The sequence below is a fragment of the Pantoea sp. CFCC18177 genome (assembly GCF_059412425.1).
On record NZ_JBNBPL010000010.1, the window covers coordinates 115,076 to 171,813 of the forward strand.

Here is a 56,738-nt window from a genome sequence, read left to right on the forward strand (position 1 = left end):
GAATCAACGCGTTGACGATGCCGACAAATGTCGTGTTGTCGATGCCGGATGACGCGCTAACGCGGCAGCAGGACGAACCGGACGGCGCACCAACTCGCCGCTGCAATTCGGGCAGCGCTGGTTCAGGATGGTTTCCACGCAGGTGACACAGAAGGTGCATTCAAATGAACAAATACGGGCATCCGGTGACTCTGGCGGCAAATCTTTATCACAGCATTCGCAGTTAGGACGAAGTTCCAGCATGGCGGTCTCCTCTCAGTTTAGCGCCTATCATCACCTGCTTGTGCGGTCAGCACCAGACCGCTGACGGACACCATCCGGACAGATCGGGACAATCCTTCAGGGCAAAAGCATTACATTCCGCGTTTCACGTTCTATAGTTCAATCGCCACATTTACACATGAGATTATGCAATGCGAATCAAAGGCCTTAACTTCGGTTTCTTTATTGTGATTTTGGCGATCGTCACGGTCGCCTTTTTTGATGTGCTGACACCCTACTTTTCCGCCATCTTCTGGGCTGCGATTCTGGCGGTGATCTTCCATCCATTAAAATCCCTGCTGCGCCGCAAAATGGGCGATCGCAACGGGCTGGCTGCCTTTGCCACCTTAGCGATCATTTGCCTGATCGTCTTCACGCCACTGGCCATCATCACCTCTTCAATGGTGGTGGAGGTCAACACCGTCTACACCAAGCTGCAGAACAACTCGTCGCAGTTCCCTGCGGTGTTTGCCGATCTGATGCAGCATTTACCTTCATGGGCGCGTAACTATCTCGCTGAAAATCACCTCGACAATGCCGGACAGATTCAGCAAAAACTGTCTGAGTTTGCGTTAAAAGGCGGTCAGTACATGGCCGGCAGTGTGTTCCTGATCGGCAAAGGTACCTTCACCTTCACCGTGGGTTTTGGCGTAATGCTCTACCTGCTGTTCTTCCTGTTAAAGGATGGCGCATGGTTAGTGGCGTTGATGCTGGAAGCGCTGCCGCTTTCAACCTACGTAAAGCATCATCTGATGATGAAGTTCGCGGCGGTGTCCCGTGCTACGGTAAAAGGCACGGTTGTGGTGGCAGTGGTTCAGGGGATTCTGGGCGGTATCGCCTTCTGGATCACCGGCATTGATGGCAGTCTGCTGTGGGGCACGCTGATGGCGTTCCTGTCGCTGATCCCGGCGGTGGGTTCAGCTATAGTTTGGGTACCAGCAGCGATTTTCTTCTTCGCCACCAGCGCGGTGTGGAAAGGGTTGTTCCTGGTCGGTTTCTTCGTGGTGGTGGTTGGCTTAGTGGACAACATTTTACGTCCCCTGTTGGTGGGTAAAGACACCAAAATGCCAGACTACTTGATCCTGATCTCTACGCTCGGCGGCATGGAAGTTTACGGTATCAACGGTTTTGTCATCGGCCCGCTGATTGCAGCACTGTTTATCGCCTGTTGGAATCTGCTCTCCGGACGTGACAACCGTGAGAATGCCGAAGAGATCGATGAAGAGTTTATCGAAGAGGGGAAATTGCGCGAGTAAGCGGTTTCCCGATCAGGCGGTTGCCCACGCTGGGTAACCGCTCGCTGACTGGAGAACTGCACCGATGTACCAGGGTTGGTTAAAAACGCTCTCCCCCGTGGCGCAAGCCCTGTTCCTGCTCGCATGCCTCACCTTGGTTTTACTGGGCTTGCGGCTCGCTGCACCGTTGATCAATCAGGTGCTGTTGGCTATTTTTCTTGCCGCCATGCTGGACCCGCTGATTAGCCGCCTGGCACAGCGCGGCATTCCTCGCGCCCTCTCTTCACTGCTGGTGATCGTCATCCTGTTAATGCTGATCGTGATCACCATCATGTCACTCAGCGCGTCGGCACCCGATCTGATTAAACTCAGCCGCCAGGCGCCTAATCTGGTCGCCGCCAAGCTGCAATACCTGACGCAATCCCTCAGCCAGATGGGCATTATCCTCACCGCCGATGAGATGCTGAATTTCGTTGATGCGGGGGCGGTGGTACGCTTCGTCACCACGCAACTGTCGATGATTCCCGGCTTACTCTCCTGGTGGCTGATGGTGTTTTTGATGCTGCTGTTTATGCTGATTGAACTGCCACTGCTAAAACGCGTAGTACGCGCCAGCGAACGGCACTCCCGCTTATTCACGGCACTGGAGGAAGGGATTCAGAGCGTGCTGGTCTATGCGCGAGTCAAAACGTTTACCGGTCTACTCGGTGGTGTGATTGTCTGGGCAGTAGCCCATATGATTGGGCTCAAGTTCGCCTTTTTGTGGGGCGTGCTGATGTTTATCTTCAACTATATTCCGGTATTGGGTTCGTTCCTGGCGGCAATTCCGCCGGTGATCCAGACCTTTATCATGTTCGATATCAAAACCAGCCTGATGATGGTGGGATTTTTTGTCGCCCTCAATCTGATGCTGAGTTCGGTGCTGGAACCGCTGATGCTGGGAAAACGTCTGAATATGACGCTGACGGTACAGCTATTGGCTTTCCTGTTCTGGCAAGCGCTGCTCGGCATCACCGGCGCAATTCTTGCCATTCCCCTCACCTTCCTGCTGAAAAAAGTCTGGCTGGCAGTACGCCAGCCAGATTTAAGCAGCTAATAAAATATTGTCGTCCTGGGCACACCAGTGCCCAACGACAATGATTAACCCTGCCTGTTAATTAAATACCTTAAAAACACCACGCGAAATAAATAATATATTAAAAATAATTAAAGGTTAGTCAGGAATGGATATTAACGCCGTAAGGCAATCACTACAAAATTAACATTTGCGCCACCCACGCTTTAATCATAAAATCCATTAACCATTAAAATAACATCTAATAACTTCTTTCGTGATTAACAGGACTGTGACATGAAGAATGTGCTTATTATTGATGATCATCCGGTAGTCAGGATGGCGCTCCGATTATTACTTGAAACGGATAATATGAATGTCATCGGTGAAACCGATGACGGCTTTGAAGCGATGAACCTCACCAAAAGACTCTCACCGGATTTAATTATCGTTGATATCGATATGCCCTCCTACAACGGCATCGATCTGGTGCAACGCCTGCGCAACAATGACTTTGGCGGCGGCATCTTAGTGCTGACGGGTAAGGACGGCGATCACTATATCAAACGCAGTGCCAGCGCGGGTGCGGATGGTTTTATCAGTAAACGCAATAATATGACGGAATTACACGATGCGATTAGAGCGATTAACGCAGGCTACGGTTATTTTCCGCTGAATCGTAAACGCCATGGCATGGCCGATGATGAACCAGCAGACAAAGCAAAAATTGAAGCTCTCTCCAGTAAAGAACTTCAGGTGCTGGTGTTTTTAACCCGAGGAATGAAAGTCGTCGAAATGGCACAAAAAATGAAAATAAGCGACAAGACGGTTAGCACTTATAAACGTCGACTGATGGAGAAACTGGACATTCATAATATGGTCGGACTCTACGAATTCGCCAAACGCAATAATATCTCCTGAATACCTCATGCTTAAATTAGCGTATCTGCTTACTCTCTTTTTTAGCCTGTTCATTCTGCCCGCGCAGGCGGAAGAGTCTCGGATGATGCAGATATTCAGTCGCGAGCAAATTATCCCACTGACGTTTACCCTGTCCGATAACGACTGGCGTTGGCTGGGTAAAAAACGCGAGATCAAAGTGGGTGTCTATGCACCCGATAATCCCCCTTTTAATCTCACCAGCGACGCGAATACCTTAGAGGGCTTATCGGCTGATTACACCAAACTGGTGCTGCATCATCTTGGGCTTCAGATAAAAACGCACTACTTTCCCAGTCGCAGCGCTGCCTTTGACGCCCTACAACAGGGCGCGTTGGATATGCTGGTTACGGGCGCAGGCAATCAGGAAACCCCGCCAGAACTCTTGCTCAGCCAATCAGTGGTTGATGACTTCCCCGCCATGGTGTCACAAGAAAACAGGTTGTCTGCCCGCCAGGATGAGCCTGCACAACTGCACATCGCCCTGCAGCGTGGCTACTTGAGTGATGCATGGGTGGAGAGCCGCTATCCAGAAGCAAAAATCACCCGCTACCCGTCCGCATTGAGCGCGCTAGCCTCGGTGGCATTTGGCGAAAATGAGGTGTTTATCGGCAATCTGACCTCTGCCAGCTATCTGATTGAGCGCAACTACGCTTCCACACTCTCGGTCGTGCGCATTTATGAGCGCACCGATGCCGGCCACCGCTTTGTCTTCCCCGCTGCCAATGCACCGCTACTTCGCGCGGTGAATAAGGTTATTAATGCCATTCCACAACAGCAGCATCAGGCCTTATTTCACCAGTGGGGACAAAGCCTACCCGCTTCACTGGCTGCTCAGCCGCAGCTGTTCAATGACAGTGAGCGGCGCTGGCTGCGCCAACACAAAGTGCTACGTGTGGTGATCAATCCCTTAGACGCGCCCTTTACCCTGAAAGATCGTCAGAACAGCTTCAATGGCATGACAGCGGATTTGCTGCGCTTGATTCATCTGCGCACCGGGCTGAATTTCAAAATGGTTGAAGCTTCCTCGGTCAACGACATGCTGGATAAGTTGAGCAGTCATCAGGCCGAGTTTGCCGGCTCACTGACCTACAGCGCGCAGCGGGAAGATCGTGCGTTATTTTCGCGGCCCTATGTTTATCCGCCCTATGTTTTAGTCAGTAAAGATTCGCTGGGATCGCCGAATTCACTCAGCGAGATCACCACTCTCGCTATTACTCCACAGCATGAACTCACTCAGTGGCTGACGGAAAATTATCCCCATATCAAACTGGTGAACGTTGAGAATGCCAGCATCGCGCTGCAAATGGTTAATGAAGGACGCGTCGACAGCGCGGTGAACAACCTGATATCCGCGCGATATATGATCGACCGCTACTTCAGCAATCGACTGCAGATTTCGGCGCGTCTGGGGGAACATCCTGCCCGCATCGCCTTTGCCATTGGGCGCGAAAACCCAGAGCTACTCAGCATTTTGAATAAAGCGCTGGCGGCCCTCTCTCCCCGCGATATTTCGCAACTGACGATGAAATGGCAGGGCACGCCGGATGTCAAACTGGATACCTGGCTGGCCTATCGCCACGAGTTCTATTGGCTGGCGGGAATCTTTGCGCTGCTGGTAATCACCACTCTGTTCTGGAACTACCATTTGCACCGCGCCATACGCCAACGCAAGGAGGCGCAAGCACGGCTTCAGGAGCAGGCAGCGTTTCAAGAGACCCTGTTTAACGGTACGCCAGTGCCGATTTATGTCATCAATAGTGCGGGTGAATTAACCAACAAAAATCCAGCCTGGAGTCATTTTTTTGCGGATGAGTACAGCCACATCAGCCAACTCCCCCTCAGTGATACCGCGCACCCATTGCACACCATCTGCCACGCTCATATGACGCTGCTGGCGGAGCAAACATCACGAGTTATGCCGCCACAGCGTGGACAGATCGATAACGGACGCGAGCGACGTGAAGTGATCCATCGGGCTGAAGCCTTCCGCGATCATTACGGCAATATCGCGGGTTTAATTTGTAGCTGGCAGGATGTGACCGAGCATGAACGCCTGACGCGCGCGCTCTCTTTAGCCCGGGAGCGCGCCGAGCAGGCAAATCGCACCAAGAGCACCTTCCTTGCCACCATGAGCCATGAAATTCGCACCCCGATCAGCGCGATTATTGGCCTGCTGGAACTGGCGGTTACCGATCGCCAGCAGCAGTGTGATAAGGAGTCGGTGCGGGTGGCCTATGAATCCGCACAGTCTCTGATGGGGCTGATTGGCGATATCCTCGATATGGCAAAAATTGAGTCCGGTAAGCTGGAGTTCACCACGGAATGGGTGAGTTTTGAGAAGCTGGCCGAACCGGTGGTGCGGGTGTTTTCAGGCCTGGCACGCCAGAAAGGCTTGCTGCTGCATTACCACATTGATGCACTGCATCCCGATGAGATTCACGTCGATCCGATGCGTCTGCGGCAGATCCTCTCCAACCTGATCAGTAACGCCATCAAATTCACCGAGCATGGATCGGTAGAAGTGCAGATTCGCAGCCAACCCCGTGAGGATGATCAGATTCAACTGGAAATGATCGTGCAGGACACCGGCATTGGCATCAGCGAAGTTGAGCAGCAGCTGATTTTCAATCCCTATGAACAATCGGCTTCAGGCAAAAAACAGAGCGGGACAGGATTAGGTCTGGCGATCTGTGAGCAGATGGTGGCGATGATGGGAGGATGCATCACCCTACACAGCCAACCCGGCCGCGGCACCCGCATTAGTGTGCATATCCCGCTCTCCAGCCGTAAAGCACTGGATATCCCGGTCGAGGCCGTTTCCCAGCAGGAGTGTTGCAATTTACCCCTCACCATTTTGACGGTGGACGATCACCCGGCCAACCGGTTATTGCTAAAACGACAACTCACTCGCCTGGGGCATAACGTGATTGAAGCGGAGAATGGCGAACAGGCGTTATGGCTATGGCAGGAGAATACCGTTGATTTGGTGATTACAGATTGCAGCATGCCGGTGATGGATGGTTTTGCTTTAACCCGCCAGCTGCGCCAGAAACAGCGTGGCCCATTGACGATCATGGGACTGACCGCCAATGCCCAACCGGAAGAGCGCTTGCGTTGCCTTGATGCGGGCATGGACGATTGCCTGTTCAAACCGCTGCGTTTACCCCAGTTGGATGCCATCCTGCATAACATCCCGCGTTCAGCTGCCGCCACTACCTCAAAGCACCTCAAACTGCATCAGCTCCTCGACCTTAATGCACTGCGCGATCTGGCGCACCATGACGCCGAGATGTTAGAGCGATTACTCAGTGCCACCCGTGAAGAGAACCTGCGCGATATGCAGTTCGCCTACACCAGCTGTGATAAAGGTGACTGGCTGGCACTGGAGCGCAGCCTGCACCGACTGGCAGGATCGGTACAAATCATTGGTGCGTTAGACATTGCCGCGCAGTGTCGCAAGCTGGAAGAGGCGTGCGTCACCCCAATAGAGGCCGTGGATATTAAACAGATGCTGGATGAAACCCTCAGCTGTGTACAACTGCTTAACCAAGCCATTCAGAATTTCATTCAGGAACAGCGGGCCTTGTAAGCAATGAGGCCCGCTATTCTCTATCGTTACGGAATTAATCCATATTATGCCGTGCCGTAAAGTCATACAGGTCGATCATATTTTTCAGCTCTAATTTTTCCATCATGCGGCACTTGTAGGTGCTGATGGTTTTGTCGCTGATGTTCATGATTTTAGCAATCTCAACAATTTTCATACCCTGCGCCAGATAACGCATCACATCCATTTCTCTGGCGGTAAGCGTGGCGATTTTATCCTGTGCACTGTGCGCCTCAGCGAGCATCAGCCGCCGTGCACGCGCGCCGGGAAAATAGCCGTAGCCACGGCGCATCGCGCTCAGCGCATCATGCAACTCTACTAACTCTTTGCGTTTGCTGATAAACCCATCGGCGCCTGCACTGGCACAGCGCCGAATATAGTGTTCACTGTCCTTGCCCGACAGCACAAGAATACCGATATCCGACCCTTGCTGGCGGATGCGCTGTACAACGTCAATACCGTTAAGTGAAGGGATATCGATATCAATGATGAGTAAATCTGGGCGCAACTTTTTCACCAGCACAATGGCTTGCAAACCGTCATTCACCTCCGCAGCCACCACCAGATTTTGCTTTTCAAGCAACAACTTGACGGCGAAGCGTGTGACGGGGTGATCATCCACAATCAATACATTTTTCATTCTTCACCTTGCGCAGATTGGCCATTCCCGAACATCGCTGAGAAGGCTGGGTCATTCAGGACCTATCTACACGTTAAATCGGTCGTTCGGACTGAAGACTAAAATAATTAACCCTTTGAATGTCATAGTTTTGTGTATAGGTAAGTAAAGATAAAAATATACAGATTAAATGAATGAAACCCCTGCAAGGGTGGTGTTATGGGGGTGAATAGATCCTTTCATGCGCTTGCCAGCAAGTGTGGTGCTGCGGACAGAACAAATCAGGAACGGCAAGGTGAGAGAGTATTCTAATGTTGTTATGACATCATATCTGGCGGGATGACAATGGACACTCGTAATGGCTTACCTGATTAGAGTGAAGCCATTACTCATGGGAAAATGAATTAGTGTTGCAGTTGACGTTGCTCCAGACTGGTATTAATCGTCTTAATTTCACCTCTCAGACTTTCGCCACGGTAAACCATCGACGTGTCATATCGCTGATACTTCTCATCGCGAGTGGCGCTGAACCAGTTAAACGAGCCGACGCACAAAATTCCATCATCACCAATTACAATTTTGCTGTGAACACGATTGACCAACTTCGTCACGACACCGATTTCATTAAGTTTTTCCACTGCATCCTTAAGGCGCTGTTGTTTGGATATGCGCGTTTCATAATCAGTATGCTCGGTATTAAAACTTTTGTCCGTGACCACCGTGATATCGATACCGCGAGCTCGCGCCTCAACCATTGATGCGAGAAAACCGGTTTGTTCAAGCTTTTGCCAGGTTAACCAAGGGGAAACAATAGTGATACTCTTACAGATCGCGTTAAACGTTTGGTTTAAAAACGCATCATGTTGCTCAACACCGTGTAACGTTGAGAGCTGCGTTTGTGCAGCATTAAGATCATGGCGTTCTTGGTATTCGAACTGCAATGCATTCCGGGTGGAGGCAAACAGATATTTTGCCAGTAGTCCTCGCGGCGAAGAACCTGGCTGGATCTCGAACACATCCATATCGCCAAAGACCAAAAAGCTATCTTTAGCACGTGAAACGGCGACATTGAGCATGCTGCTGTCTCTGTCGATAAACCCGCCATCTTCGTGCTTCGAGTAGACTGACGAGAAAATTACAATCGCCCTTTCCGCCCCTTGCAATGAATGAACAGTGCCGACCGTTAGTGAATTTTCATCGGCATCACAATTAATATCCAGTTTGCGTAATGACGATTTAATCGCGTTGACCTGAGCCGAAAAAGGCGTGACAACGCCAACTAATTCATTCAAAGGTTTATTGTAATGACGCTCAATGTCTTCCTTATGAGTTGCAAGCCACGCTGCTATCGTCTCTGCTTCAAAGGTGTTATAGCGACTTCCACCATTTGCCTGCGTGCCTTTGCCATCAATATGCAAATAGCCCATCGCAGGAAATATCGTTTCTTTTTCAACCCCTCGTTTGGGCTGCAATTTTCCGTGATAGCACAGGCTATTACAGTAACCAATGATGTTATCGAAGCAACGACGATGCTCGTATAGATACATCCCGCGGGCCAAATCCGAGTCATACTGGTAACGCGAGTTAAACTGGGCAACCTTCATGACGCTGCCAGATGCGGCACTCTTTCCGGAGTCACACACCAGTGCATAAGCCTCATTGAGTTCTTCCTGAGTACCACCCGGTAGAATGTTCTCTTCCACCATGTTGCCAATATCTACGCTTGGCAAACTGTTCCAAATGGGTGCAATCTGTTCTGTATCACCAATAACTAATGCTTTATTTGCTAATGCGAAAGAAGCTGCAGCGACCTCAGGCAGTACCTGTCCCGCTTCATCAACTATCAGTAAATCAGCGAAATTATACAGATAGCCATCATCAAACTTTTTCCCGCCAACATGCTCCCTGATGAGCATATGATGAGGAAGCATGTAACAGGTCATCACTACACAAGGGGTAAGCTTCATTCTTCGCAGCCAGCGAGCTTTAACCGCTTTCGCACCTCTAAGACCTTTTTCTTTTTCAAGATGAGTAATCGAAGCCATATCCATCAACCATCGACCTTCCCAGTAATGCGTCGTCACCAGAAACGCAGGGAAACGGAGTTGTGTATCGGCAAGCTCATCGGCTTCGCTCAGGGTTAGCTCCTCCTCGCCAGTGTGTCCCAGCGAATGCCCCATTTCACGCCAACGTATGGCGGCTTCATTTTCACGCTGGGAAACATCCTCAGCAAAAGAAATCTGCTGTTGATACTCCCCCTGCTCCTTAAGCGCTTTTGCAATAAGGTCATCAATAAAGGCATCAATACCTTCAGCAAATGTCCCTTGAAATGCTGCCATTCGTTCACCAAATGTAGCCTCTAAAAAAACACTTATTTGATAGTGACGTTTAGTGCGAACGGCTGGAATCCAGGAGAACAGTGCGTACATCAATGACTCACTGGCTCTGAGTTGCTGCCACTGTTTTTTTCCCTGCGTTAATAGTGAGATTTCATTGGTGATATCGAGCAGTAACGTCCTCTTATTCTGAATATACTGGTTCAGATCGTCGCTTATGGCGTACCGCTCCTCGCGTATGCTATTAAGCCTTCCCCAAATGGGCTCAATTTGCTTCAACTGTGAATGAAGCTCAGCTAAACGCCTGTGTAAGCGTTCCACAACTTGTTCAGTTGATTGACACTCCTCACCGGGGAAAGCCTCTCTTGCCTTTTCAAGAAAGAAGACTTCTGAGTTTTCCAGATATTCAAGGGATTCGACACGTTTAAAAAAATCTTCCGTCTGATATTTTTTTGCGGCATCGGCTTTTCGACTCGATGACGGAAAGTAAGCGCCAAAGCTTCTGACATCAGGCAGCCAACGCCCCGCCATAGGACCTGTACCGCTTGAAAAATCTTTACCGAAGGCCTCAATAATATTGGTTACCGCCTGATTGTTGGTTGATGTCGCTATCACCAACGGTGGCTCATCTTTGTTAAGCGCCGCCCTTGCCCACTCAGTAGCAATGATCGAGAGAACCAAGGTAGTTTTCCCTGTTCCTGGAGGACCATTCACCGCAAGAATATCGCCCGACTGTTGAGTAAGAAAATGACTTAGGGCATCGCGCTGTGCGACAGCCAGCGGAAACTTATCACCGGAATGCCCCAGACGTTCGCTGAACATGGCATTGCTGGCAAGGAGTGGCTGTGTCGTGGGCTTTTCTACTGAAGCAAAACGTGAAAGTAGTGGAACCGCTTTTTTGCTCGACAGCAGATGATCGTACATCGGCAATATATGAATGCTGGCACCTCCAGTCTGGTTGGCTTTAATAACATAGCCATATCCAGCGGGTTCATATTGCTCAGGTGATTTGAGCCATTTGCCAGCAACATGTTTTAAAAGTTCATCAGTATTTTCACGGTATTTTTCCCACGACTGCTGATAACGAGCATATCGTTCCTCCCGTTGTTCATCTGATTCCTCTCGCTGCACATCCTCATTGTCGGTGCCAAAAGTGATTGAATTATGGGTGGTTTTGTATTTGTCATATGTCTCCATTTCACCAATAGAGAAAGTACCTTTGGGGAGCGGTTCAAGCAGATCACGGGGAATGGTAGCGGGAGCAGCTGGAAATAAAAAACCTTCGCGGTTCAGCAGAGCGGAGGTGACCAAAGGCGTAACAATGGCCGGAGCACCTGCTGTTCTTTCTTTGCCGTGTTTTAACTGACGAATCCATACCTGTGGGCGCAGCAACACTTCGACAGTTTTAACCTCAAGGTTTTCACCCTGGAAGAGTGATTTGACAATCTCCTCATCCAACCTTCCAGCCGAAACATCCTTCGATTTTGTGAATGAATCTTCATCTTTGCGCTCGAATGCTCCTTTTCCTGATTCGGAATCAGCCAAGGTATTACGCCAGTATGAAGTGAATCCCTGAGTATTGCTGTCCATCGCCCATCCCGTAACTTAGATAATGTTATTCATTTCGTTGAGATAAATATTACTTATCATTTAATATTGTCCACGATGCGAGCTCTAATTCAACTATTTGTTTTAGCTGTCATTGATTGTTCACGCCCAAGAATATTCGTCATTACCGCTAACATCAGAGTCGCGGAGTGTCCTTGATATAATGAAGAATTATGATGGGCTGAACCTTAGGGTTATAAGCGAATAATCACCCAAGCACCTTATTAACCTCGCGCAAGCGCCCCACACGAATTCGCGTTGTTGCAGGCATTGTGGTGTTATTATCATCCCTCAACCCCAGCATCACATTGTATCCGTTGAATAATCCGGCATCGCCCAAGCGGGGCACCGGCAGCAGCCGGGTCGGCACCGTCAGCCAGAATCGCAAATCGTAATCACAGCCCAGCAAGGTGTGCAGCAGCGCCATCACGTCCTGGCGGAGTTGCCCGTCAGGCATCCAGCCCTTCGCTTCTGCGGGATCGTCTGTCGAGAGCTCGACCCGCGAGCAGTAACCCGCCACGTGAGTTTCATCGCCCAGTATCGGATTTTGATCGAGCGTCATGCCGCCGCGTATTGAGAGGCGGGCGCGTTTTGCCACTGGCATCCTCACCGGATGGTGTGCAAAAACCTCAACTTTGGTATTCGGTGCCTGGCTGTTGATCACCGCTACGATGCCTTCCGCGGTGTGCGTGGTATGCAAGAGTGGTTGCAATATTGCCAGCAGGCGTGATGATGGTTGATCGCCGCTGTGGATGATGCCCGTAAGCGCCATCAGGCTTTGCGACACCGTATCCATACCGCCCGGCTCAAAGGTGGCCGGATAGCTGTATTTGCGCCAGATGCGGTAAAACTGTGTCATCAAGCGGTGATTGAAGATATCCAGAAACGCTGCCATCGCATCCGCACCGTCGCGGCCCTGATTAATATCGTCAATGATGCTGGTGGGCAGCAGCGAATCCACACCGTACAGGCCAAAGAAGTTAGTTCTGACCGTTGGCGCGGCATCCGGATTGTCAGCATCATTTTCCGTACACTTCAGCTCCCCGGCGGGAAAGCCCAGATGCGGATTGGGGCGAAAGCGCACCGGATCACTCTCGGGCGTGCGGCCCGTGCCAAGACGGCTGCCGGTCGTCTGCTCCAGCAACTGGCAGAAACGATAAAAATTATACCGAGCTGTCTGGTCGCGGCCTTTTTCGTCCAGCCAGAAAGGTGGCAGCGTCTGGCTGTTTTCGTTGTTATCCATGCTCACATCAGCACCCTGTCAATGCGGCGTTCAGGCCAAGCCCATTCGGTGCCAGAAGCGGTCAACAGCACCGTCAGTTGGGTAAAGCGCAACACGCTGGCGTACTGCGTCAGGAACTGCTCCAGCAGCTCGCAGAACAGGCGGGCATCACCGGTGCCGCTGAACTGCGTTTCATCGAGCGCCACGCGAATGCGCACGCCGTGCCAGTGATACGACGAGTTATAGTCCTGACGCCAGCTGACGTGACGGATACCGCTGATACGGCGGCGGTTGTTTTCGTCGTTGCTCCAGTCGAATACGGGCGATCAATATCACCGCTTTCAAAGCCAACCATCACACCCGTGCCATCCATTAACGGCCAGTGGAAGCCGTATTCTCCCCCTGCATAAGGTTTTGCCAGGCGTATCCAGCAGCTTTCAAAACCCTTCTGCCACTCACCCCGGTCAAGATCGAAGCGAATGCGGTAACGCCCCTGAGCATCAATGTGGGAGTAGGTATCATTTTCCTGCGTAGATGACACGCGGGCAGGCAACGTTCCGCTGATGGTCGGCCAGCAGAGTTCCTCTGGTCGCCATGTGTAATCACGGCTCCAGGGAACAGCTGTGAATGTGATGAAATAAGCGGAATCGCGGGAGATATTCTCGCAATCAGTGCTGACGACCAGTAACCCTTCTGGCGCATCTGGCCACGCCTTACCTGGGGTCGTGATGATCATCCCCGGACGCAGCGTCATGCAGTTGGATTTACCCTCAAACGTCACCAGCGTACTGAGATGACGTTCACTGCGGATACCTGCATACCAGATGCCCTGGCCGGGTTGCTCCTCATACGCTTTTCCGGCATCGGGATAATGCTCCGCCCAGCGATGGTCTGTACCACGTAGTGCACGATACTCCTCGCTGGTTCTGGCTTCCGCTTTCATATCGCTTTGTGCGCTGCGGTAGTTGTCATCATTGACGCCGACCTGCTTCGGCACGGCATTGCGAACTACATGCATATCCCAGACCGATTCCAGGCCTCCGTCAAACAGCCCGGAAGGATGGCGGAAAGGTATTGCCGGTCCCTTGATCCAGCCCTGCGCGTGATCGGTGAAGATAATGGCATCTTCATTGCTTTCTTCATCATACTGACGATAGAACGACACACCGACATCGGCCAGACGTCTGGCGATATGCGCATAATCGGACTCTTCGTACTGCATCATAAAGTCACGTAGCGGATAGCGGGTGTTGAGCTTCAGGGCAAAGCCCATCCGGTCAATCAGATGATTTTCCAGCGTCTTTTCAGTCAGGCTGATAATGCTGTCATTGAGGTAAACTGCGCTGTTGCGCCCCTGCGTCATGCGCACCATCTTGTGTTCAAGCACAACGCTGTAGTGGGTCTGGTCGGCGCTGGTATTATGCTGACGGAATTGCGTGATGATGCCTGGCACGATGCGCGGAGTAAGTTTTTCCCAGGGTTTACCATCCGGATACATCAACAATTCAGCAGAGTAGTTGATCAGCAGCGTCGCAGGGATATCGCGAGTGGTGCTGGTAAATTCAACCTCATAACGGGGGATCTGACTCAGCGCTTCACTGCCGCTGAATTTCAACACCGAAATCTGAATATCCGGGCGCTCCTGGCTGAGTTTTTTCAGCCGGAGTTGGTAATGGTTACAAGCTCCGTATTTACCACTCTCAATGATGTAATCCGCAATTCCCATGGTTTCCCTTCCCTTTTATCCCTGTTTCAACCCAGTCACTGAGTCAGTAAAAACAACCTCAATCCACCCCACAATCCCGCAGTGAGTAAAAGCAGTGAAACAAATGCCATCTGCGGCGAGCGCCACCAATGCATTTCTGCAGGGCCGCTACAGCGAACGATGTCCCAATGAGCGTCCATTTGCGCGACTTCTGGCAATCGCTTTTCCAGCTGCTGTAGCAGTGACTGGCGTTCAGTATCGTTTTCAACCCGATATTTACCTGAATAGCCAAACTTCAGCATGCGTTGATAGCAGACCAGTAAGGTTTCTGAGGGTGCTGGTTCGCGCAGCAGATTTTTGATGTGTTCGTAGAAATGCTCGCCACCATTGAGATGCCCAAGAAAGTGCCCCTGCAAAGGTGTGCGCCTCCACCAGGCTGAAATATCGGCTTCCGGAATGGTCATGATCAGTTCGTCGAGAAAGACGCAGTGCGCAAACTTGATTTCGTCGCAGAGAGAGTCAGGTGCACCGGCTGTGTTGAGTTTGTCCTGGACCTGTTGGACCATGCTGAAGCAATGCTGGTAGAGCGCATCATCAACGGTGATGGATTGTCCGTTTCGGACAGCAAGCGCTAGCAGCCAGGTATCCTGCATTAGCGTATCGAGGGTAGAAATTGTTATATGAGAATCTTGAGAAATCATTGGCACCATCCTGGTGTTATCTGAGCGTTGTTAATCCTTCAACGCTGTAGAAGTTTTAAGGGTTAAAATTGTTTGCATTAGCCTCTGTGGTGGCTGAAAGATGACGCCAGAGCCTTTCTCCACTAGGCCCCCTCAAAACCACACTGGCATCGATACTATTACTTAGGGTGACAGTCGATCAAGTAAACAGTATGAAAGTCTGATCTAAGTCGAATTTATGCACTAAAAATCAGATCCACTTAATTGTTTAATGTCACGCTGATAAAGCCCTGAACGCCTGCAAGAACGATGTTATGGGGGGATCTGACGACCGACTTCCGGATATTGCTCGGCAAACTCTTGCGCCGCCGCCTTCAGATAACGCATTTCGCTGTCAAAATATTTTAGAAAATCATGATCGTTCATTGCTCACCTACTCAACCAGCGCCAGATACAACACAGAACAGAGTGAAACCAGCCACAGCACCAGCAGTGAGAGCATTGCCCGGTAAAAAATAACTCTTGTTCCGCGCAGGCGATCAGTCAGAGAACGCGGGCGGGCGAATTTTTTCGGCCACAGCTGTGCCATGCCATGGTCAAACTCAGCGAGATCGTCTTCGTTGTTGAGTAATGCGAAGAGCCGTTCATCCAGCCATAAACGCCAGCAGTAGGAGTGGGTGACGAAAAACAACATCATTAAAGGCAGGCTCAGCGCGGAGTAGAAAAGATTGAGTATCAGCGCCAGCGGTGGCAGTGTCAGAGCGGCAAAGTAGCGCCAGCTCGACAGATGAATTTGCACAATCCGCTTAGTCATCATGCTTTCTGACATGGCTGTTCCTTGCTGAATGCTTCCAGAGTGGCAATGTGTACAGGCGTGAGAACAATCTGCGGACGTCGGGAAGTGACGAGTGCAACGGCCTGGTCGGCAGAAGAAGCATGCCCTTCAGCCAGCAGCCACGCCGCAACCACTGTGGCACTGCGCGATAACCCCAGAGCGCAGCAAACCAGCACCCTGTCATGTGCCTGACGTAGCTGCTGTAGCTGTCTTACTGCAATGCGCAAATGCTGAATGTCTGGCACCAGCAGATCCATTAAGGGATAGGACTGCCAGCACTGTTCACCTCGCTCGCCCTTGTGGAATTCTGCTGTCAGGTCAAAAACAGCAATATCCCGCTCTGCCTTGCCCGGAAATCTGCCCAGCGATACGCCAGCGGCAATCTCATTACTTTGCGCTGTATGCCGGGAAAACCAGCGGCGGGAAATTTTTGCACCTGCCAGGTAAGGCAGAAGTAGCAAGCGTGCGGAGAGAGATAAGTTGCCGTGGCTGTTTTTCTGGAACACCGTCACGCCCAATCCGGCATAGCCCGCAGCCACTGTCAGTAGTGCTAAGGCAGGCCACAGCAGCCAATAACCACAGGGAATCGCTGTTCCTGCCAGTAAAAACAGCATGCCACCGAGGCAGTATTTACTCGCAAGACGTCGCGCGTGCCGTGTTGGCCGCTGCCAGCGCCATTCTCCTTCAATCGGAATGACATAGCTGATGATGATTGCAACTACCATTCCGCTAATCACATCAATGAAATGGTGTTGCCAGGTCGTCAGAACGGAAACGGCAATCAGCAGGAACCAACAGCATGAAACGATTCTCGCATGGCGATTCAGATGCTGGTGAAAGCGTAACCAGAGCAACCAGGTCAGGATGATGTGCAGTGAAGGAGCTTGATTATAGGGCAAATCGAACTGTTCAAGCTGGCGGAACAGCCAGCCGAAAGCACCCTGGGTTTCCGGGCGCGTGAAGGTAAACTTCAGCGGGAAAAGCAAAAACGCAGCACACGCCACCAGCGATGCCGCAAGCAGGCGACAACCGTGACGCATCAGCTCCTGTCTTGAGGTACAGATGAACAGTGAAATGCCGTATAGCAGGTCAATGCTCCAGTAAGGCACGATAGTCCAGGGAATAAACGGGATCGCATGCTCCCAGCCAAATACCAGGCTGCCCACATCGTCGCGAGTCGCGGTAAAGGTATTCACCTGCCCATAGCTCAGAAAAAACAGCGGCCCCAGCAGCATCAGCCAGCCAAGCCCCTGTTTCCAGGGGCTGTAAGGGCGTTGTGTCAGCAACGATTCAGTCATGCTGTTTTCTTACCGCCAGCGACACGGTAAAGATGCCAAACTCATCAATCAGTTGGTGGCATTTCTCAAATCCAGCTTCTTCGACCAGCGTATCCATCTCTCTCTGGCTGCGTACACGCATCAGCCAGGGAATGCCGTTTTGATGGCTGGTTAAGGTCCATGCGATGGTTTTCAGCTGCGGATGCCACGGCTGTCCGGTATAAACCAGCACACCACCTGGCGGAATGGCTACTGCCAAACCGGCCAGCGACGTTTTTATTAGCTGGTTGCTGGGGAACAGTTCATAGAGACCTGAAACGATGCCCAGCGTCGGCGCAGGCGCGAGTGTAGCGAGCGAGTCATAATCAAAGGCATTGCCTTTATTGAACTGCGCGAGATGGCCTAATTGACGCGCTTCAATCATCGCCTGGCCTTTTTCCACATTCAGATCGCTGTAATCACGCAGCAGGATGCTTTCAATTCCCGGTTGCTTCTCCAGCGCATCAAGAACGTAGCGGCCATGTCCAGCGGCAATATCGACCACGCGAACCGGTAAATTGTGCTCTTGCAGTTTTGCTACGGCTTGCGCAATCACCTGCTGGATATTTTCTTTGCGCACGCGGATGCCGCGCCAGCCAATGCTGTTGAGATACTGTCTGTCGATAATGCGACCAACAATGCCGGTGCCTTCAGCCGTATTGCGGTAGACATAATCCAGCGTGCTGCCAGAATCAAAGCCGGTTTCATATCCCAGGCGCATGCCTTTAGATAGCCTGCCAATGGTTTTCATGCCAAAACTCAGCGCAGCGTAGGACATGCCTTGTGGTGAGCAGCGTTTAGGTGGGGCCTGCAATTCTCGGTACGCATCAGCGCCCGGGCTCCACTGATCTTCATGGCTGTAATCGAAGGTGTAAGGAGCTGCGTTATAGAGCTGTTCGATAAACGGCTTCATTTTATCGAAGGCAAGCTGGCGATCCTTCTCGCCGAGCGTGTCGTGATAAAAGCCCGGCAGAATATGCTGCTCTTTAATGGCGCTGCGCAGCCCCTGATAGAATTTTTGCTGTGGTTTGGTGTGCACCACAAAATCATCGCCGGAAATCAGCAGTTGGGTGGGTACGGTGATAGCGGCAGAATCAGAAACAATGCGCTCCGCCGTTTTATACAGGTCCAGCAGAATATTCACCGCAATCTGACGAGTGATGAGTTTATCCTGCTCAAAGCTTCTGATTCGCTCAGGATCGTGGCTGAGAAATTTTCCCTTCACGTAAGAGTTCACGTAAAACAGGCCGCGAATGCGTTGCAGCAACCCCAAGCCCGTGCGCGCGAAAGGCACATACAGCTTCACTTTAAACGCGGGAGATGCCAGCACCATGCCACGAATTTTAGGCGCATAATCATGTACCCAGGTAGCGACCAGCACTGCGCCGACGCTTTGCGCAATCACAACAATGTCTTCAATACTCACCTGTGCCTGCTCAGCCACAAAGCGGACAAACTCATCGACGTCCTGCACTGAACGAGCAAGGCTCGGGCTGTAACCACGCTCTCCCGGCGAATGGCCGTGCCCACGTGCATCCCAGGCGTAAAAATGGGCATCCGGCATCAGCAACTCATCGACAACATGCTGTAAACGTCCTGAGTGCTCATGCCCGCGATGAAATAGCACAATCACTTTTTTGCTCTGCGCATCCTGCGCGGGCCAGTGGCGAAAATAGAGTGATTCACCGTCGCTGGTTGAAAAAGATCCTTCCTGAAATAAACGTGCTTCCCGGCTCATGGTAGTTTCCTTGTAGCTTGCTGTTGTAATTCGACAAAACGATTTAATAACGCGGTTTTAAATTCGGCCTTGTTGTCCTGATAGCGCACAGGATCGTCGATATAAATATCGATAAAAAACGGCACTGGTATTTTCTGGCCTTTGCCCATTGAGCGATCCAGCCCGTGCATATAGACAGGAACGATGGGCACATCCGGGCACTGCTGGCTGAGATGCCACAGGCCTGATTTTATTTCTGACAGTTTCCCCGGCTCACCGCGCGTGCCCTCCGGGAAAATAATGACGATTTTCTTTTCCGCCAGCGCATCAACGCAGGCCTGCAACGGATTGGCCTGATGCGCCCCGCGATACACCGGGATAATGCCAATCACCTTGAGTGCGAACCAACCCACCACTCTGTTTTTCAGAAAGTAATCGGCGGCAGCAACCGGCTGTACGTCCACCAGCGTCGAAAGCGGAAACAGCGTGAACAACGTCAGTACATCCAGATGACTGTTGTGATTCGCCACAATAATTGCCGGTCCTGTTTTCGGCAGTTTCTTACGGTTAGCAACGGCGACACCCAGCCAAATCCACACCACCGGGTAAGCGATGCAAAGGGTAAAGATCCAGCGCAGCATTCGGTTCATGAGCGCCTCTTACACGTAGAAGTAGTAATAGAAGTGGAAGAACAGCGGTGCGGTGTAGATGAGCGAATCGAGGCGATCCAGAATACCGCCGTGTCCGGGCAGCAATTTTCCTGAATCCTTCACACCAAAGTCGCGTTTGATCGCCGACATCACAACATCGCCGCAAAAGCCGCTGGCACCAATAATCAACCCGGCACCCAGCGAGTGGAGATAACTCATTGGTGTGAGCAGTGGGCCAAGAATCACCGCCAGCAGCATGGTGGTGAGGATGCCGCCCAGCAGACCGGCCAGCGTTTTATTCGGGCTGACTTTGGGCGTCACTCTGATCCTGCCCAGCGATTTTCCCCATAGATACTGGGCAATATCATTCAGCTCAGTCAGCGCAACGAGGAAGAACACCAGCAGCGCACCGGCGCTGGCGTCAGAACCGGGTAAAGTCATCAGGTAAGCGACGTGGCTCAGAGCGAACACGGTGGTCATCATGCCCCAGTGCATCACCGATGCTGAGTGCAGAAAACCTTTGGTATCACCGGCAATCACCATGCGAGCAGGCAGGAACAGGAAGACGTAAACCGGGATAAAGATGATGAACATGCCGTACCAGGCCATGCCGGTCCAGAGGTATTGAACCGGGATGGCGGCATACATCCACAGCAGCGGCATACTGTCCGAACGTCGCGTGGGGGCCAGCGTCAGATACTCTTTTAACGACAGGAAGCTGATGAAGCCGAAAAAGGTTAGCGCCAGCCATTTAGGAGACAGCATTGCCAGCGAAAACAGGCAGATAATTACCCACCAGCTATTAACGCGCTGCTGCAATTCCAGCCAGTTGCGCTGCGGGCGGCATTTTCTCAGCACAAAAATAATCAGCGTCGCCAGAATAAGTATGGCGAAGATGCCACCCAGGCAGTAATAAAGCACTTGTCTGGAATCAGCCATTTTTCGCCTCCATCGCACAGCGGCAGCGGTTCAGACTGGTCCAGCACAGCAACAGGGCGGCGATGGCAAACAGTGCGTTAGCGTAGCCGATATATTGCGGCCACAGCGCAATCACCAGACCGAGAGCACCGAAGAGGAATGCACGATCGCTTTTTCCCAACGGACCACGATAACTGCGGATGCCGTTCAGCGTCTGACACATCACACCGCAGAATTCGCTCAACCAGGAAAGCAGCACGACCAACACTACCAACCACGGCGAGATACCTGTAACAAACGCAAAAGCCAGATACAGTGCGGCGTCAGAGATAATGTCACCGACCTCGTTGAGGATTGCTCCAACGATAGATTGCTGATTGAACTCTCGGGCTAACATGCCATCAATGGCGTTTAACGCCATGCGGAAAAACAGGAAGATAGGCAAGGTGATAAAAAAGCGCGGATCGGGGAAACACATCAACAGTGCGCCCAGTACCACAGAGGTCAGCATGGCAAACAACGTTACCTGATTCGCAGTGATACCCTGCGCATGTAACCTGACAACCAGCGGTCTTAATAAATTCTGAAACTTCGGTTTTATATCGTATAGCGTCACTTTGTGGCTTCTGCCGTAAAAATTGAAAAGTTACTTCAATAGTTCCAAATTCAGGGTGTTATCCCTCACTTCAATGGTGCGCGGTGAGTCCGGATCAAGCTCCTCGCGGCTCAGCACCTGTTTCCATGTGCCGCGATCCCTGTCAGGCTGGCGGAACAAGCCCACGACCGCGACGAACTGCGCCAGCTCCTTCATTGGCATGTCCAGCTTAACGGCGGCTTTTACTCCCGCAGGCTCTATAGGCAACTGTTTAATGCGTTAGTAGAAATGCTCGCCACCATTAAGATGCCCAAGAAAGTGCCCCTGCAAAGGTGTGCGCCTCCACCAGGCTGAAATATCAGCTTCCGGAATAGTCATGATCAGTTCGTCGAGGAAGACGCAGTGCGCAAATTTGATTTCTTCGCAGAGAGGGCCTGGCGCACCGGCTGTATTGAGTTGGTCCTGGACCTGTTGGACCATGCTGAAGCAACGCTGGTAGAGCGCATCATCAACGGTGATGGATTGTCCGTTTCGGACAGCAAGCGCTAGCAGCCAGGTATCCTGCATTAGCGTATCGAGGGTAGAAATTGTTATATGAGAATCTTGAGAAATCATTGGCACCATCCTGGTGTTATCTGAGCGTTGATAATCCGTTTACGCTGTAGAAGTTTTAAGGGTTAAGACTGTTTGCATTAGCCTCTGCGGTGGCTGAAAGATGACTCCCATAGCCTTTATCCACTGCTAACCTTCATAACCACACTGGCAGCGATACTATTACTTAGCGTGACAGTCGATCAAGTGAACAGTATGAAAATCTGATCTAAGTCGAATTTATGCACTAAAAATTAGATCCAATTAATTATTTATTTTTGTGCGGACTACAGCCCTGTCCTGCCCCAACATTGTTAGCCTGAGCAGAATTGCTGAAGCTCCTCTGCGTAGCAGAAAGGGCCGAGTTTCATCTGATTGCTTACTATGAGCAAAGAGAAGTGACGGTACCCAAATGGCAACCGGACGCAAAACGTAGGTAGGTTCCAATACAGCGAATCGAGTAGCTTTTAACAAGGGTGGTGTTATAGGGCCGAGTCGACCCTCACGAATTAATGGCGATGAATAAATGCCGCCGCTGTATCCAACGCATGACACGCGGCATCCAACTGGTTATCCCGCTGGAACACGTGATGCATACCATCATAAATATCCAGTTGCACCGCATCGCCTGATTTCGCGACTTTGCTCGCCAGACGAGTAGCATCATCCAGCAGCAGTTCCTCGCTCCCAACCTGAATTAACAAGGGTGGCAATGCAGCAGGATTTGCGAACAGCGGCGATGCACGTTGATCTTGCGCATCATGGCCCTGCAAATAGCCTTTGGCGGCATCCTGCAGTATTGCGGGCTGGAAAATCGGATCGCTCATCTCTGGATCGTTAAACGATGCACCGCTAAACGTCAGATCGGTCCAGGGCGAAAACACCACCACCGAGCGGATGCTGGCTGCCAGATGTGGATATTGCAGCGCCACCAATGCCAACGCCCCACCCGCAGAATCCCCTACCAGGGTGATCTGCGTGATCCCGCTGCTGATGAGTCCTTCCAGCACTTCAACCACCTTTTCCGGTGCCGCCGGGAAAGGATGTTCCGGTGCCAACGGATAGTCCAGCACAAAGGTTGAGTAGCCAGTACGGGCCGCCAGTTGACTGGCAAAGCCGCGATACGCCTGCGCACTCCCCAGCATATAAGCGCCACCGTGAATGAATACGATCACGCGTTCGCTATGCGTGGCCTGAGGATGCAGCCACCAACCCGAGGCATCGGTTTGTTCCATGCGCACACCTTCTGCCAGCGGCGTTTGGGCGCACATCGCGTCATAGTATTCACGCATCGAACCCGTAAAGTTACTGCGATGTTCCTGCAGTTCAGCCAGCGATTGTGCGACCTGCTGACGGTCATGCGCGGTTAAGGGATGTCTGGTCATGTTCATGATGTTATCCAACGTGTTTGGGTGTGGAGCCACGTTAAGCCATTCCCATTTCGGCAACTAGCTGGCTTAATGGAATACCATCTATTCCAGACTGGACTTCATATGGACCGACTTGATGCCATCCGACTGTTTTTGCGCGTAGTAGAGTGCGGCAGCTTTTCCACCGCTGCCAAAGAAGCGGGCGTCGGCCAGTCTGCCGTCAGTAAACAGGTTGCCGCGCTGGAGGGCCAGTTCAAACAGCAACTCCTGAAGCGATCATCCCGAGGCATCGCCTTAACCGAGGCAGGCAAAGCCTTCTATGACGGCGCACTGCGCCTGCGCGATGAGTTTGAGCAGTTGGAAACCCGCGTAAAATTCGGTGCGGATGAGGCGGCAGGCACGCTACGCATCTCCGTCGCGCCGGTGTTTGGTCGCTTCTATATCGTGCCGCGCTTACCCGCCCTGCTGGAACGCCATCCGGCTCTTAACATCGAACTGCGTGTCTCTGAACGGCATGTGAATTTGATAGAAGAGAATATCGATGTCGCCATCCGGCACGGCGAACTGCAAGATTCGGCGCTGACACAACGCAAGCTGGCGGAAAGTCCGCTGATCACGCTCGCGAGCCCGGAATACCTTGCGAAGCATGGTGCACCCACCTCACCTGCTGAGTTAAGCGGACATCAATGCATTGCCTTCAATGGCGGACGCGGTGTGCATCCGTGGCGGTTTTTGGATGGGCATGGAAAACCGTTTACGCTGATGCCTCAAGGACGATTTCAGAGCAATGACGGCGAACAGCAACGTGCTGCTGCATTAGCTGGCATGGGTATTACTCAGTTTCCGGCGTGGCTTGCAGGACCGGATTTGGCCTCTGGCGCGTTGGTGCCGGTGTTAAGGGAGTTTGCGGTGGGGTCGATGTCGATTAGTGCAGTCTTCGCGACAAAGCAGATGACGAACAGTAAGGTGAGAGTGTTTGTGGAGTATTTGCTGGGGACGTTGCGGGAAGATTTGCCGTCGGGGGTTGGGGATTGAAAATGGGGGATGGAGAATGAATCGGGAGGTGAGCGTGGAACCCACATTGCAGCAGGTGATTGATTTTGTGCGTGAGATCTCAGGGGATGTTAAGTCGGTGATTACCGAGGAGACTCGGCTGGAAGCGGATTTGGGGATTGCAGGGGACGATGGAGTTGAGCTGCAGGAAGAGGCTGAGAAGCGGTTTGGGGTTTCGTTTGTGACTGAGGGGAGATCGTTTAAGGAAACGTTTAGGCTGGGGGAGAATGAGTATCTTTTTACTGCTGAGGGGCTGGATTTATTCGGGGTGGGTCGGTTGATTGGGTGGTTGAAGAAGGAGCCGCGGGCGGTGGTGCGGGATTTGACGGTTGGGGAGCTGTGGCGGGTGTTGAGGGGAGCGAATGTTTAAAACAATTCATGAAGTTCAAACCTAATAGCGATCTCGCAAATTTGGGGTCGCTATTAGAATTCTGGTCAATTTGGTTTATTTATTCCACAAAGTTCTATGTACTTTACCTGTTTGGTGATACTCAGCCACAAGATCGATAAACTCCTTAAAATCAAAGTTCTCTTCTACCAATCGGTTAACTGATTGCCAGTCGATACTGGTTCGTTCACGTGCCGGGATGAGCGTCTGGCTGTTCCCCGGATCTTGTGGGTTCAGCAGGATCACACCAATACCATGCAGCGCGCAAAGCATCTGTAGTTCCCGTTCCACTCCACGCTGCTTATCTTCATTAATCTCTGTAGCAACGAGATAACCAAAATGCGCCCAGCTTGAATTACTCACTGCCTGAAAGAAGCACTCACGCACGTTACTTCGATTAAGCTGGCGTTTTACTTCAAAAGACCATAACCGGGTCAAACGGCCCTCGCTATGGCGAACGCAGTTTTGTACAACTGTATCCCAGCCTTTATCCAGAGGCTGCAGCGCAACAATATCGGGATAAAGCCAATGATTTGCTCCCAGCCCTTTGTTATTGCTCGAACGCTTTTCATCGATACGGCGACAAAGTAACTCTTCTTCTTCCGACAGATACTCAATCAGTAATGGATAAAGCGCATGTTCAGTAAAACTCATTGTTTGTACTGAAGGTACTGGTGTCATGTCAGAGAGTGGCATTATTTGATTAGTCTCAACAAGATCCTCGCCCCAGTAGTATAATCTTGGCCTAGGCTTATCCCTTGTCATCACTTGCGGGCACATAGCTTTAGCTTTCACTGTTCGGCTTCCCCCGACTTCCGCAGTGATCTGATCCAGAAAGTCCTCATCACTGGCGAAGCGCGTATTTTTGCGTTTTTCAGACAACTCATCTTTATAAATTTCGATGATTTTTTGCGCCAGCTGGCGAGCAGTGAACTGCTTGCCGGGATTAGCTTGCAACACGTTGATAATCATCTGGGGACGACTGGTTTTTAACATGCCTTTATTCCTCATCAGCACCTGCAACGCTGATGTTTTATTGAGTAACTCCTGTCAACGCCACAGTATACATTCACTAAGCTACAGAACCATGCTCGGTATCCACCTCTCTATTTTTAATGGACAATCATTGAATTACATTTTCTTTGCGAGCATGATCGCACCAACTTGAACCTCTTAACCTTCGGCTATGATCTCACGTAAAGCTTTGCAAACGGCAATTTCAAATGTGGCTATCTGGCGCAAGGACGATCAGTGTGCGCCGCATAAACCCCTGCTGTTGCTTTATGTTCTATCTCAATACCTGAAAGGTCATTCCCGACTCTTCGATTACGGACAAGAGATCCACGAACCGCTGATAAAATTGCTGGCTGACTTCGGCCCTAAGCGTCGTGACTACTATCCAAATATGCCTTTTTGGCGTTTGAGAAACGACGGATTCTGGTCATTGGAAAATACGGAAGGATGCAAACCTCGCAAGGGCAATATTCAACCAACAAAACGTGAGCTGATTGAGAATCACGTTTCGGGTGGTTTTGACGAAAGCAGCTTCCAGATCCTTCGGGAAGCACCTGAAATGATCAATAAACTGGCGCTTCAGATCATGTCTGAGCGTTTCCCAGAAAGCCTTCAGATACTTATCGCAGACCGTCTTGGATTTGATTTTACCAGGCTGATGAAAGCACGCGATCCGCGTTTCAGGGAGATTGTATTAAGGGCCTATCACTCACGCTGCGCTATCTGTGGCTACGACTTACGACTTGATGGCGCACTTGTAGGACTGGAAGCGGCACATATTCGCTGGAAGCAATATGGCGGGCCGTGCGAAGTGAATAATGGACTAGCCCTGTGTTCCCTGCACCATTCAGCTTTTGATATGGGAGCGATAGGAATAGATGAACATATGACCATCCGAATTTCCGGAGGAGTAAACCGAAGCCAGGTGGTTGACCAGCTTTTCTGGCAGCGTGATGGGGAAAAACTTTTTTTGCCACGGGATAAAATTTTCTGGCCTGCAGAGCAATTTGTTGAATGGCACCAGACTCAAGTGTTTAAGAATTGAGCTTTTACACGAACCTGAATGGCCCTGGTGAAGGCACAGAAGGAGTATCGTTGATGCCATCGGTTACCTTTGGTGAGCTCGCTCTTGATTTGCAGCGTAAGCCAATCAAAAACTTGCATATCAGCGTACTTCCTCCGGATGGCCGAGTAAGAGTATCGGCCCCCGTCTCACTGTCAGATACAGCTATCAGGATGGCTGTTGTCAGAAGGCTTGTATGGATTCGACAGCAACAAGCACAATTTCAGGCACAGCCTCGATAGAGTGAGCGTGAAATGTGCAGTGGCGAGACCCACTATCTCTGGGGAAGAGGATATCGGCTGGATGTAGTTTTGGTAGATAAGTCTGCTGAAGTGAAACTTCAGGGTGGTTGGATACGCATGAAGGTACCTCCACATTACGACAAAGCCCAACGGGAAGCAGTTCTCAACCAATGGTATCGCGGTATTTTAAAACAAAGACTGCCTAAGTTAATGGCAAAATGGCAGCTAGAACTGAAGGTTGAAGCCAGGTTTGTAGGTATCAAGCGAATGAAAACTAAATGGGGTAGCTGTAACCCTCAATCTGCGCGGGTTTGGATCAATCTCGAATTGGTTAAAAAGCCTCCTGAATGCCTTGAATTCATTATGGTTCACGAACTCGTTCATTTACACGAACGTAAACATAACGAGCGCTTTATCGGACTGATGAACATGTATCTACCGAACTGGCGCGAGCACAGAGCTAAATTAAATAAGATGCCCTTGGCTTATAACCACTGGGGATATTGAAATGTAATCAGAAAATGGTTGATACTATTGCATCAACCATTTCCATCAATTATCAATAAAACCTTTCATTTCTCTTTCTAATTCATGCAATGTTGACAGTAGTTCTTCACGCTGTTGACGTAAGCTGTCAAGATCGATAAAAGCCTGTTCCTCATGCTTCTTAACATACCGAGATATATTTAAATTAAAATCATTTTCTTGTATTTCATCATAAGAAGCCACATGTGAAATATTGCCGACACTACTTCTTTCAAAGTAGCATTCTGATACCTTTACAATGATTTCATCTGTTATTAAATTGCGCCCCTTTAAGGGTTTAGCCAAATCAGATGCGTCAATAAACAAGACATCGGAGCTCTTTCTATCTTTCCTAAAAATCAAAATGGCGCTTGGTATGCCTGTCCCAGGAAGAAGCCTATCTGGTAGACCTATTACCGCATCCAATAATCCTTCATAAACTAATTTTTTCCTTATGTTCTCTTCTTGACCTCCACGGAACAATACTCCGTGAGATACAAGTATGGCCATTCTTCCCGTTGCATTCTTAAGCGTTGAAATCATGTGCAAAATAAAAGCATAATCACCCTTAGCATGAGGAGGGATACCTAAATTAAAACGTCCATAGACATCAAATATTAAATCATCATGATTCCAACCGCTAATATTTAACGGAGGGTTAGATGCAACCACATCAAACTTCATCAATTTATTATCAGAATCTAGGAGTTGCGGGTTAGAAATAACATCCCCCCACTCTATTCTGCTATTCATCTCATTATGCAGTAGCATATTTATTTTAGCCAAGGCCCAGCCTGATCTATTTACCTCTTGGCCAAACAATAGATAATCATTGCTTCCATAGGATTTTTTTATTTTTTCTCCGAATGCAATTAAAATAGAACCTGAACCGCAAATGGGATCACAAACTTTATCCCCCGGCTTTGGCTGCAGCAATTCTGCAATTAACCATGAAACACCTTCTGGAGTATAGAGTTCTGAGTTTCGGCCGTTAGAATCAGATGAAAACTTTTCAAAAAGATAACTACAAGCAAAATATATCTTATTAGCACCATCTTGCCTATAACTGAAATCCAATTCAGGACGTGCAAAAATAGTGAGTAAATCATAAAGCATTCGATCTCTTTCTGATCTTGTACCAAAGTTAACTGAAGCGAATTTTATAGACTCAAATAAATAATCGCCTCTACTTTGGCAAACCGAGTTAATAGCTTGATCAATTAATCTCAGCGAGTCATCAATTCTCTCTCCAATATAGCCACCATGATTCTTAGCCTCATGATATATTTTATAAAAACTTGCACCCTCTGGTACTCGAGAAACGATTACTAACAGCTCAGAATTGCTTTCATTAATTAAACTCTCCGCATAGTCATTCTTCATGTCAGAAATATATTTCAGTAACAACAATGGAAATATATAATCTTTGTAGGCAGACGAGTCAACCTTCCCTCTAAATATTTCGCAAGCAAGCCAAAGTGATTTCTGGACTGCCATCATTTCACTCATTTTCAAAACCTCCCCTATTAATAATATCTTCACATATAATATCGAATAGTACATCACCATTCTGAATTAGCGAATTATAGGTGACTTTTTGTTTAATCCAATTTCTATTTATCAAGCCAATCTTATCTTGTTCTTCCAATGTTGGAAGTTTAATATTCAGTTTTGAAACCGTTTTTGAATTAATTTTGCTAATATTAGTACCTTCACTCAAACTGTGAATGTGTTTACTTCCAGAAATAGAGTTTATATACCAATGTAAATAATGTGGTAGTATTAGATTTTCATTACATCTAATCACTGCTAATTGGTTGGACGTAATGATTGGTTTGCCTAGATTCCCTTCGATAATCCCAGCTGAAAACACAGGCCCCCTCAGACGTAATAAAATATCATGGGGGAAAAGATAATGTTTCTCAGGATTACCCTCAGGAATAACAGAAGTTAAAGCACCAAGATCTAAAATGCCGTCAAGTCCAATATCTTTCGTCTGGATAAGATAACAGGAGCCTTGCTCACCAGCATCTTGTATTGCCGATTTAAAGGGCATCCCTAAGCGGGTCTCAGCAACACTCTCTAATGTAACAATTTTATGCATAAGTAAGTTAGGTAGATTACTCTCCCTTTCCTCCAGTAGTTTTAAGCACAATCGAGTGTTTCCAATTCACATCCCCCACATGTACATCTAAATCCATCTGCAATGAGGAAAAGGAAAGCGCGTGTATCAGCATGACAATACAAGCCATATCCCCCCCCTTACTGATTGACTTTTTACGCAGGGATTGATATTTTTTCTCGTTCAATTTGTTAGGGTCTCTAATAGTGGTTTGGTTAGATTGTTTCGGGTAATTAGCAGCGGCAACTGCTATTTACTCCCTCTCTTATCCTAGGTAGTAGCGTCGTACTAGGTCAGTGAGAAGACTTTAACAGGTTACATAGAACTTACGCAATAGTAGCGCTGTACTACTTTATCAAGATATCATTGTCGCTCTGCATCATGGGATCATTAACTGCATGATTATTCTCATTTATATTGTAAATTCATGATGTAAAAATATTTTGGTGTTACTTTTCCAATATCAAACGGACTCACTCCTTTCTCCCGTTTCGCAGCAAAATAATCAGCTACCACGGCAGCACCTGTCTGCGTTCTTCCAAGTGCTCCGCCTTATGTATAAGCCGCCCACACTGAGCTACGCTCCTGATGACTCATCTGACACTTACTGCATCCCTCCATCACAATCCATATTCAATCTAAGAACTACACGCCATCATCCAGAAACTATACCCACATACTTCCGTTTTCGTGTCATACCCCATCACTCGTAAAGCCTTGTTCACCGTATTCTCACTCATGGGTTTGCGCGGATAGTAATGTCGTGGTCAACAAAAACTGGCCACCACTTTAAATGTTATCGCTTCCTGGTATTGTTCTACCTTGACGACTTTCTTATTTTCACTGGGATCAACTCCGTTAACTAACAGCTTATGGGCTACATCCCTGCTTGCCCGAGCATGTGCCACGACACTTCAGGATATTTCCCCAACGCCAGCATCTTTCTCCTTATCGCCAAAACGAGAACAAAATCGCCAGTATTTCGAGCCGTTAGGGTGAACCAACAACATCATGCAGTCGCCATCGGTAAGCTTATAGACTTTTTCTTCAGGCTTGGCTGTACAAACCTTCACATCACTCAGAGCCATGATGAGTATCCTCTCAAGGGTTCTGAGTGGGTACAAACATTATAGAACCGGGATATACCAGCATTTGTAATCGCATCAGTAAGTTGTGTAGATTGAATTAGGTTGAATGAAAAAACGTGAAAAGCCTTGCGGGGACTGGATTTTATGTATAAATAAAAAAAACCTCAGTTGCGGTCTATTTACATACTGTTGGTTCCGAAGCCCAGACTCGAACCGGCGCATATCATTCAAACTTTTTACGCAGCTAAGAGCCTTGAATGCAACACACAATCTCTGCTCATGATATCGGACATGGTTATAGTCCGTCGCATAAATGCTCATACTCTTTTCGCACAGTAGCCGTTAATACATTCCCAACAACCGTCTTTTGCGCCAGTTGTTCACCACAACAAATATGGGGATGCACTAAGTAGACATCAGCACAAATGTCGATAGAAAGCATTTATCTTTAAACAGGATCGTGAAAGTAGGAATTCCAATGTTCGCGCCATTAGTTTGGACAGCAGATAAAACCCGCCACAACCGATTATTATAAGAAATTATTTTTTGATATAAAAAATGAAAAGAAGAAAGTAGGTTGACTAGCAGAGAATTGACTTAAAAATGGCACGCCCTACAGGATTCGAACCTGTGACCTACGGCTTAGAAGGCCGGTGCTCTATCCAGCTGAGCTAAGGGCGCATAGTGGTTGCGTCGGATTATACGTTTGCACGCTCTGCCGTCAACGTTTTTGCCGTGCTGCGGCTCCAGAGTGTTGAATCATTGAGCAATTCGTCCTGAATGTCGAACAGCAGGCTCCCTATGTCGAGCCATCCGTCCTCAATGCCCACCAACCCCCAACCCTCAGTGCCGCTTACGCCACTCACTCATCGACACCAAGTTACTCGCCTCACCGGACTCCCCTTCCAGCTCAATCCCTTGCTGCGTAAACAGCGCATTGTACTGTTCACGCAACGCGTGCAACTCGGCACTCTCCGGTTCCAGCTGTCTTAAGAATCCTAACGCCAGCAACAGCTGCTGCCGCGAAATCAGCCCGGAAAACCCAGCCTTGGTCAAAATGCCATGCCAGCGCACCGCGTTCTCGTCGCTGCCATCGACAATCAGAACCTGCCAGATCAGCATCACCGCTGCGCCGTTCTGCAGATGGGTTTCGTTGTCGCCCGCGATGTAATCGGTGAACTCTTTGGCCGCGTCTTTACCCATCAGTGACAGCATCGATTCGATATGCACCGGCGGCAGTTGCAGCCTTTTACTCAGCCCTTGCGCGGCATGGCGTGAACCGGCCGTCAGCAGTTGAAACCCTACAACAAACACCACCGCCAGCGTGGCGAGTATTAACCAAATCATCACGGCATCCACATAATTTCCTGAGGGGCATAATACGCGCTAAGGCGGGTTGCCGTCACTGCGAAAAAATCGCGAAACGCCCTGCCCGAACGAATCTCTACCTGACAGCCGCACGCGCTTCTGACAGAATAGGCGCCATTCCCCGATTTAACTTTCTACAGATGGATTTCCTCTCTGATGGCAGCAAAAATTATTGACGGTAAAACGATTGCGCAGCAGGTGCGCTCTGAGGTTGCCGAAAAAGTACAGCAGCGTTTAGCAGCCGGTAAACGTGCACCGGGTTTAGCCGTGGTTCTGGTGGGTGAAAACCCCGCTTCGCAAATCTATGTCTCCAGCAAGCGTCGTGCGTGTGATGAAGTGGGGTTCATCTCCCGCTCATACGATCTGCCTGCGACCACCAGCGAAGCCGAACTGCTGGAACTTATCGATACGCTGAACAATGACAACGAGATCGATGGGATTCTGGTTCAGCTGCCGCTGCCAGCGGGCATCGATAATGTCAAAGTGCTGGAACGCATCGTGCCGGACAAAGACGTTGATGGCTTCCATCCTTACAACGTAGGTCGCTTGTGCCAGCGCGCACCGAAGCTGCGCCCTTGTACGCCGCGCGGTATCGTGACGCTGCTGGAGCGCTATAACATCGACACTTACGGCCTGAACGCCGTGGTGGTGGGCGCATCGAATATCGTTGGACGCCCGATGAGCATGGAACTGCTGTTGGCCGGTTGCACTACCACTGTCACGCACCGTTTCACCAAAGATTTGCGTCATCATGTTGAGCACGCGGACCTGCTGGTGGTTGCGGTTGGTAAGCCGGGCTTTATTCCGGGTGACTGGATTAAACCGGGCGCAGTGGTGATTGATGTGGGTATCAATCGCCTGGAAAACGGCAAAGTGGTGGGCGATGTGGAATTTGAGACGGCCTCTGAGCGCGCGTCTTACATCACGCCAGTGCCGGGCGGCGTTGGCCCGATGACCGTAGCAACACTGATTCAAAATACATTAGTCGCGTGTGAAGAGTATCACGACGCAGAGGAGGCATAATGGCCACGTTCTCTTTAGGTAAACATGCCCACGTTGATCTGTGTGACCTGCTGAAGCTGGAAGGTTGGGTGGAGAGCGGCGCGCAGGCGAAAGCCTTTATCGCTGACGGCGAAGTGCGCGTGGATGGCGCGGTTGAAACGCGTAAGCGTTGCAAGATTGTGCAAGGCCAGACGGTGGAGTTTGCCGGACAGCGTATTACCGTTGTCGCCTAAACGAACAGTCCAATAAAAAGGGGCGAACATCGGTTCGCCCCTTTTTGCATTCTGTGGCCGGGAAATCCTGGTACGCATTAATGCGTACCCTACAATCACAGGCTGAGATCCAGGTGCGCATCAATGCGCCCCCTACGATCTGCCGCCAGCGCACCAGATGATTTATTTACGACGCCAGCTCGAACCCTGCGGGCCATCTTCGACAATCACGCCCAGCTCATTCAGTTTGTCACGCGCGACATCCGCCTGCGCCCAGTCTTTGGCTGCACGCGCATCAGCACGGGTTTTCACCCAATGCTCGATTTCCGCGACTTCTTCATCATCCACCTGCGCACCACTCTGCAGGAACTGCTCTGGATCTTGCTGCAGGATTCCCAGCACGTTGGCTAACTGACGCAGTTTTGCTGCCAGCGCATCGGCTGCCGCGCTGTCTTCGGTTTTCAGGCGATTGACTTCACGCGCCATATCGAAGAACACCGAGTAAGCTTCTGGCGTGTTGAAGTCGTCATCCATCGCCGTACGAAAGCGGGCTTCAAACTCTTCGCCGCCCGCTGCGGTCGCGTTGGCATCGGTGTGACGCAGCGCGGTGTAGAGACGCTCCAGCGCCGCACGCGCCTGGTTCAGGTTGTCTTCGCCGTAGTTAAGCTGGCTGCGATAGTGCCCGGACATCAGGAAGTAGCGCACGGTTTCAGCATCGTAATGCTTGAGGACGTCACGCACGGTGAAGAAGTTGCCAAGTGATTTCGACATCTTCTCGCGATCGATCATCACCATGCCGGAGTGCATCCAGTAGTTGACGTAATCGCCGTCGTGCGCACAGGTCGACTGCGCCACTTCATTTTCATGGTGCGGGAACATCAGATCCGATCCGCCGCCGTGGATATCGAAATGCGAGCCCAGCTGTTTGCAGTTCATCGCTGAACATTCGATGTGCCAGCCCGGACGACCGTTGCCCCACGGTGAATTCCAGGCCGGCTCATCCGGCTTGGACATTTTCCACAGCACGAAATCCATCGGGTTGCGTTTGATTTCAGTGATTTCGACGCGCGCGCCCGCCTGCAGCTGATCCAGATCCTGACGTGACAGCACGCCATAACCTTTATCACTCAACACATCGAACATCACGTCGCCGTTCGCCGCCACGTAAGCGTGCTTACGTTCGATCAAACGCTCAACCATTTCGATAATTTCTGGGATATGGCGTGTCGCGCGTGGCTCCAGGTCCGGCGGCAGAATGCCCAGCGCGTCAAAATCTTTGTGCATTTCGCCGATCATACGGTTGGTCAGCGTTTCGATGCTTTCGCCGTTCTCGTTTGCACGTTTGATGATCTTGTCATCAATATCGGTGATGTTACGCACATACTTGAGCTGATAGCCCACATAGCGCAGATAACGCGACACCACATCAAATGCCACGAAGGTACGCCCATGACCGATATGACAGAGGTCGTAAACCGTAATTCCACAGACATACATGCCGATCTGACCAGCGTGGATCGGTTTAAATTCCTCTTTCTGACGGCTCAGGGTGTTATAGATCTTCAGCATTGAACGATTCCGTTATTTACGTTTGCGGGATACGCCTTTCCAGCGTAGCTCGACATTGTGCCGTATTTTTCTCAGTTGTGCATCGCTCGCTTAGCTTCTGTGGCTGCCTTACTGACGAGCCATCGGAAATTGTGATATAAGAGGCGTCTACAAAAATGCCCCGCCGCTATGCAGGCGTGGCAGTTGATACTGACGACACCCGTAACAGGACGAATATAATGGTCACTTTCCAGACGAACCATGGCGACATCGTAATCAAAACCTTCGATGACAAAGCGCCGGCTACCGTGAAAAACTTCCTGGACTACTGCCGTGAAGGTTTCTACGACAACACCATTTTCCACCGTGTTATCAACGGTTTCATGATCCAGGGCGGCGGTTTTGAGCCTGGCATGAAGCAGAAAGACACCAAAGAAGATATTCGTAACGAAGCCAACAACGGCCTGAAGAACACCAAAGGTACGCTGGCGATGGCCCGTACTCAGGCGCCACACTCCGCGACTGCCCAGTTCTTCATCAACGTAGCAGACAACGACTTCCTGAACTTCCGTGACGAAAGCCTGCAGGGCTGGGGTTACTGCGTGTTCGCTGAAGTGGTTGAAGGTATGGACGTGGTAGAAAAAATCAAAGCGGTGAAAACTGGCCGCAGCGGCATGCACCAGGACGTTCCGGTTGACGACGTTGTCATCCAGAAAGTGACTGTTAGCGAGTAATGTCGCGCACGCTGTTTATCGCAGATTTGCATCTGTGCACAGAAGAACCGGCAATTACTGCCGGTTTTCTGCATTTTTTGCAGGGTGAAGCGCAGCAGTGTGATGCGCTTTACATCCTCGGCGACCTGTTCGAGGCCTGGATTGGCGATGACGATCCCAATCCGCTGCATCAGCAAATTGCCGCCGCGTTAAAAGCGCTGCCGGTGCCGAAATTCTTCATCCATGGCAATCGTGATTTCCTGCTCGGTAAACGTTTTGCCCGCGCAAGCGGCATGACGCTGCTGCCGGAAGAACAGGTGCTGACGCTTTACGGCCAACGCGTGCTGATTATGCACGGCGATACCTTGTGTACCGATGATGAGGGCTATCAACGCTTCCGCGCGAAGGTGCATCAGCGCTGGCTGCAACGCCTGTTCCTTGCCCTGCCGCTACGCATCCGTATGCGCATCGCCGCACGTATGCGCGCGGACAGCAAAAACGCGAATCAGCATAAGTCGTTAAGCATCATGGATGTTAATCCGCAGGCCGTGGAAGCCGCGATGACGCGTCAGCAGGTGCGGATTTTGATTCACGGGCATACCCATCGTCCGGCTGTGCATCAGCTATCCGTGCAAGGTGAAAGCGCGCAGCGCGTGGTGCTCGGTGCCTGGCATGAAAACGGTTCGATGATTCAGGTCGATGCCGATGGCGTGCAGCTGATCGAATTCCCCTTCTAATTTCGGGCATCATTGCCCGTTTTCGCCCTACGCAACCGTTTTCCTTGCTGCCATCTCATGCTATTCTCTGTGCCCTTCTTTACCTGCCCGCCCGGCCAGGTTCGTTCGACTATTCACAGGAGTTGACCACATGTCATCCAACGCCACCCCGGCTCGTATCGCCATCGTCATGGGTTCCAAAAGTGACTGGGCGACCATGCAGTTCGCCGAGGAAATTCTTAACAGCCTGGATGTTCCGTTCCACGTTGAAGTGGTCTCTGCTCACCGTACGCCAGATAAGCTGTTCAGCTTTGCCGAAACTGCCGCAGATAACGGTTTCCATGTGATCATCGCCGGTGCGGGCGGTGCAGCGCATTTGCCGGGCATGATCGCCGCCAAAACCCTGGTGCCGGTGCTGGGCGTGCCGGTACAGAGCGCCGCACTGAGCGGTGTCGATAGCCTCTACTCTATCGTGCAGATGCCACGTGGTATTCCTGTGGGTACGCTGGCAATTGGTAAAGCCGGTGCCGCCAACGCTGCCCTGCTGGCGGCACAGATTCTGGCAGTGCATGACAAAGATCTGGCCGCGCGTCTCGCGACCTGGCGTCAAACACAGACCGATGAAGTGCTGAACAACCCAGATCCGCGGGGGGATGCATGAAACCGGTTTGCGTACTCGGCAACGGTCAGTTAGGCCGTATGTTGCGCCAGGCGGGTGAACCGCTGGGCATCGCTGTCTACCCGGTGGGTCTGGATGCTGAACCTTCAGCGCTGCCTATCGCCCAAAGCGTGATCACCGCAGAGATCGAACGCTGGCCGGAAACCGCGTTAACGCGCGAACTGGCGAGCCATCCTGCTTTTGTGAACCGCGATATTTTCCCGCGTCTGGCCGATCGCCTGACGCAAAAACAGCTGCTCGACCAGCTAAACCTGGCAACCGCGCCGTGGCAGCTGCTGGTTGATAAAAGCGAATGGCCGCAGGTGTTCAACTCGCTGGGTGAGCTGGCGATTGTGAAACGTCGCACCGGCGGTTATGACGGCCGTGGTCAGTGGCGTTTACGCGCCAATGAAACCGACGCGCTGCCGGATGAGTGCTATGGCGAATGCATCGTTGAGCAGGGCATCAACTTCAGCGGTGAAGTGTCGCTGGTTGGCGCGCGTGGTCAGGATGGCACCACGGTGTTCTATCCGCTGACGCATAACCTGCATCAGGACGGCATTCTGCGCACCAGCGTAGCTTTCCCGCAGGCGGATGCGGCGCAGCAGCAGCAGGCTGAAGCGATGCTCGGTGCGATCATGCATGAGCTGAACTACGTCGGCGTGATGGCGATGGAGTGTTTTGTTACGCCAGAAGGTTTGCTAATCAACGAACTGGCACCTCGCGTGCACAACAGCGGTCACTGGACGCAGAACGGCGCGTCTATCAGCCAGTTTGAACTGCATCTGCGTGCGGTGCTCGGTTTAGCGCTGCCAAAACCGGTGGTGTTTGCGCCGTCGGTGATGGTGAATCTGATTGGCACCGATGTGAATGTCGCCTGGCTGCAACAGCCGCTGGTGCATCTGCACTGGTACGACAAAGAAGTGCGTCCGGGCCGTAAGGTTGGGCACTTGAATCTGACCGATAGCGATCAGCCGCGCCTTGTGGCGGCGCTGAATGCGCTGGTGCCGCTGCTGCCGGAAGAGTACGCCAGCGGGATTGCGTGGGCGGTTGAGAAGCTGTAAGTGAAAAGGCCGCGAAAGCGGCCTTTGGTTTTTGTGCAGCACCCTAACAGCAGGCACTTTTTGTAGCGGTGCGATTTATCGCACAAACCTGAAGCGGCGTTATCGCTGATAAATGCGCAATAAATTGCGCCGCTACGTTATGAACCATGAAGCTATTCTTAGCCCGCCATGAACGCTCGATATTAAACGCGACGAGCTACCAATCACGCCGCCTCAAACCTTCTGAACAGCGCCTTGCCCTTCAGCAGCCGCACGCCCAACCAGCCACCGCACACTGACAGCAGCAGCGCCCCGCAGATCGGCAACGCGATCCACAACGTCCAGTCTGGCTCCCAAGGGAAATCAAAGATCTTGCGCTGCAAGCCCCACAATGCCGCTTCGGCACCCAACGCCGCCGCCACGCCCGACACCACGCCGAGCAAGGCAAACTCACACCACAGCGTGCCGCGCAGCAGTCGTTTGCTGGCGCCCAGCGTGCGATAAACCACCAACTCCTGTCTGCGCTGGCGCATGCCGACCTGAATCTGCGCCAGCAACAGCAGCACGCCACAGGCGGTGACCAGCACCACCATGATCTCCAGCGCCTGGCTCACCTGCGCCAGCACCTGACCGATCTGCTTCAGCATGCTACCCACATCCAACAAACTGAGCGTTGGGAATGCGCGATTAAGCTGCGCCAGTAACACCGGATTGTTATCCATGCGGAAGCTGGTGAGCCAGGTTTGCGGCTGTTGATCCAGCGCACCTGGCGGGAAAATAAAGAAGAAATTCGGGCGCAGGCTTTCCCAGTCGACTTTACGCAGGCTGGTGATTTTGGCGCTGAACTGCTGCGTATCGCCACTGAAGGTCAGGGTATCGCCCAGCTTCAGGCCCAGGCGATCCGCCAGCTCTCCCTCCATCGACACTTCCCCCGCTTTCGGTGGCCAGGCACCGGCAAGCAACGGGTTGTGATCCGGGCGATCCACCTGCCACGTCAGATTGAGTTCACGGTTAAGGGCATTATCCATTTTCGGATCGGCTTCTTTGCCGTTCAGCTCAGTGAGACGCGCCCGCACAATCGGGTAGAAGGTTTCAGCTTTGACCTGATGCTGGCCGAGGAATTCGCGTACCTGTGGCACCTGCTCCTGCGTCATGTTCAGCAGGAAGTAGTTTGGCGCATCGGGCGGCAACTGTTGTTGCCAGCGATCCAGCAGGTCGCCGCGCATCACCAGCAGCAGTGCCAGCAACATAAACGACAGCGAAAACGCCGACAGCTGGCTTAGCGTCATGACGGGTTGCCGTAACAGACGGTTGATGGCCAGCCGCATCGCGAGGTTGCGCACCACCAGCTTACGCAGCAGCAACAGCGTGCCCCAGCCGAGCAGTGACAGCAGCAGCGCCAGCATCACCACACCGGCCAGCAGCGCCCACAGCATTTTGCTGCCGCCCATCAGCAACGCCAGCAGCGCAATCACCACCAGCGCCATGGCGGGCAGATAAATGCGCAGCGGCCAGACGTTTGCCACCGCATCACGACGCAACACACGCAATGGCTGCGTTGCCATCAACAAACGATAAGGGCGCAATCCCACCAGCAGCGAAATCACAAACATCGCGCCAATCGCCCACAGCCACGGCCAGAAGCTGGCGGCGGGCAGCGCAGCGGGCAGCACCGGTTTGAGCATCACCAACAGGATGATTTCAATCCCCTGCCCCAGCACGCTGCCCGCTATAGCAGCCAGTAACAGCACCGCCAGCCACTGGCCGATGATCAGCCGCTGCAATGCCTGTCGCGTGGCACCCAAGGTTTTAAGCACCGCCACCAGATCGTAACGGCTTCGGCAGTAGTGGCTCATCGCCACCGCCACCGCAGCGATCGCCAGCATCAAGGTCAGCAGTGCCGAGAGCAGCAAGAACTGCTGTGCGCGCTGCATCGAACGCCCGAGCGCATCCTCTGAGTTTTCTACGCTGATCCAGCGTTCACCGGCCTTTAACTGTGGCTGAATCCAGCTGTCATAGCGCGCCAGCGGGGCCGGATCGCCCGAGAATTTGTAGCGCCAGCTGAGTCGGCTGCCGGGCTGGATCGCGCCGGTTTTCTCCACGTCGGCCAGGTTCATCAGCAGGCGCGGCGCGGTCTGGAAGGGATTGAAGCCGCCATCTGGCTCCTGAATCACCTCACCGGCGATACGCAAGGTGGTGTCACCGACATCAACGTTGTCACCGACTTTGAGATTGAGTAAGGCCAGCAGACGCGGCGCGACTAATACCGTACCCGCCTGAGGTTTTAAGCCGGGTGGATCGGTCTGCAAGGTGCCGAACATCGGATAGGCGTCATCAACGGCTTTGATGTCCGCCAGCTGCGGCGTTTGTTCGGCGAAGGTCATGGTCATAAAGCTGAGCTGGCGGCTCACAGAGAGCCCCTCATCACGCGCTTTATTTAGCCAGGCTTCTGGCGCGGGCGCACTGCTGCGTAAGGTGCGGTCTCCCGCCATAAAGTCTCGGCTTTGCTGGCTAAGTCCCTTCTCCATGCGATCGCTGATTGAACCCAGCGCCAGTACACAGGCCACCGCCAGCGTTAACGCCAGCCAGACAATCAGTAATGATGGTGAGCGCCATTCACGCCAGAACCAGCGCCAAATCATGACTCCTCCCACAGCTTGCCGTCACGCAATCGCAGCCGACGATCGCAACGCGCCGCCAGCTGTTCATCGTGCGTCACCAGAATCAAGGTGGTGGCGAAATCGCGGTTGAGGGAGAAGAGGAGATCGGCAATGCGATCCCCGGTTTTACGATCGAGGTTACCGGTGGGTTCATCGGCAAACAGCAGGCCGGGGCGTCCGCTAAAGGCACGAGCCAGCGCCACACGCTGCTGCTCGCCCCCCGAAAGTTGCGCGGGCAGATGGTGCAATCGATCCTTGAGCCCCAGCTGCGTCAGCAGTTCCACCGCCTGGCTGCGGCTATCGCGGTCGCTGTCACCACGCAGCAGCGCGGGCAGCTGCACGTTTTCCAGTGCATTGAGGGTCGGCACCAGCATAAAGGATTGAAACACAAAGCCCACTTCACGCGCACGCAACGCGGCACGCTGCTCTTCATTCATGCTGTGCAGTGGCTGGCCCAGCAGGTTCACTTCGCCGCTGCTGCCATCATCCAGCCCCGCCAGAATGCCCAACAGCGTAGACTTACCCGAGCCCGACTCACCAATCAACGCAATGGTCTCGGCTGGTTTGACAACCAGCTCAACTCCGGTAAGGATGGTCAGCTGATGCTCTCCTTGACCGACGGACTTAGTAAGATGATGAACTGCAACAATGTTTTCCGCTGGCATTATCCCTTCCTGTTGTTATTGCTTCTGCTGGTGTCTCGCATCGCCGCCGCCGATACCTTGCTGGTACTGGGCGACAGCCTGAGCGCCGGGTATCGCATGTCCGCTACCGCAGCATGGCCCAGCCTGCTCGATAAAACCTGGCAACAGCAGCCCAGAATTATTAACGCCAGCATCAGCGGAGATACCGCCGGACAAGGGCTGGCGCGTTTGCCGGGCCTATTAAAACAGCATCAACCCCGTTGGGTGTTAATCGAATTGGGCGGTAACGACGGTTTGCGCGGCTTCCCACCCCAGAACATCGCCCAGGATCTGAGCAAAGTGATCGACGAAGTAAAAGCCGCCAAAGCACAGCCGCTGCTGATGCAAATTCGTCTACCCGCTAATTATGGACGTCGCTATACCGAGGCGTTCAGTGCGATCTATCCGCACCTGGCACAGCAGTACAACATTCCTCTGGTGCCCTTCTTTATGGAGCAGGTCTATCTGAAGCCGGAGTGGATGCAGCAGGACGGTATTCACCCCAATCCGGATGCGCAGCCGTTTATTGCCAATCTGATGGCGAACGAACTGGCTCCGCTAGTAAAGCAGAATTAATGCAGGCGTGTGATTTATAACAGGTAAAGAAATGCAAAAAACGATTCTTATCACCGGCTGCTCCAGCGGCATTGGCTTAGTGGCCGCGAACGATCTGCTGTCACGCGGGTATCGCGTGATGGCCGCCTGCCGACGTCCTGAGGATGTCGCACACATGGAAGCGCTGGGCTTTATTGGCATTCAGCTCGATCTTGATGACGCGGAAAGCGTGAATGCCGCGGCGGATCGTGTGCTGGCATTATGCGATCACCGCCTGTACGGCCTGTTTAACAATGGCGGATTTGGTCAGTACGGGCCGCTCACCAGCGTGTCACGCGCGCAGCTGGAGAAGCAGTTCTCCACCAATCTGTTTGGCACCCATCAACTGACGATGCGCCTGCTGCCCGCACTGCAAGCCAGCGGAAATGGGCGTATCATCAATACCAGTTCGGTGCTGGGGCTGATTTCCACGCCGGGGCGTGGTGCCTATGCCGCCAGTAAATGGGCTTTGGAAGCCTGGAGCGATGCGCTGCGTATGGAAGTGCGCGATTCTGGCGTGCGGGTGAGCCTGATCGAACCGGGTCCGATTGCCACGCGCTTCACCGACAATGTGCATCAGGGCGAGCAGGATAAACCGGTACGCAACCCTGGCATTGCCGCGCGCTTTACTCTGCCGCCGGAAGCCATTCTGCCGAAGCTGCGCCATGCACTGGAGAGCAACCATCCGCGCCTGCGCTATCCCGTGACCCTGGTCGCGTGGATGATGAGCGTGCTGAAACGCCTGCTGCCGGGTTGGATGTTGGATCGCATATTGCGCAGCAACTAGGCGGCATGCCAGATTTAAACTTGAAGCGGGGCTGCTTGCCCCCATATCCTCAACACACTTTCTGCAAAGAGACGTATTCATGTCACAGGCTTTGATTATCGACATCAACGAATCCAACCTGCAACAGACGCTGGAGCAATCCATGCAGTTGCCGGTGCTGTTTTATTTCTGGTCCGATCGCAGCCAACACTGCCAGGAACTGACGCCGGTTCTGGAGCGTCTGGCGCAGGAATATGCCGGTCAGTTCATTCTGGCCTCACTGGATTGCGATAAAGAGCAGCGGGTGGCAGCACAGTTTGGTCTGCGTTCCATTCCCACCGTGTACCTGTTCCAGAACGGCCAGCCGGTTGATGGCTTCCAGGGTCCGCAGCCGGAAGAGGCGATCCGCGCTCTGCTGCAGAAAGTTCTGCCGCGTGAGGAAGAGCTAAAAGCGCAGCAGGCGATGCAACTGCTCGACGAAGGTAAACCCTTAGATGCCCTGCCGCTGCTGAAAGATGCCTGGCAGCTTAGCAACCAGAACAGCGAAATCGGTTTCCTGCTGGCAGAGGTGCTTATCACCCTCAACCGCAGTGAAGAGGCCGAAACCGTGCTGGCGGTGGTGCCTTTGCAGGATCAAGACACGCGCTATCAAAGCCTGGTGTCACAAATTGAATTGCTGAAACAAGCTGCTGATACACCGGAGATCCAACAACTGCAGGAACAGCTGGCCAGTGAGCCCGCGAATGCTGAGTTGGCTGCTAAACTTGCATTACAGCTGCACCAGGTGGGCCGCAATGAAGAAGCGTTGGATCTGCTGTTCAGCTTCCTGAAAAGCGATCTCAGCGCGGGCGAAGGTCAGGTTCGTAAGATGTTCCAGGAGATTTTGGCAGCCCTCGGCACTGGCGATGCCCTCGCGACTCGTTACCGCCGCCAGCTTTACTCGCTGCTGTACTGATCGGTACCGCGCGTTAAACGGGCCGAAGCGACTCGGCCCGAAAATCTGACAACCAGGAGGTTATATGTTGACTGTGATTCCCGTCATTATCGTGCTCGCGTTAGTGACAGTCTGGGCAGGCGTAAAAATTGTGCCACAAGGTTTTCAGTGGACGGTAGAGCGCTTTGGTCGCTACACCAAAACCCTTCCCCCCGGTCTGAGTTTAGTGGTGCCCTTCATGGACCGCATTGGTCGTAAGATCAACATGATGGAGCAAGTCCTCGATATCCCTTCGCAAGAAATCATCTCTAAAGACAACGCCAACGTCACCATTGATGCCGTGTGCTTTATTCAGGTGGTGGACTCGGCGCGCGCCGCCTATGAAGTCAGCAATCTTGAGCTGGCGATCCTCAATCTCACCATGACCAACATCCGTACCGTGCTGGGTGGTATGGAGTTAGATGAGATGCTGTCGCAGCGCGATAACATTAATACTCGCTTGCTGCATATTGTGGATGAGGCCACCAACCCGTGGGGCGTCAAAATCACCCGTATCGAAATTCGCGACGTGCGACCACCGCAGGAGTTGATTGCGGCGATGAACGCGCAAATGAAGGCGGAACGTACCAAACGCGCTGACATCCTGACGGCAGAAGGCGTGCGTCAGGCGGCCATTCTGCGTGCCGAAGGGGATAAGCAGTCGCAAATTCTTAAAGCGGAAGGTGAACGAACCTCAGCCTTCCTGCAGGCTGAAGCGCGTGAACGTCAGGCGCAGGCGGAAGCCAACGCCACACGTGTAGTATCCGAAGCGATTGCCGCCGGAGACATACAGGCGGTGAACTACTTTGTGGCACAAAAATATACTGATGCCCTGCAAAAAATCGGCGAGTCCCACAACAGTAAAGTGGTGATGATGCCACTGGATGCCAGCAGCCTGCTGGGTTCGATTGGTGGTATTAGTGAATTGCTGAAGGAGAGCCGTCAGGAGCGTAAACCGTGATCCTGATGGAACTGATTGCCCATCCACACTGGTTCTGGCTCACCCTCGGCGGCCTGCTATTGGCGGCTGAGATGCTCGGCACCAGCGGTTACCTGCTGTGGAGCGGACTGGCAGCGGTGTTGGTCGGCCTGATCGAGTGGTTATACCCCTTCTCGTGGACCAGCCAGGGTGCGCTGTTTGCCGTCCTCACGCTGCTGTGCGTGTTTTTCTGGTATCGCTGGATGCGTTATCGGGAAGTATCACAACAGCCGAATACCCTTAATCAACGCGGTTCTCAACTTATCGGTATGCAGTTGACGCTGGATAACGCCCTGAAAGATGGCTTAGGCCATGTGCGCATTGGCGACAGCAGCTGGCGCGTGCAGGCCAAGGAAGATCTTCCCGCTGGTACGCCGGTGATCGTGACCGGTGTGGTGGGCATTACGCTGCTGATTCAGCCACGTTTTCCCTCGGCCTGATGGCAGCAGCCTGCCAGATGATTGATAATCGGGCACTCGGCACTGTCATCACCGGGACACGCCTCCGCCAGTTCCAGCAGCCGCGCGCGCATCGCGTGCAGTTCTTCGATGTGCGCGGCGATTTCTTCGGCTTTCTTCAGGGTGCGAGCTTTCACATCCGCGCTGTGGCGGGCAGGATTATTAAACAGCGTCACCAGCTCGCGGCACTCTTCCAGCGTAAACCCGACCTGCCGCGCCTGGCGTAGCAGATTGAGTTCATCAATATGGTGCGCCGCATAGCTGCGATAACCGTTGTCACTGCGTAACGGGGCCGTCACCACGCCCTTCTCTTCATAAAATCGAATGGCTTTACTGCTCAGCCCGGTCTTTTTTGCTACATCACTGATGTTCATTTTTCACCTCTTGACCTTCCCCTGAATGGAAGGTTTACGCTTATCTCCATCATAATTCAAGCCCCCTCATGGGGCCTACTCTTGGTACAGGTGCGTTAGCCGCGTGGCGGCATCTCAGTCACTTACATAAGTAAGCGCCTGAGGATTTATCCACTTGTTGCCTTCCTGCAACCCGAAGATATGCAGGGTGTAATTTTATCACTGACAGATGAAGAGGTTACCTATGTCACATACTCAATTACTGGCACTGGACGGCTTGTCTTGCGGCCACTGTGTCAAACGGGTCAAAGAAGCGCTGGAACAGCGCGACGATGTCGAACAGGCCGAAGTCACCCAGCAGGAAGCGCGCGTCATCGGTGCGGCCAGCGCTGACGATCTGATTGCAACTGTTGAACAGGCTGGCTATCACGCCACAGCGGTAGACAGCCCAAAGCCTAAACCGTTGCCAGCCGTAGCGCCGCCGCCGGAGGCACTGGCAACGGAGCCACATACCCAACCGGCAGCTGAAAACCTTCCTGTCCACCATCTGCTGATTGGCGGCATGAGCTGTGCCAGTTGCGTCAGCCGGGTGGAACAGGCGTTACAAAAAGTGCCCGGTGTCAGTCAGGCTCGCGTCAACCTCGGTGAGCGCAGTGCGCTGGTGCTGGGCGAGGCACCCGCTGATGCGCTGATGAGCGCGGTGATGTCGGCGGGATACTCTGCCGAAGTGATCGATGATGAACAAACGCGGCGTGAACGTCAGCAAGTGAGTGCGCAGCAAGCCATGCGCCGCTTTAGCTGGCAGGCCGCGTTGGCACTGCTGTTTGGTGTGCCACTGATGATCTGGGGCATGCTCGGCGACAACATGATGCTGAGCGACGCCAACCAAACATTGTGGCGCTCGCTCGGCCTCATCACTCTGCTGGTGATGGTGATTGCCGGTGGCCATTTTTATCGCAGCGCCTGGCGCAGTTTGCGTCACGGCACGGCGACCATGGATACTCTGGTTGCCTTGGGCACGGGTGCGGCCTGGCTCTATTCCATGAGCGTGGCGCTGTGGCCCGAGTTTTTCCCGATGCAGGCGCGACATATCTATTTCGAAGCCAGCGTAATGATTGTTGGTTTAATTAACCTCGGACATGCGTTGGAGCAGCGCGCACGCCAGCGGGCATCAAAAGCCTTGGAACGTCTGCTGGATCTGACGCCCGCGCAAGCCCGCGTCATTAGCGATCAGGGCGAAACCTTACTGCCGTTAAGCGAAGTCCAGCCCGGCATGCTGTTGAAACTGGTAACGGGCGACCGCGTGCCGGTGGATGGTGAAGTCGAAAGCGGCGAAGCCTGGTTTGATGAAGCGATGCTGACGGGTGAAGCCGTGCCGCAAGCCAAACAGCCGGGTGATAAAGTCTATGCTGGAACGCTGGTGCAAGATGGCACGCTGCGCTTTGTGGCGCGCGCCACCGGCAGCCATACCACTCTTGCACGCATCATAAATCTGGTGCGTCAGGCACAAAGCAGCAAGCCGGAAATTGGCCGATTAGCGGACCGCATTTCGGCGGTGTTTGTGCCCGTGGTGGTCGCCATCGCCCTGTTGAGCGGTCTGGTGTGGTATCTGGTCGGCCCGCAGCCACAACTCGCCTACACCCTGGTGATCGTCACCACGGTGCTGATCATCGCCTGCCCCTGCGCCCTGGGCTTAGCCACGCCGATGTCGGTGATTGCAGGCGTCGGTCGCGCTGCGGAACTTGGCGTGTTGGTGCGAGACGCCGATGCGCTGCAGCGTGCCAGTGAAGTCGACACCATCGTGTTTGATAAAACCGGGACTCTGACGCGCGGCACACCAGAGGTCAGTGATGTACTGTTGTATGGCGACTGGAATCGTCAGCAACTGCTAAGCGCCGCCGCGCAGTTGGAGCAGGGGTCAAGCCACCCGCTGGCAAAAGCGATTCTGGCGGCAGCGCCAGACATCAACGCGGAGCCCTCAAAGCAATTTCGTACAATACGCGGCAAAGGCATCAGCGCTAAAGTCGCAGGCAGAACACTGTGGCTCGGCAATCAGGCGCTGCTGGACGAACAGCAGATCGATTATTCGGTCGCACAAGCCGATATCGAACGCTTCGCGCAGCAAGGTGCCACGCCGGTGCTGCTGGCGGATAATCGTCAACTGCTGGGTCTTATCGCCCTGCGTGACAGTTTGCGTCCAGAGAGCAAAGCCGCGTTGCAGCGCCTGCATCAGTTGGGGTATCGGCTGATTATGCTGACCGGCGATCACCCGAAAACTGCGCAGGCGATTGCCGCAGAAGCCGGAATTGATGAAGTGATTGCCGGCGTATTGCCCGAAGGTAAAGCGCAGGCGATTAGCCAGCTGCAGCAGCAAGGGCGCAAAGTGGTGATGGTTGGCGATGGCATCAATGATGCGCCCGCTTTGGCACAAGCCGATGTGGGTATCGCCATGGGCGGCGGCAGTGATGTGGCCGTTGAGACCGCCGCTATGACGTTGATGCGCAATGATCTGCACTGCGTGGCCGACGCGCTGGCGATATCGAGCGCCACGCTGCGGAATATGCGTCAGAATCTGCTGGGGGCGTTTATTTACAACAGTTTCGGTATTCCGATTGCCGCTGGGGTGCTGTATCCCTTTACCGGGATGTTGCTCAGCCCGATTGTTGCAGGTGCGGCCATGGCGCTGTCGTCGATTACGGTGGTAAGCAACGCTAACCGTTTGTTGCGGTTTAAACCTTCACAACGGTAATCGCCCTCTCTGCCCTGTTTTTCAGCGAGTGAAATCGCTAGCATGGATTTTTGACTCTAAAAGGACAGGGCATGAGACGCAGTCTGTGGCAAAGCCTTCAGCAACTGGCCGCTACCCTTTTCCCGGCGCGTTACAGCTGGCCGGCGATGGATATGCAATTAGGTGACCGCCGCCTGCATCTGGCTGGCAGCATTCACATGGGTACGCGCGATATGCAGCCGCTGCCCGAGGGGTTATTGCGGCAGCTTAACAAAGCCGATGCGCTGATTGTGGAAGCGGATATCACCCAGGGGGCATCGCCCTTCACCAATGACGATATGCATCCCCCGCTGGCCCTGCGCCTTGATGCAGACGTCCTGCAACGGCTGGATGCCCTGTGTGATGAGCTTTCGCTGTCGATGGGTATGTTTGACACCCTACCCTTTTGGCAAATCGCCTTGATGCTGCAAGCTCAGCAGGCGCAGCGCCTTGGATTGCGGCCACAATATGGCATCGATTATCAGCTGTTAATGGCGGCGAAAGCGGCCAATAAGCGCATTATCGAACTGGAAGGCCCGGAAACGCAGATCGCGTTGTTGAAATCGTTGCCGCAGGATGGCTTGCCGCTGCTGCTGGATACGCTGGAACACTGGCATACCAATGCGCGCTTGCTGCAAACCATGATCAGTTGGTGGTTGGATGCTCCGCCCAGTCAGCAACCGGTGGCGCTACCGACCACTTTTAGCAGCGACCTTAATGACACCCTGATGCGTCATCGCAATCAGCACTGGCGTGAATTGCTGCTGGCGCTGCCAAAAGGCCGTTATGTGGTGGCCGTGGGAGCACTGCATCTGTATGGCGAGGATAATCTGCCGGGATTATTGAAATCGTAGCGGCAAGTCCATGGGCGGCCTGAAGGCCTCCCCTACCAGGAATGTGCGGGACTATTGAAATCGTAGCGGCGCAATTTATTGCGCAATCTTTGGATGGGCACGCGGCCAAATGCGCGATATGGGATTGTTTGGAGTGATACATCAACAAAAAAAGAAGGCCAATATCGCTATTGGCCCGTCAAAGAGGAATTTGTTTATGATTTTGGTTATCACCAGGGTTACTGGCGCGGGCCAATTCTCGCGCAAAGTTCAGAATTTCGCCAGTAATTTTCGTCCAATCTGAATTAAGAATTTTTGTCGCAAGGAACGAATATGACACCTGCTGTAAAACTGCTGGAAAAACAAAAGGTCGCATTTACGCTGCATCCTTACGACCATGACAGCCATGAAACCAACTTCGGCGACGAAGCGGTTCGCAAGCTCAATCTGGATGCGCGACAGGTGTTTAAGACCCTGTTGGTGGCGCTCAACGGTGATGCTAAAGCGCTGGCGGTGGCCGTGACTCCGGTTTCTTCCCAGCTCGATCTCAAAAAAGTGGCGAAAGCGCTGGGAGCGAAAAAAGCCGATATGGCCGATCCACAGCTGGCACAGCGCGTAACCGGTTATCTGGTGGGTGGCATCAGTCCTTTAGGGCAGAAAAAACGTCTACCGACGGTGATCGATCATCAGGCGAGCGAATTTGCCACCATCTTTATCTCCGGTGGCAAGCGCGGGCTGGATATTGAACTGGCCGCACAGGATCTGGCGCGGCTGCTGGATGCGAGTCTAGCGGATGTGGCACGTCGCGACTAACTGGGCTGCTGCGCGCACAGTTGATCGATCATCCATCGCCCGGCCGGTCCGGGCGGATTGCGGCGCGACCAGATGACATCCACCGCAATGCGCTGCGGCCAGCCAGGTATCGGCAACTCTTTCAATACCTGATGACCAAACTGCTCCACCAGCCAGCGCGGCAAAACACTCCAGCCGAAGCCCTGCTCTGCCATCTCCAGCAACAGTAAATAGGAGGGGGCTGACCATACGCGCCCGGCAGGCAGCGGTTCACGATTTTGCACCCAGGTATTCAGCCGCAGATGGCGTAGCTCACCCAGTTGCGCTTCACTGACCTGCTTTAACTGCGACAGTGCGTGACCCTGATGCAGATAGATCGCCATCTGCGCCCCAACCTGTAAACGTGCCACCGCCAAATCCGGCGGGAGCTGTGGTTGCGCCCGCACCACGCCCAAATGAACGCGTCCCGCCTGCAACAAGTCGATCGCATCGGCATCCTCGGCGATCATGCACTCAAATTCGATATCCGAATAACGTGATTCAAAACGGTTCAACAGATTTTCATGATGATCCGCCTGCCAGAAATCTGAGATCGCCAGACTCAGCCGCGGCTCCACCCCTTGCGACAGGCGCGCCGCCAGTTCATCCAGCCGCTGGCTGGCCGCCAGAATCTGCTGTACCTGAGCCAGCGCACGTTGCCCCTGTTCCGTTAGCACCGGCTGACGCCCGCTGCGATCAAACAGGGTGAAACCTAAGTCATCTTCCAGATTCGCCACCGCACTGCTGATGGTGGACTGACTTTTCGCCAGTGCGCGTGCCGCCGCCGAAAAGGATCCGCTGGCCACCGTCTGCACAAAGGCCTCTAGGGATTCCGGGGAGTATTTCATGGTGAACCATCGCTTTTATCGATAGGTAATCATTTTATCTTAGCATTTCAGGGTGAGAAAATGCGCGACGTAACCAAAAAGGAGGTTTTTATGCGTACCCGTTCGCTGAAAGAACGTTTTTGTCATGCCGCAGGATTTGAAGTGCTGGCGATTTTAACTGTTGCACCGCTGGCAGCCTGGGTGATGGATAAACCGCTGTTTCAGATGGGCGCGTTGGCGATTATGTTATCGACCGTCGCTATGCTGTGGAACATGATCTATAACAGCGGTTTTGATCGCATCTGGCCGCCGCACGTCAAACGCGGTCTGGGTCTGCGTGCGTTGCACGCGCTGGGCTTCGAGGGGGGCTTCATCGTGATTGGCCTGCCGATTGCGGCCTGGATGCTGAATATTACGCTGCTGGAAGCCTTCGTGCTGGAAGTGGCGTTCTTTCTGTTCTTCCTGCCTTATACCATGGCGTATAACTGGATGTGGGATAAGCTGCGCCAGCGCTGGGTTGGGCAAAAGTCCTGCCAGGCATAAAAAATCAGTGTTCAATAATCGTAGCGGCGCGATTTATCGCGCAAAAATTGCGCCGCTACAGACCCAGCCGCTAACCTAAATTAATTATGCGCCATGCGCGGCCAGATCCACGCCAGGATGGCCTGCGGATAACTGCGCTTCCTCGGCTTCTCCTGCGCTTTATCTCGCTCTTGCACCTGCGCTTCCGTCAGATGCGTGATCCCCGCGGGTACATAATCAGCCACTTTAAGCGGTGAGTGCTGGCTGACGTAATCACGCAGCACGTCCGCATCACGCTGCCCGGTATTGTTAAAACCAGCATGGCTATCAATCTGCGGATATCCATCGCCGCCGCTGGCGTTAAAACTGTTGGTGGCCATGCGATAGGTTTTGTCCTTTTGCAGCGGTTCGCCATTGATCTTCACATCGCTGACCGCTTTCCCATCCGCCACCAGACTGATGTTGCTGAACTGTGCAAAGCCGCCGGAGTTGGGTTTGATATTCGCCACGGTAGCGAGATAACTCAGCAGCTCGTTGCCGGTTAAGGTGACAGAAACCACCTGATTCCCAAACGGCTGTACCTGTAACAGATCGCGCCAGCTTAATTTGCCTTCCGCTAATGAGGTGCGAATACCGCCGCCGCTCATCACCGCAAAATCCGCTTGGGTCGCGGCCATCTGCGCACGCAGAATCAGCTGACCGAGATTGGTTTGTTCAAAGCGTACCTTATCGCGCTCACCGACAAATACCCCATCGCTACTGCCCACGCTGACATCCAGTTTCTTCGCGGCACGCAGTTGATACGGCGTCAGCAGTTTCATCATGGCGCTGTTAGGCGGGATCTCTTCCTGCCAGGTGAGCCAGGAAACGCTGCCATCGAGGTTTTTCACCTCATGCTTAAGATTCACCGGGATCAGCTGATAACTGTCCAGCGTCAGCTCACCGTTACGGAAAGTGAAGTCGCCACGTCCGACATATTTGCCCCACTCTTTCGCCTGCATGATCCAAACGCCATTTTGCCGATCGGGCTGGCAGGGCTGGCCCGGCTGATAATCTTTGACGCTGACATTCTCTTTTTCCATGCATACCGCATCTTGCGAGTGACCGCCAATGATCATATTGATGGTGCCCGGCGGCAGGCTGCGCGCTAACTCCACATCGCCCGGCGCATTGCTACCATGCTGGCCGTCGTCGTAATGCCCCATGTGGGTTAAGGCCACGATGACATCGGGTTTCTCGCTTGCGCGCAATTCCGCTACCGCTTTTTCTGTCTCTTTCACCGGATCGCGAATATCGATCTCAGCAATATTTTCCGGGTTGGAGATTTTTAGGGTGTCGGTGGTGGTCAGGCCAATCACCGCAATTTTCAAACCCATGCGGTTAAAGATCGCCCACGGCTTAAACAGGCGCTGATCGGTGCCTTTTTGATAGATATTGGCGGAGAGAAACGGGAATTTCGCCCACTTCTGCTGCATTTGCAGCACGCTGAGCGGCTTGTCGAATTCATGATTACCCAGCGCCATGGCATCGTAACCAATCAGGTTCATGCCACGGATATCGGGTTCTGCGTTCAATAAATCGGACTCCGGTACTCCGGTGTTCACATCCCCGGCAGAAAGGATCAATGCGCCGCCGCCCCGCGCCTGCACATCATAACGCTGTTTATCCATCAGCGTTTTCTGCGCGGCCAGACCGTATTCGCCCTGCGCATTCGGCCAGTAGCGACCATGATGATCGTTGGTGTGCAGAATACTAAAACGATAAGTCCGATCCGTTTGCCAGGCCTGCGCCAGCATCGGCAGTAACAGCACGATCAGCGCTAACCAGCGCCCTTTCCGCGGTAATGACAACAAAGCCGATCTCCTTATTCTGCGTTTTTTCCACTTAGCCGTGGACTTAATGTGCTTTATCACTCATCTGTGTCGCACAGATGGCACTTTAACTCAAGACCAAAGGCTTATAGAGTCACTCAGGTATTAACAAACTGATAACGATAAACGCACTCTCAGGATTTTTTATGGCAAGTGAAATCGCAACCCCAGCGCGTGCGCCGGGACGCACTGCTTTTGGCATTTTAGGTGCCATCAGCCTCGCGCATCTGCTTAACGATATGCTGCAATCGCTGCTGCTGGCGATCTACCCAATGCTGCAAAAGGATTTTAGCCTTAACTTCGTGCAGATTGGTCTGATCACGCTGACTTTCCAGGTCACCGCGTCATTACTGCAACCGCTAATTGGCTACTACACGGATAAATATCCTAAGCCCTGGTCGCTGCCAGTCGGCATGGGTTTTACCCTGTGTGGACTGGTGTTATTGACCTTCTCCTCGACTTATCCGCAGGTGCTGCTGGCGGCCGCGCTGGTGGGCAGCGGTTCCTCCGTATTTCACCCGGAATCTTCTCGCGTGGCGCGTATGGCCTCTGGTGGACGTCACGGACTGGCGCAGTCGCTGTTCCAGGTGGGCGGTAATTTTGGAAGCGCATTAGGGCCACTGCTGGCGGCGATGATCGTCGCGCCTTACGGCAAAGGCCATCTGGGCTGGTTTGTGCTGGTGGCACTGCTCGGCATTATTGTGTTGTTGCAGGTGAGCCGCTGGTACAGCCACCAGCATCGTGCCAGCAAGGCGAAACCCGCCGCTGCACCGGTCAATGTACTGCCGCGTAAGAAAGTCGCTTTTGCCATTAGCATCCTGCTGCTGCTGATTTTCTCCAAATACTTCTATCTCACCAGCCTGAGCAGCTATTACACCTTCTATTTAATGCAGAAATTTGGACTTTCAGTGCAAGCGTCCCAATTCCACCTGTTTGCCTTTCTCGGTGCAGTGGCGGCCGGCACCATTATTGGCGGGCCGATTGGCGATAAAATTGGGCGTAAATACGTGATTTGGTGTTCGATTCTGGGTGTCGCGCCCTTTACGTTGCTGCTGCCGCACGCCAACTTGATGTGGACCAGCGTATTAAGCGTCATCATTGGCTTGATTCTGGCATCGGCGTTTTCCGCCATCCTGGTCTACGCGCAAGAGTTGATGCCAGGACGTATCGGCATGGTTTCAGGGCTGTTTTTTGGGTTTGCCTTTGGAATGGGCGGCCTGGGTGCCGCCGTTCTTGGCGTGGTGGCTGACCACACCAGCATCGAATGGGTATATCAAATCTGTGCCTGGCTGCCTTTGATTGGCCTTTTGACCGCTTTCCTGCCTGATAACCGCCACGCCTGAACCGCTTTTTGGGGGCAATTTTTTTCCATCGCCCCCCTCTACTCTGCGTAAATCCTGCCGATAGCTTGAGATAACTGAGGAAAATGCTGCTTCAGCTGCGTTTTCTTCTCATTTTTTCAATTTTTTCGCTTTTCACCGCTCAAATGTTTAAACGCGGTGGAGGATTGTGCATTACACTAGGTTGTTACAAGCGGATACATTTGCATACAAGGAGACAGGCATGCATCACACCACACCGTTGATCACCACCATTGTCGGGGGCCTGGTCCTCGCCTTTCTCCTTGGTATGCTGGCGAATCGTCTGCGTATTTCTCCGCTGGTGGGCTATTTACTGGCTGGCGTGCTCGCCGGTCCTTTCACGCCAGGTTTTGTCGCCGATACCAATCTTGCCCCTGAATTAGCCGAATTGGGCGTCATTCTGCTGATGTTTGGCGTTGGTCTGCACTTTTCCCTGAAAGATTTAATGTCGGTAAAGTCGATCGCCATTCCCGGTGCTGTCGCGCAGATTGCGGTCGCCACGCTGCTGGGGATGGGGCTTTCCTGGGCCATGGGCTGGTCGTGGATGACCGGTTTAGTATTTGGTCTGTGCCTCTCGACCGCCAGTACCGTGGTGTTACTGCGTGCGTTGGAAGAGCGCCAACTGATTGACAGCCAGCGCGGACAAATCGCCATCGGCTGGCTGATTGTCGAAGATTTAGTGATGGTGCTGACGCTGGTGCTGCTGCCCGCGATTGCCGGCATGCTGGAGGAAGGGAACGCCAGCCCGACGCTGCTACTGTGGGATTTGATGCTGACCATCGGCAAAGTCGTCGCCTTTATGGTGCTGATGATGGTAGTTGGCCGCCGCGTGGTGCCGTGGATTCTGGCCAAAAGTGCCGCAACCGGCTCGCGTGAACTCTTTACCTTGTCGGTGCTGGCGCTGGCATTGGGCATCGCCTTTGGCGCAGTGGAATTCTTCGATGTCTCCTTTGCGCTCGGCGCCTTCTTTGCCGGTATGGTGCTGAATGAATCCGAACTCAGCCATCGCGCCGCCCACGACACACTGCCGTTGCGCGATGCGTTCGCAGTGCTGTTCTTTGTCTCCGTCGGCATGCTGTTTGACCCGATGATTTTGATCGAACAGCCACTCGCCGTGCTGGGTGCGCTGGCAATCATCGTGCTGGGTAAATCCATCGCCGCCTGGCTGCTGGTCACCCTGCTCGGCCACTCACGCCGCACTGCTATGACCATTTCCGTGAGCCTGGCGCAGATTGGTGAGTTCGCCTTTATCCTGGCAGGTCTGGGGATTTCGCTCGGCATGCTGAGTGATGAGGGCCGCAATCTGGTACTGGCTGCCGCGATTCTCTCCATTATGCTGAACCCGATTCTGTTCACCCTGCTGGAACGTTATCTCGAGAAGACTGAAACCATCGAAGAGCAGACGCTGGAAGAGGCCATTGAAGATGAGAAGCAGATTCCGGTGGATATCTGCAACCATGCGGTGATCGTCGGTTACGGACGCGTGGGAAGCTTGCTGGGGCAGAAATTACTGGAAGCGGATGTGCCGTTAGTGGTGGTGGAAAACTCTCGGCCACGCGTCGAAGCGCTGCGCGAGCAAGGTATCAAAGCGGTGCTGGGCAATGCGGCACGTGTTGATACCATGGAATTAGCCCGACTCGATTGCGCCCGCTGGCTGCTGCTGACCATCCCGAATGGCTATGAAGCGGGTGAGATCGTTACCGCCGCCCGCGAGAAACGCCCGGATATCGAGATCATTGCGCGCGCGCATTATGACGATGAAGTGAATTACATCATTGAACGCGGAGCCAATCGCGTGGTGATGGGCGAACGTGAGATTGCCAACAGCATGTTGAACGTGTTGCAGGAAGAGATTGCCGAGCAACCGATTGTGCGTGAGTGCCCGATTTAATTTGGCGCCGTTATTAAACAGGTCGCCATAAATGGCGTAAGTCTCGTCAGTTAAGCGACTGACGATAACGCCGTCTGGGGTCGCATCGGGGCAGGCGGTCCTAACGCCGCTACGCGGTACCTCCACTTCATTCGTCTGCCTTACGGACCGGTGCCGATGGAACATCCATGTTCCAGCGCCACCTTTCGCCCGCGTCCTGCGGGCTCTCCTGGCATACTCACGCCGTTCAGCGCTGCGGAATGCCTGCCCCGATGCGACCCCAGCCAGCTCATCAGCTTCAGTGCGGGTTGTCAAAAAGGGCACATTGCCTGAAGCTCTGACGCCTCTGCTGCCCCCTCAGGGTTATCCGCAGC

General features: G+C 52.7%; 50 protein-coding genes, 1 tRNA gene and 3 pseudogenes. 25 read left to right on the forward strand and 29 right to left on the reverse strand.

The genetic code is table 11. The annotated features are described in order from the left end of the window. Positions 1-3: 3 nt before the first annotated feature. Entirely contained in the window at positions 4-243 is a 240-nt protein-coding gene (locus ACPUC8_RS12830) for a DUF1272 domain-containing protein (protein WP_039330545.1), read from the reverse strand. 170 nt (positions 244-413) lie between these two features. Here ACPUC8_RS12830 and ACPUC8_RS12835 point away from each other — a divergent pair, with 170 nt between their 5' ends. From ACPUC8_RS12835 to ACPUC8_RS12850, 4 genes are all read left to right on the forward strand, one after another. Continuing rightward, positions 414-1,517 (forward strand): AI-2E family transporter, encoded by a 1,104-nt coding sequence (locus ACPUC8_RS12835; RefSeq protein ID WP_039330546.1) that lies wholly within the window; start codon positions 414-416, stop codon positions 1,515-1,517. A 64-nt stretch (positions 1,518-1,581) separates the two neighbouring features. After that, the gene (locus tag ACPUC8_RS12840) at positions 1,582-2,592 is read left to right on the forward strand and encodes an AI-2E family transporter (RefSeq protein ID WP_494926445.1); all 1,011 of its coding nucleotides are present in this window, start codon (positions 1,582-1,584) and stop codon (positions 2,590-2,592) included. 255 nt (positions 2,593-2,847) lie between these two features. Further along, on the forward strand, positions 2,848-3,471 hold the full coding sequence (locus ACPUC8_RS12845) for a response regulator (protein ID WP_494926446.1): 624 nt from the start codon (positions 2,848-2,850) through the stop codon (positions 3,469-3,471). A 7-nt stretch (positions 3,472-3,478) separates the two neighbouring features. Then, the gene (locus tag ACPUC8_RS12850; protein WP_494926447.1) at positions 3,479-7,081 is read left to right on the forward strand and encodes an ATP-binding protein; all 3,603 of its coding nucleotides are present in this window, start codon (positions 3,479-3,481) and stop codon (positions 7,079-7,081) included. A gap of 34 nt (positions 7,082-7,115) precedes the next feature. Here the strand turns inward: ACPUC8_RS12850 and ACPUC8_RS12855 are convergent, their stop codons facing one another. The 16 genes and pseudogenes from ACPUC8_RS12855 to ACPUC8_RS12930 form a co-directional block, all read right to left on the reverse strand. Beyond that, the gene (locus tag ACPUC8_RS12855; RefSeq protein WP_039330550.1) at positions 7,116-7,739 is read right to left on the reverse strand and encodes a response regulator; all 624 of its coding nucleotides are present in this window, start codon (positions 7,737-7,739) and stop codon (positions 7,116-7,118) included. 383 nt (positions 7,740-8,122) lie between these two features. Next, the gene (locus ACPUC8_RS12860; RefSeq protein WP_494926448.1) at positions 8,123-11,644 is read right to left on the reverse strand and encodes an AAA domain-containing protein; all 3,522 of its coding nucleotides are present in this window, start codon (positions 11,642-11,644) and stop codon (positions 8,123-8,125) included. A gap of 226 nt (positions 11,645-11,870) precedes the next feature. Further along, the gene (gene tssG / locus ACPUC8_RS12865; protein WP_494926449.1) at positions 11,871-12,905 is read right to left on the reverse strand and encodes a type VI secretion system baseplate subunit TssG; all 1,035 of its coding nucleotides are present in this window, start codon (positions 12,903-12,905) and stop codon (positions 11,871-11,873) included. Positions 12,906-12,907: 2 nt separating this feature from the next. Continuing rightward, positions 12,908-13,165 (reverse strand): type VI secretion system baseplate subunit TssF, encoded by a 258-nt coding sequence (locus ACPUC8_RS12870; protein ID WP_494926458.1) that lies wholly within the window; start codon positions 13,163-13,165, stop codon positions 12,908-12,910. A gap of 56 nt (positions 13,166-13,221) precedes the next feature. After that, positions 13,222-14,610: pseudogene (locus tag ACPUC8_RS12875) on the reverse strand (type VI secretion system Vgr family protein); the annotation flags it as partial. A 35-nt stretch (positions 14,611-14,645) separates the two neighbouring features. Further along, a complete protein-coding gene (tssL, locus tag ACPUC8_RS12880; RefSeq protein ID WP_039330552.1) occupies positions 14,646-15,290 on the reverse strand; it encodes a type VI secretion system protein TssL, short form in 645 nt (214 codons plus the stop codon). A 291-nt stretch (positions 15,291-15,581) separates the two neighbouring features. Beyond that, positions 15,582-15,695 carry a type VI secretion system baseplate subunit TssF gene (locus ACPUC8_RS12885; RefSeq protein WP_071885748.1) on the reverse strand — a complete coding sequence of 38 codons (114 nt, stop codon included), beginning with the start codon at positions 15,693-15,695 and terminating at the stop codon, positions 15,582-15,584. A gap of 7 nt (positions 15,696-15,702) precedes the next feature. Further along, entirely contained in the window at positions 15,703-16,098 is a 396-nt protein-coding gene (locus ACPUC8_RS12890) for a hypothetical protein (protein WP_039330553.1), read from the reverse strand. Beyond that, complete coding sequence (locus ACPUC8_RS12895; protein WP_039330554.1) at positions 16,083-17,402, reverse strand: phosphatase PAP2/dual specificity phosphatase family protein; 1,320 nt, start codon at positions 17,400-17,402, stop codon at positions 16,083-16,085. Before ACPUC8_RS12895 ends, ACPUC8_RS12890 begins: the two co-directional genes overlap by 16 nt. Further along, positions 17,395-19,158, reverse strand: a complete 1,764-nt coding sequence (locus ACPUC8_RS12900) for a bifunctional alpha/beta hydrolase/class I SAM-dependent methyltransferase (RefSeq protein WP_039330555.1) — start codon at positions 19,156-19,158, stop codon at positions 17,395-17,397. The genes ACPUC8_RS12895 and ACPUC8_RS12900 overlap by 8 nt, the downstream gene beginning before the upstream one ends. Further along, entirely contained in the window at positions 19,155-19,787 is a 633-nt protein-coding gene (locus ACPUC8_RS12905; protein ID WP_039330556.1) for a lysophospholipid acyltransferase family protein, read from the reverse strand. Before ACPUC8_RS12905 ends, ACPUC8_RS12900 begins: the two co-directional genes overlap by 4 nt. 9 nt (positions 19,788-19,796) lie before the next feature. Beyond that, on the reverse strand, positions 19,797-20,726 hold the full coding sequence (locus ACPUC8_RS12910) for a phosphatidate cytidylyltransferase (RefSeq protein WP_039330557.1): 930 nt from the start codon (positions 20,724-20,726) through the stop codon (positions 19,797-19,799). Continuing rightward, positions 20,719-21,321 (reverse strand): CDP-alcohol phosphatidyltransferase family protein, encoded by a 603-nt coding sequence (locus ACPUC8_RS12915; protein WP_039330558.1) that lies wholly within the window; start codon positions 21,319-21,321, stop codon positions 20,719-20,721. The genes ACPUC8_RS12910 and ACPUC8_RS12915 overlap by 8 nt, the downstream gene beginning before the upstream one ends. Before the next feature lie 30 nt (positions 21,322-21,351). Beyond that, entirely contained in the window at positions 21,352-21,516 is a 165-nt protein-coding gene (locus ACPUC8_RS12920) for a hypothetical protein (RefSeq protein WP_418903604.1), read from the reverse strand. A 63-nt stretch (positions 21,517-21,579) separates the two neighbouring features. Beyond that, complete coding sequence (locus ACPUC8_RS12925; protein ID WP_039330595.1) at positions 21,580-21,915, reverse strand: DotU family type IV/VI secretion system protein; 336 nt, start codon at positions 21,913-21,915, stop codon at positions 21,580-21,582. 485 nt (positions 21,916-22,400) lie between these two features. Next, positions 22,401-23,282, reverse strand: a complete 882-nt coding sequence (locus ACPUC8_RS12930; protein WP_039330559.1) for an alpha/beta hydrolase — start codon at positions 23,280-23,282, stop codon at positions 22,401-22,403. Positions 23,283-23,384: 102 nt separating this feature from the next. Between ACPUC8_RS12930 and ACPUC8_RS12935 the strand changes: the two genes are divergently transcribed. Next, complete coding sequence (locus tag ACPUC8_RS12935; protein WP_039330560.1) at positions 23,385-24,296, forward strand: LysR family transcriptional regulator; 912 nt, start codon at positions 23,385-23,387, stop codon at positions 24,294-24,296. Positions 24,297-24,330: 34 nt separating this feature from the next. Beyond that, entirely contained in the window at positions 24,331-24,684 is a 354-nt protein-coding gene (locus tag ACPUC8_RS12940; protein WP_039330596.1) for a hypothetical protein, read from the forward strand. 75 nt (positions 24,685-24,759) lie between these two features. Here ACPUC8_RS12940 and ACPUC8_RS12945 read toward each other — a convergent pair whose 3' ends face one another. Beyond that, entirely contained in the window at positions 24,760-25,698 is a 939-nt protein-coding gene (locus ACPUC8_RS12945; protein ID WP_039330561.1) for a COG2958 family protein, read from the reverse strand. 190 nt (positions 25,699-25,888) lie between these two features. Here ACPUC8_RS12945 and ACPUC8_RS12950 point away from each other — a divergent pair, with 190 nt between their 5' ends. Together ACPUC8_RS12950 and ACPUC8_RS12955 are read left to right on the forward strand one after the other, a co-directional pair. Further along, the gene (locus ACPUC8_RS12950; RefSeq protein WP_039330562.1) at positions 25,889-26,761 is read left to right on the forward strand and encodes a phosphorothioated DNA-binding restriction endonuclease; all 873 of its coding nucleotides are present in this window, start codon (positions 25,889-25,891) and stop codon (positions 26,759-26,761) included. A gap of 53 nt (positions 26,762-26,814) precedes the next feature. After that, a pseudogene (locus ACPUC8_RS12955) lies at positions 26,815-27,528 on the forward strand (M48 family metallopeptidase). 45 nt (positions 27,529-27,573) lie between these two features. On the opposite strand, the gene ACPUC8_RS12960 reads toward ACPUC8_RS12955, so the two are convergent. The 5 genes and pseudogenes from ACPUC8_RS12960 to ACPUC8_RS12980 form a co-directional block, all read right to left on the reverse strand. After that, the gene (locus tag ACPUC8_RS12960; RefSeq protein ID WP_039330563.1) at positions 27,574-29,055 is read right to left on the reverse strand and encodes an N-6 DNA methylase; all 1,482 of its coding nucleotides are present in this window, start codon (positions 29,053-29,055) and stop codon (positions 27,574-27,576) included. Next, entirely contained in the window at positions 29,048-29,650 is a 603-nt protein-coding gene (locus tag ACPUC8_RS12965) for a restriction endonuclease subunit S (protein WP_039330564.1), read from the reverse strand. Before ACPUC8_RS12965 ends, ACPUC8_RS12960 begins: the two co-directional genes overlap by 8 nt. Positions 29,651-30,447: 797 nt before the next feature. After that, positions 30,448-30,756: pseudogene (locus tag ACPUC8_RS12970) on the reverse strand (Arm DNA-binding domain-containing protein); the annotation flags it as partial. A 604-nt stretch (positions 30,757-31,360) separates the two neighbouring features. Further along, positions 31,361-31,437, reverse strand: a tRNA-Arg gene (locus tag ACPUC8_RS12975). A 162-nt stretch (positions 31,438-31,599) separates the two neighbouring features. Beyond that, entirely contained in the window at positions 31,600-32,103 is a 504-nt protein-coding gene (locus tag ACPUC8_RS12980; protein ID WP_039330597.1) for a DUF1198 family protein, read from the reverse strand. Positions 32,104-32,280: 177 nt separating this feature from the next. On the opposite strand from ACPUC8_RS12980, the gene folD reads away from it, so the two are divergent. Beyond that, positions 32,281-33,147 carry a bifunctional methylenetetrahydrofolate dehydrogenase/methenyltetrahydrofolate cyclohydrolase FolD gene (gene folD / locus ACPUC8_RS12985; RefSeq protein ID WP_039330566.1) on the forward strand — a complete coding sequence of 289 codons (867 nt, stop codon included), beginning with the start codon at positions 32,281-32,283 and terminating at the stop codon, positions 33,145-33,147. After that, positions 33,147-33,359: a ribosome-associated protein YbcJ gene (gene ybcJ / locus ACPUC8_RS12990; protein ID WP_039330567.1), complete on the forward strand. Its 213-nt coding sequence runs from the start codon at positions 33,147-33,149 to the stop codon at positions 33,357-33,359. The genes folD and ybcJ overlap by 1 nt, the downstream gene beginning before the upstream one ends. A gap of 162 nt (positions 33,360-33,521) precedes the next feature. Here ybcJ and cysS read toward each other — a convergent pair whose 3' ends face one another. Further along, complete coding sequence (gene cysS, locus ACPUC8_RS12995) at positions 33,522-34,907, reverse strand: cysteine--tRNA ligase (RefSeq protein ID WP_039330568.1); 1,386 nt, start codon at positions 34,905-34,907, stop codon at positions 33,522-33,524. A 218-nt stretch (positions 34,908-35,125) separates the two neighbouring features. Between cysS and ppiB the strand changes: the two genes are divergently transcribed. From ppiB to purK, 4 genes are all read left to right on the forward strand, one after another. Continuing rightward, the gene (gene ppiB, locus ACPUC8_RS13000) at positions 35,126-35,620 is read left to right on the forward strand and encodes a peptidylprolyl isomerase B (protein ID WP_034828227.1); all 495 of its coding nucleotides are present in this window, start codon (positions 35,126-35,128) and stop codon (positions 35,618-35,620) included. Then, complete coding sequence (lpxH, locus tag ACPUC8_RS13005; protein ID WP_039330569.1) at positions 35,620-36,336, forward strand: UDP-2,3-diacylglucosamine diphosphatase; 717 nt, start codon at positions 35,620-35,622, stop codon at positions 36,334-36,336. Before ppiB ends, lpxH begins: the two co-directional genes overlap by 1 nt. 130 nt (positions 36,337-36,466) lie before the next feature. Beyond that, positions 36,467-36,976, forward strand: a complete 510-nt coding sequence (gene purE, locus ACPUC8_RS13010) for a 5-(carboxyamino)imidazole ribonucleotide mutase (RefSeq protein ID WP_039330570.1) — start codon at positions 36,467-36,469, stop codon at positions 36,974-36,976. Continuing rightward, the gene (gene purK / locus ACPUC8_RS13015) at positions 36,973-38,037 is read left to right on the forward strand and encodes a 5-(carboxyamino)imidazole ribonucleotide synthase (protein WP_039330571.1); all 1,065 of its coding nucleotides are present in this window, start codon (positions 36,973-36,975) and stop codon (positions 38,035-38,037) included. Before purE ends, purK begins: the two co-directional genes overlap by 4 nt. Positions 38,038-38,240: 203 nt before the next feature. Here purK and ybbP read toward each other — a convergent pair whose 3' ends face one another. Together ybbP and ybbA are read right to left on the reverse strand one after the other, a co-directional pair. After that, positions 38,241-40,658 (reverse strand): putative ABC transporter permease subunit YbbP, encoded by a 2,418-nt coding sequence (gene ybbP, locus ACPUC8_RS13020; protein WP_494926450.1) that lies wholly within the window; start codon positions 40,656-40,658, stop codon positions 38,241-38,243. Beyond that, the gene (gene ybbA, locus ACPUC8_RS13025; protein ID WP_058973086.1) at positions 40,655-41,341 is read right to left on the reverse strand and encodes a putative ABC transporter ATP-binding protein YbbA; all 687 of its coding nucleotides are present in this window, start codon (positions 41,339-41,341) and stop codon (positions 40,655-40,657) included. The genes ybbP and ybbA overlap by 4 nt, the downstream gene beginning before the upstream one ends. Here ybbA and tesA point away from each other — a divergent pair. The 5 genes from tesA to ACPUC8_RS13050 all read left to right on the forward strand — a co-directional run bounded on the left by tesA (position 41,309) and on the right by ACPUC8_RS13050 (position 45,111). Then, positions 41,309-41,935: a multifunctional acyl-CoA thioesterase I/protease I/lysophospholipase L1 gene (gene tesA, locus ACPUC8_RS13030; RefSeq protein ID WP_197063317.1), complete on the forward strand. Its 627-nt coding sequence runs from the start codon at positions 41,309-41,311 to the stop codon at positions 41,933-41,935. The genes ybbA and tesA overlap by 33 nt on opposite strands. A gap of 31 nt (positions 41,936-41,966) precedes the next feature. After that, entirely contained in the window at positions 41,967-42,740 is a 774-nt protein-coding gene (locus ACPUC8_RS13035; protein ID WP_039330575.1) for an SDR family oxidoreductase, read from the forward strand. A 79-nt stretch (positions 42,741-42,819) separates the two neighbouring features. Further along, on the forward strand, positions 42,820-43,674 hold the full coding sequence (locus ACPUC8_RS13040; protein WP_039330576.1) for a thioredoxin family protein: 855 nt from the start codon (positions 42,820-42,822) through the stop codon (positions 43,672-43,674). 64 nt (positions 43,675-43,738) lie between these two features. After that, a complete protein-coding gene (locus ACPUC8_RS13045) occupies positions 43,739-44,653 on the forward strand; it encodes an SPFH domain-containing protein (RefSeq protein WP_039330577.1) in 915 nt (304 codons plus the stop codon). Beyond that, complete coding sequence (locus ACPUC8_RS13050) at positions 44,653-45,111, forward strand: NfeD family protein (protein WP_039330598.1); 459 nt, start codon at positions 44,653-44,655, stop codon at positions 45,109-45,111. Before ACPUC8_RS13045 ends, ACPUC8_RS13050 begins: the two co-directional genes overlap by 1 nt. Here the strand turns inward: ACPUC8_RS13050 and cueR are convergent. Then, the gene (gene cueR / locus ACPUC8_RS13055) at positions 45,087-45,503 is read right to left on the reverse strand and encodes a Cu(I)-responsive transcriptional regulator (protein WP_494926451.1); all 417 of its coding nucleotides are present in this window, start codon (positions 45,501-45,503) and stop codon (positions 45,087-45,089) included. The genes ACPUC8_RS13050 and cueR overlap by 25 nt on opposite strands. Before the next feature lie 223 nt (positions 45,504-45,726). Here cueR and copA point away from each other — a divergent pair, with 223 nt between their 5' ends. The 3 genes from copA to ybaK all read left to right on the forward strand — a co-directional run bounded on the left by copA (position 45,727) and on the right by ybaK (position 49,895). Next, on the forward strand, positions 45,727-48,231 hold the full coding sequence (gene copA / locus ACPUC8_RS13060) for a copper-exporting P-type ATPase CopA (RefSeq protein ID WP_494926452.1): 2,505 nt from the start codon (positions 45,727-45,729) through the stop codon (positions 48,229-48,231). Between the two features lie 71 nt (positions 48,232-48,302). Beyond that, positions 48,303-49,103: a TraB/GumN family protein gene (locus ACPUC8_RS13065; RefSeq protein WP_494926453.1), complete on the forward strand. Its 801-nt coding sequence runs from the start codon at positions 48,303-48,305 to the stop codon at positions 49,101-49,103. 312 nt (positions 49,104-49,415) lie between these two features. Next, positions 49,416-49,895, forward strand: coding sequence for a Cys-tRNA(Pro)/Cys-tRNA(Cys) deacylase YbaK (gene ybaK, locus ACPUC8_RS13070; RefSeq protein ID WP_039330581.1), 480 nt, complete (start codon positions 49,416-49,418; stop codon positions 49,893-49,895). Here ybaK and ACPUC8_RS13075 read toward each other — a convergent pair. Further along, positions 49,892-50,761 carry a LysR family transcriptional regulator gene (locus tag ACPUC8_RS13075; protein ID WP_494926454.1) on the reverse strand — a complete coding sequence of 290 codons (870 nt, stop codon included), beginning with the start codon at positions 50,759-50,761 and terminating at the stop codon, positions 49,892-49,894. The two genes, ybaK and ACPUC8_RS13075, sit on opposite strands and share 4 nt — an antisense overlap. A gap of 90 nt (positions 50,762-50,851) precedes the next feature. Here ACPUC8_RS13075 and ACPUC8_RS13080 point away from each other — a divergent pair, with 90 nt between their 5' ends. Beyond that, positions 50,852-51,283, forward strand: coding sequence for a multidrug/biocide efflux PACE transporter (locus ACPUC8_RS13080; protein WP_494926455.1), 432 nt, complete (start codon positions 50,852-50,854; stop codon positions 51,281-51,283). 80 nt (positions 51,284-51,363) lie between these two features. Here the strand turns inward: ACPUC8_RS13080 and ushA are convergent, their stop codons facing one another. Then, positions 51,364-53,058, reverse strand: coding sequence for a bifunctional UDP-sugar hydrolase/5'-nucleotidase UshA (gene ushA / locus ACPUC8_RS13085; RefSeq protein WP_494926459.1), 1,695 nt, complete (start codon positions 53,056-53,058; stop codon positions 51,364-51,366). Between the two features lie 221 nt (positions 53,059-53,279). Here ushA and ACPUC8_RS13090 point away from each other — a divergent pair, with 221 nt between their 5' ends. Continuing rightward, positions 53,280-54,476, forward strand: a complete 1,197-nt coding sequence (locus ACPUC8_RS13090) for an MFS transporter (protein WP_058971704.1) — start codon at positions 53,280-53,282, stop codon at positions 54,474-54,476. Positions 54,477-54,696: 220 nt separating this feature from the next. After that, complete coding sequence (ybaL, locus tag ACPUC8_RS13095) at positions 54,697-56,385, forward strand: YbaL family putative K(+) efflux transporter (RefSeq protein WP_039330586.1); 1,689 nt, start codon at positions 54,697-54,699, stop codon at positions 56,383-56,385. The last annotated feature ends 353 nt before the right edge of the window (positions 56,386-56,738 follow it).

Excerpts from the sequence above, each read along its gene's own strand:
- ybcJ (WP_039330567.1), top strand. The coding sequence starts at position 33,147 with ATGGCCACGTTCTCTTTAGGTAAACATGCCCACGTTGATCTGTGTGAC.
- ybbP (WP_494926450.1), bottom strand. The coding sequence starts at position 40,658 with ATGATTTGGCGCTGGTTCTGGCGTGAATGGCGCTCACCATCATTACTG.
- ACPUC8_RS12890 (WP_039330553.1), bottom strand. The coding sequence starts at position 16,098 with ATGTCAGAAAGCATGATGACTAAGCGGATTGTGCAAATTCATCTGTCG.
- ACPUC8_RS13065 (WP_494926453.1), top strand. The coding sequence starts at position 48,303 with ATGAGACGCAGTCTGTGGCAAAGCCTTCAGCAACTGGCCGCTACCCTT.
- ybbA (WP_058973086.1), bottom strand. The coding sequence starts at position 41,341 with ATGCCAGCGGAAAACATTGTTGCAGTTCATCATCTTACTAAGTCCGTC.
- ppiB (WP_034828227.1), top strand. The coding sequence starts at position 35,126 with ATGGTCACTTTCCAGACGAACCATGGCGACATCGTAATCAAAACCTTC.
- ACPUC8_RS12965 (WP_039330564.1), bottom strand. The coding sequence starts at position 29,650 with ATGCATAAAATTGTTACATTAGAGAGTGTTGCTGAGACCCGCTTAGGG.
- ACPUC8_RS12845 (WP_494926446.1), top strand. The coding sequence starts at position 2,848 with ATGAAGAATGTGCTTATTATTGATGATCATCCGGTAGTCAGGATGGCG.
- ushA (WP_494926459.1), bottom strand. The coding sequence starts at position 53,058 with ATGCTGGCGCAGGCCTGGCAAACGGATCGGACTTATCGTTTTAGTATT.
- ACPUC8_RS12895 (WP_039330554.1), bottom strand. The coding sequence starts at position 17,402 with ATGACTGAATCGTTGCTGACACAACGCCCTTACAGCCCCTGGAAACAG.
- ACPUC8_RS12980 (WP_039330597.1), bottom strand. The coding sequence starts at position 32,103 with ATGATTTGGTTAATACTCGCCACGCTGGCGGTGGTGTTTGTTGTAGGG.
- ACPUC8_RS12830 (WP_039330545.1), bottom strand. The coding sequence starts at position 243 with ATGCTGGAACTTCGTCCTAACTGCGAATGCTGTGATAAAGATTTGCCG.
- ACPUC8_RS12850 (WP_494926447.1), top strand. The coding sequence starts at position 3,479 with ATGCTTAAATTAGCGTATCTGCTTACTCTCTTTTTTAGCCTGTTCATT.
- ACPUC8_RS12920 (WP_418903604.1), bottom strand. The coding sequence starts at position 21,516 with ATGAAGGAGCTGGCGCAGTTCGTCGCGGTCGTGGGCTTGTTCCGCCAG.
- cysS (WP_039330568.1), bottom strand. The coding sequence starts at position 34,907 with ATGCTGAAGATCTATAACACCCTGAGCCGTCAGAAAGAGGAATTTAAA.
- ACPUC8_RS12945 (WP_039330561.1), bottom strand. The coding sequence starts at position 25,698 with ATGTTAAAAACCAGTCGTCCCCAGATGATTATCAACGTGTTGCAAGCT.
- ACPUC8_RS13045 (WP_039330577.1), top strand. The coding sequence starts at position 43,739 with ATGTTGACTGTGATTCCCGTCATTATCGTGCTCGCGTTAGTGACAGTC.
- tssG (WP_494926449.1), bottom strand. The coding sequence starts at position 12,905 with ATGGATAACAACGAAAACAGCCAGACGCTGCCACCTTTCTGGCTGGAC.
- ACPUC8_RS12950 (WP_039330562.1), top strand. The coding sequence starts at position 25,889 with ATGATCTCACGTAAAGCTTTGCAAACGGCAATTTCAAATGTGGCTATC.
- ACPUC8_RS12910 (WP_039330557.1), bottom strand. The coding sequence starts at position 20,726 with ATGGCTGATTCCAGACAAGTGCTTTATTACTGCCTGGGTGGCATCTTC.
- tssL (WP_039330552.1), bottom strand. The coding sequence starts at position 15,290 with ATGATTTCTCAAGATTCTCATATAACAATTTCTACCCTCGATACGCTA.
- ACPUC8_RS13040 (WP_039330576.1), top strand. The coding sequence starts at position 42,820 with ATGTCACAGGCTTTGATTATCGACATCAACGAATCCAACCTGCAACAG.
- ACPUC8_RS12885 (WP_071885748.1), bottom strand. The coding sequence starts at position 15,695 with ATGAACGATCATGATTTTCTAAAATATTTTGACAGCGAAATGCGTTAT.
- ACPUC8_RS13090 (WP_058971704.1), top strand. The coding sequence starts at position 53,280 with ATGGCAAGTGAAATCGCAACCCCAGCGCGTGCGCCGGGACGCACTGCT.
- purE (WP_039330570.1), top strand. The coding sequence starts at position 36,467 with ATGTCATCCAACGCCACCCCGGCTCGTATCGCCATCGTCATGGGTTCC.
- ACPUC8_RS12840 (WP_494926445.1), top strand. The coding sequence starts at position 1,582 with ATGTACCAGGGTTGGTTAAAAACGCTCTCCCCCGTGGCGCAAGCCCTG.
- ACPUC8_RS12900 (WP_039330555.1), bottom strand. The coding sequence starts at position 19,158 with ATGAGCCGGGAAGCACGTTTATTTCAGGAAGGATCTTTTTCAACCAGC.
- lpxH (WP_039330569.1), top strand. The coding sequence starts at position 35,620 with ATGTCGCGCACGCTGTTTATCGCAGATTTGCATCTGTGCACAGAAGAA.
- copA (WP_494926452.1), top strand. The coding sequence starts at position 45,727 with ATGTCACATACTCAATTACTGGCACTGGACGGCTTGTCTTGCGGCCAC.
- ACPUC8_RS12860 (WP_494926448.1), bottom strand. The coding sequence starts at position 11,644 with ATGGACAGCAATACTCAGGGATTCACTTCATACTGGCGTAATACCTTG.
- ACPUC8_RS13075 (WP_494926454.1), bottom strand. The coding sequence starts at position 50,761 with ATGAAATACTCCCCGGAATCCCTAGAGGCCTTTGTGCAGACGGTGGCC.
- ACPUC8_RS12855 (WP_039330550.1), bottom strand. The coding sequence starts at position 7,739 with ATGAAAAATGTATTGATTGTGGATGATCACCCCGTCACACGCTTCGCC.
- ybaL (WP_039330586.1), top strand. The coding sequence starts at position 54,697 with ATGCATCACACCACACCGTTGATCACCACCATTGTCGGGGGCCTGGTC.
- ACPUC8_RS12905 (WP_039330556.1), bottom strand. The coding sequence starts at position 19,787 with ATGAACCGAATGCTGCGCTGGATCTTTACCCTTTGCATCGCTTACCCG.
- cueR (WP_494926451.1), bottom strand. The coding sequence starts at position 45,503 with ATGAACATCAGTGATGTAGCAAAAAAGACCGGGCTGAGCAGTAAAGCC.
- ybaK (WP_039330581.1), top strand. The coding sequence starts at position 49,416 with ATGACACCTGCTGTAAAACTGCTGGAAAAACAAAAGGTCGCATTTACG.
- ACPUC8_RS12960 (WP_039330563.1), bottom strand. The coding sequence starts at position 29,055 with ATGAGTGAAATGATGGCAGTCCAGAAATCACTTTGGCTTGCTTGCGAA.
- folD (WP_039330566.1), top strand. The coding sequence starts at position 32,281 with ATGGCAGCAAAAATTATTGACGGTAAAACGATTGCGCAGCAGGTGCGC.
- ACPUC8_RS12925 (WP_039330595.1), bottom strand. The coding sequence starts at position 21,915 with ATGATTTCTCAAGATTCTCATATAACAATTTCTACCCTCGATACGCTA.
- ACPUC8_RS12935 (WP_039330560.1), top strand. The coding sequence starts at position 23,385 with ATGGACCGACTTGATGCCATCCGACTGTTTTTGCGCGTAGTAGAGTGC.
- purK (WP_039330571.1), top strand. The coding sequence starts at position 36,973 with ATGAAACCGGTTTGCGTACTCGGCAACGGTCAGTTAGGCCGTATGTTG.
- ACPUC8_RS13080 (WP_494926455.1), top strand. The coding sequence starts at position 50,852 with ATGCGTACCCGTTCGCTGAAAGAACGTTTTTGTCATGCCGCAGGATTT.
- ACPUC8_RS12930 (WP_039330559.1), bottom strand. The coding sequence starts at position 23,282 with ATGAACATGACCAGACATCCCTTAACCGCGCATGACCGTCAGCAGGTC.
- ACPUC8_RS13035 (WP_039330575.1), top strand. The coding sequence starts at position 41,967 with ATGCAAAAAACGATTCTTATCACCGGCTGCTCCAGCGGCATTGGCTTA.
- tesA (WP_197063317.1), top strand. The coding sequence starts at position 41,309 with ATGATGAACTGCAACAATGTTTTCCGCTGGCATTATCCCTTCCTGTTG.
- ACPUC8_RS12835 (WP_039330546.1), top strand. The coding sequence starts at position 414 with ATGCGAATCAAAGGCCTTAACTTCGGTTTCTTTATTGTGATTTTGGCG.